Annotated in this window: 55 protein-coding genes, 3 pseudogenes and 1 riboswitch (1 of these 59 cut by a window edge); of the genes and pseudogenes, 28 read left to right on the top strand and 30 right to left on the bottom strand. The window is 68.4% G+C overall.

Translation table 11 applies throughout. From position 1 onward, the window contains the following. Both ABN273_RS39705 and ABN273_RS39700 read right to left on the bottom strand, forming a co-directional pair. On the bottom strand, positions 1–302 hold the 5' portion of the coding sequence (locus ABN273_RS39705) for a putative periplasmic lipoprotein (protein WP_349454445.1). The gene continues 175 nt to the left of window position 1, outside the view; 302 of the gene's 477 nt are visible here — the first part of the coding sequence; the start codon lies at positions 300–302; the stop codon falls past the left edge of the window. 259 nt (positions 303–561) lie between these two features. Next, complete coding sequence (locus ABN273_RS39700) at positions 562–750, bottom strand: hypothetical protein (RefSeq protein ID WP_349454443.1); 189 nt, start codon at positions 748–750, stop codon at positions 562–564. 41 nt (positions 751–791) lie between these two features. On the opposite strand from ABN273_RS39700, the gene ABN273_RS39695 reads away from it, so the two are divergent. Further along, positions 792–1,073 carry a hypothetical protein gene (locus ABN273_RS39695; protein ID WP_349454442.1) on the top strand — a complete coding sequence of 94 codons (282 nt, stop codon included), beginning with the start codon at positions 792–794 and terminating at the stop codon, positions 1,071–1,073. 18 nt (positions 1,074–1,091) lie between these two features. On the opposite strand, the gene ABN273_RS39690 is transcribed toward ABN273_RS39695, so the two are convergent. From ABN273_RS39690 to ABN273_RS39680, 3 genes are all read right to left on the bottom strand, one after another. Further along, positions 1,092–2,012, bottom strand: a complete 921-nt coding sequence (locus ABN273_RS39690; RefSeq protein WP_349454440.1) for a PhzF family phenazine biosynthesis protein — start codon at positions 2,010–2,012, stop codon at positions 1,092–1,094. Positions 2,013–2,083: 71 nt separating this feature from the next. Next, positions 2,084–2,962, bottom strand: a complete 879-nt coding sequence (locus ABN273_RS39685) for an MBL fold metallo-hydrolase (RefSeq protein WP_349454438.1) — start codon at positions 2,960–2,962, stop codon at positions 2,084–2,086. A 13-nt stretch (positions 2,963–2,975) separates the two neighbouring features. Then, a riboswitch (guanidine-III (ykkC-III) riboswitch) is annotated at positions 2,976–3,043 on the bottom strand. Between the two features lie 595 nt (positions 3,044–3,638). After that, a complete protein-coding gene (locus ABN273_RS39680; RefSeq protein WP_349454436.1) occupies positions 3,639–3,827 on the bottom strand; it encodes a hypothetical protein in 189 nt (62 codons plus the stop codon). Between the two features lie 179 nt (positions 3,828–4,006). Between ABN273_RS39680 and ABN273_RS39675 the strand changes: the two are divergent. Together ABN273_RS39675 and ABN273_RS39670 are read left to right on the top strand one after the other, a co-directional pair. Continuing rightward, a pseudogene (locus ABN273_RS39675) lies at positions 4,007–4,516 on the top strand (IS5 family transposase); the annotation flags it as partial. 56 nt (positions 4,517–4,572) lie between these two features. Continuing rightward, entirely contained in the window at positions 4,573–5,238 is a 666-nt protein-coding gene (locus ABN273_RS39670; protein ID WP_349454434.1) for a nitroreductase, read from the top strand. A gap of 232 nt (positions 5,239–5,470) precedes the next feature. On the opposite strand, the gene ABN273_RS39665 is transcribed toward ABN273_RS39670, so the two are convergent. The 3 genes from ABN273_RS39665 to ABN273_RS39655 all read right to left on the bottom strand — a co-directional run bounded on the left by ABN273_RS39665 (position 5,471) and on the right by ABN273_RS39655 (position 7,541). Beyond that, entirely contained in the window at positions 5,471–5,917 is a 447-nt protein-coding gene (locus tag ABN273_RS39665; RefSeq protein ID WP_349454433.1) for a GNAT family N-acetyltransferase, read from the bottom strand. Beyond that, positions 5,914–6,636 carry an alpha/beta fold hydrolase gene (locus tag ABN273_RS39660; RefSeq protein WP_349454431.1) on the bottom strand — a complete coding sequence of 241 codons (723 nt, stop codon included), beginning with the start codon at positions 6,634–6,636 and terminating at the stop codon, positions 5,914–5,916. The genes ABN273_RS39665 and ABN273_RS39660 overlap by 4 nt, the downstream gene beginning before the upstream one ends. A 170-nt stretch (positions 6,637–6,806) precedes the next feature. Beyond that, positions 6,807–7,541, bottom strand: a complete 735-nt coding sequence (locus ABN273_RS39655; protein ID WP_349454429.1) for an IclR family transcriptional regulator — start codon at positions 7,539–7,541, stop codon at positions 6,807–6,809. 79 nt (positions 7,542–7,620) lie between these two features. On the opposite strand from ABN273_RS39655, the gene ABN273_RS39650 reads away from it, so the two are divergent. The 8 genes and pseudogenes from ABN273_RS39650 to ABN273_RS59835 all read left to right on the top strand — a co-directional run. Then, the gene (locus tag ABN273_RS39650; protein WP_349454427.1) at positions 7,621–8,688 is read left to right on the top strand and encodes a cupin domain-containing protein; all 1,068 of its coding nucleotides are present in this window, start codon (positions 7,621–7,623) and stop codon (positions 8,686–8,688) included. Next, complete coding sequence (locus tag ABN273_RS39645) at positions 8,685–9,497, top strand: fumarylacetoacetate hydrolase family protein (RefSeq protein ID WP_349454426.1); 813 nt, start codon at positions 8,685–8,687, stop codon at positions 9,495–9,497. Before ABN273_RS39650 ends, ABN273_RS39645 begins: the two co-directional genes overlap by 4 nt. Beyond that, positions 9,494–10,162, top strand: a complete 669-nt coding sequence (locus ABN273_RS39640; protein WP_349454425.1) for a maleylpyruvate isomerase family mycothiol-dependent enzyme — start codon at positions 9,494–9,496, stop codon at positions 10,160–10,162. The genes ABN273_RS39645 and ABN273_RS39640 overlap by 4 nt, the downstream gene beginning before the upstream one ends. Continuing rightward, positions 10,159–11,307: an FAD-dependent oxidoreductase gene (locus ABN273_RS39635; protein ID WP_349454424.1), complete on the top strand. Its 1,149-nt coding sequence runs from the start codon at positions 10,159–10,161 to the stop codon at positions 11,305–11,307. Before ABN273_RS39640 ends, ABN273_RS39635 begins: the two co-directional genes overlap by 4 nt. 119 nt (positions 11,308–11,426) lie before the next feature. Then, positions 11,427–12,833 (top strand): MFS transporter, encoded by a 1,407-nt coding sequence (locus tag ABN273_RS39630; RefSeq protein ID WP_349454423.1) that lies wholly within the window; start codon positions 11,427–11,429, stop codon positions 12,831–12,833. 227 nt (positions 12,834–13,060) lie between these two features. Next, positions 13,061–13,537 (top strand): pyridoxamine 5'-phosphate oxidase family protein, encoded by a 477-nt coding sequence (locus tag ABN273_RS39625; protein WP_349454421.1) that lies wholly within the window; start codon positions 13,061–13,063, stop codon positions 13,535–13,537. A 70-nt stretch (positions 13,538–13,607) separates the two neighbouring features. Next, positions 13,608–14,609, top strand: coding sequence for an NADPH:quinone reductase (locus tag ABN273_RS39620; RefSeq protein WP_349454419.1), 1,002 nt, complete (start codon positions 13,608–13,610; stop codon positions 14,607–14,609). Between the two features lie 83 nt (positions 14,610–14,692). Next, a pseudogene (locus ABN273_RS59835) lies at positions 14,693–14,854 on the top strand (transposase); the annotation flags it as partial. Between the two features lie 76 nt (positions 14,855–14,930). Here the strand turns inward: ABN273_RS59835 and ABN273_RS39615 are convergent. The 4 genes from ABN273_RS39615 to ABN273_RS39600 form a co-directional block, all read right to left on the bottom strand. After that, the gene (locus tag ABN273_RS39615; RefSeq protein WP_349454418.1) at positions 14,931–15,461 is read right to left on the bottom strand and encodes a hypothetical protein; all 531 of its coding nucleotides are present in this window, start codon (positions 15,459–15,461) and stop codon (positions 14,931–14,933) included. A gap of 570 nt (positions 15,462–16,031) precedes the next feature. Beyond that, positions 16,032–17,096, bottom strand: a complete 1,065-nt coding sequence (locus tag ABN273_RS39610) for a hypothetical protein (RefSeq protein ID WP_349454416.1) — start codon at positions 17,094–17,096, stop codon at positions 16,032–16,034. An 89-nt stretch (positions 17,097–17,185) separates the two neighbouring features. Further along, positions 17,186–17,965 (bottom strand): MFS transporter, encoded by a 780-nt coding sequence (locus tag ABN273_RS39605; RefSeq protein ID WP_349454415.1) that lies wholly within the window; start codon positions 17,963–17,965, stop codon positions 17,186–17,188. A 60-nt stretch (positions 17,966–18,025) separates the two neighbouring features. Further along, entirely contained in the window at positions 18,026–18,649 is a 624-nt protein-coding gene (locus ABN273_RS39600) for a TetR/AcrR family transcriptional regulator (protein ID WP_349454414.1), read from the bottom strand. A gap of 104 nt (positions 18,650–18,753) precedes the next feature. Here ABN273_RS39600 and ABN273_RS39595 point away from each other — a divergent pair, with 104 nt between their 5' ends. After that, the gene (locus ABN273_RS39595; protein WP_349454413.1) at positions 18,754–19,224 is read left to right on the top strand and encodes a nuclear transport factor 2 family protein; all 471 of its coding nucleotides are present in this window, start codon (positions 18,754–18,756) and stop codon (positions 19,222–19,224) included. 529 nt (positions 19,225–19,753) lie between these two features. Here the strand turns inward: ABN273_RS39595 and ABN273_RS39590 are convergent. Together ABN273_RS39590 and ABN273_RS39585 are read right to left on the bottom strand one after the other, a co-directional pair. Then, complete coding sequence (locus tag ABN273_RS39590; RefSeq protein ID WP_349454412.1) at positions 19,754–22,024, bottom strand: M9 family metallopeptidase; 2,271 nt, start codon at positions 22,022–22,024, stop codon at positions 19,754–19,756. Between the two features lie 228 nt (positions 22,025–22,252). After that, a complete protein-coding gene (locus ABN273_RS39585; RefSeq protein ID WP_349454410.1) occupies positions 22,253–23,242 on the bottom strand; it encodes a LacI family DNA-binding transcriptional regulator in 990 nt (329 codons plus the stop codon). A gap of 349 nt (positions 23,243–23,591) precedes the next feature. Here ABN273_RS39585 and ABN273_RS39580 point away from each other — a divergent pair, with 349 nt between their 5' ends. The 9 genes from ABN273_RS39580 to ABN273_RS39540 all read left to right on the top strand — a co-directional run bounded on the left by ABN273_RS39580 (position 23,592) and on the right by ABN273_RS39540 (position 32,840). Then, positions 23,592–24,677, top strand: a complete 1,086-nt coding sequence (locus ABN273_RS39580; RefSeq protein WP_349454409.1) for an aminotransferase class V-fold PLP-dependent enzyme — start codon at positions 23,592–23,594, stop codon at positions 24,675–24,677. Further along, positions 24,674–25,984, top strand: a complete 1,311-nt coding sequence (locus ABN273_RS39575) for an ABC transporter substrate-binding protein (RefSeq protein ID WP_349454407.1) — start codon at positions 24,674–24,676, stop codon at positions 25,982–25,984. The genes ABN273_RS39580 and ABN273_RS39575 overlap by 4 nt, the downstream gene beginning before the upstream one ends. After that, positions 25,981–26,883: a carbohydrate ABC transporter permease gene (locus ABN273_RS39570; RefSeq protein WP_349454405.1), complete on the top strand. Its 903-nt coding sequence runs from the start codon at positions 25,981–25,983 to the stop codon at positions 26,881–26,883. The genes ABN273_RS39575 and ABN273_RS39570 overlap by 4 nt, the downstream gene beginning before the upstream one ends. Beyond that, the gene (locus ABN273_RS39565; RefSeq protein ID WP_349454404.1) at positions 26,880–27,689 is read left to right on the top strand and encodes a carbohydrate ABC transporter permease; all 810 of its coding nucleotides are present in this window, start codon (positions 26,880–26,882) and stop codon (positions 27,687–27,689) included. The genes ABN273_RS39570 and ABN273_RS39565 overlap by 4 nt, the downstream gene beginning before the upstream one ends. Before the next feature lie 2 nt (positions 27,690–27,691). Continuing rightward, entirely contained in the window at positions 27,692–29,401 is a 1,710-nt protein-coding gene (locus tag ABN273_RS39560; RefSeq protein ID WP_349454402.1) for a glycoside hydrolase family 36 protein, read from the top strand. After that, a complete protein-coding gene (locus ABN273_RS39555; protein WP_349454401.1) occupies positions 29,402–30,427 on the top strand; it encodes a LacI family DNA-binding transcriptional regulator in 1,026 nt (341 codons plus the stop codon). Then, positions 30,428–31,723 carry a hypothetical protein gene (locus tag ABN273_RS39550; RefSeq protein ID WP_349454400.1) on the top strand — a complete coding sequence of 432 codons (1,296 nt, stop codon included), beginning with the start codon at positions 30,428–30,430 and terminating at the stop codon, positions 31,721–31,723. It abuts the gene before it with no gap. Between the two features lie 256 nt (positions 31,724–31,979). Then, positions 31,980–32,222 carry a hypothetical protein gene (locus ABN273_RS39545; RefSeq protein ID WP_349454399.1) on the top strand — a complete coding sequence of 81 codons (243 nt, stop codon included), beginning with the start codon at positions 31,980–31,982 and terminating at the stop codon, positions 32,220–32,222. Positions 32,223–32,321: 99 nt separating this feature from the next. Then, the gene (locus tag ABN273_RS39540) at positions 32,322–32,840 is read left to right on the top strand and encodes a nuclear transport factor 2 family protein (protein WP_349454398.1); all 519 of its coding nucleotides are present in this window, start codon (positions 32,322–32,324) and stop codon (positions 32,838–32,840) included. Between the two features lie 115 nt (positions 32,841–32,955). Here ABN273_RS39540 and ABN273_RS39535 read toward each other — a convergent pair. From ABN273_RS39535 to ABN273_RS39515, 5 genes and pseudogenes are all read right to left on the bottom strand, one after another. Then, positions 32,956–33,486, bottom strand: a pseudogene (locus ABN273_RS39535) (GNAT family N-acetyltransferase). Between the two features lie 98 nt (positions 33,487–33,584). After that, positions 33,585–34,364 (bottom strand): nucleotidyltransferase family protein, encoded by a 780-nt coding sequence (locus ABN273_RS39530; protein ID WP_349454397.1) that lies wholly within the window; start codon positions 34,362–34,364, stop codon positions 33,585–33,587. 180 nt (positions 34,365–34,544) lie between these two features. Then, on the bottom strand, positions 34,545–35,120 hold the full coding sequence (locus ABN273_RS39525; RefSeq protein WP_349454396.1) for a dienelactone hydrolase family protein: 576 nt from the start codon (positions 35,118–35,120) through the stop codon (positions 34,545–34,547). A gap of 218 nt (positions 35,121–35,338) precedes the next feature. Further along, the gene (locus tag ABN273_RS39520) at positions 35,339–36,931 is read right to left on the bottom strand and encodes an N-acyl-D-amino-acid deacylase family protein (protein ID WP_349454395.1); all 1,593 of its coding nucleotides are present in this window, start codon (positions 36,929–36,931) and stop codon (positions 35,339–35,341) included. 12 nt (positions 36,932–36,943) lie between these two features. Then, entirely contained in the window at positions 36,944–38,224 is a 1,281-nt protein-coding gene (locus tag ABN273_RS39515; protein WP_349454394.1) for an amino acid deaminase, read from the bottom strand. 50 nt (positions 38,225–38,274) lie between these two features. Between ABN273_RS39515 and ABN273_RS39510 the strand changes: the two genes are divergently transcribed. Continuing rightward, complete coding sequence (locus tag ABN273_RS39510; RefSeq protein ID WP_349454393.1) at positions 38,275–39,213, top strand: LysR family transcriptional regulator; 939 nt, start codon at positions 38,275–38,277, stop codon at positions 39,211–39,213. 4 nt (positions 39,214–39,217) lie between these two features. Here ABN273_RS39510 and ABN273_RS39505 read toward each other — a convergent pair whose 3' ends face one another. The 3 genes from ABN273_RS39505 to ABN273_RS39495 are packed head-to-tail and all read right to left on the bottom strand — an operon-like array spanning position 39,218 to position 41,262. Further along, complete coding sequence (locus ABN273_RS39505; RefSeq protein WP_349454391.1) at positions 39,218–40,009, bottom strand: SDR family NAD(P)-dependent oxidoreductase; 792 nt, start codon at positions 40,007–40,009, stop codon at positions 39,218–39,220. Between the two features lie 33 nt (positions 40,010–40,042). After that, on the bottom strand, positions 40,043–40,801 hold the full coding sequence (locus ABN273_RS39500) for an SDR family oxidoreductase (protein WP_349454390.1): 759 nt from the start codon (positions 40,799–40,801) through the stop codon (positions 40,043–40,045). Between the two features lie 8 nt (positions 40,802–40,809). Continuing rightward, positions 40,810–41,262: a 2,4'-dihydroxyacetophenone dioxygenase family protein gene (locus ABN273_RS39495; RefSeq protein WP_349454389.1), complete on the bottom strand. Its 453-nt coding sequence runs from the start codon at positions 41,260–41,262 to the stop codon at positions 40,810–40,812. Between the two features lie 869 nt (positions 41,263–42,131). Here ABN273_RS39495 and ABN273_RS39490 point away from each other — a divergent pair. The 4 genes from ABN273_RS39490 (at position 42,132) to ABN273_RS59830 (ending at position 47,666) form a co-directional block, all read left to right on the top strand. Further along, on the top strand, positions 42,132–42,704 hold the full coding sequence (locus ABN273_RS39490; RefSeq protein ID WP_349454388.1) for an RNA polymerase sigma factor: 573 nt from the start codon (positions 42,132–42,134) through the stop codon (positions 42,702–42,704). Beyond that, on the top strand, positions 42,701–43,663 hold the full coding sequence (locus ABN273_RS39485; RefSeq protein WP_349454386.1) for a CU044_5270 family protein: 963 nt from the start codon (positions 42,701–42,703) through the stop codon (positions 43,661–43,663). Before ABN273_RS39490 ends, ABN273_RS39485 begins: the two co-directional genes overlap by 4 nt. 265 nt (positions 43,664–43,928) lie before the next feature. Next, entirely contained in the window at positions 43,929–47,162 is a 3,234-nt protein-coding gene (locus ABN273_RS39480) for a S8 family serine peptidase (protein ID WP_349454385.1), read from the top strand. Positions 47,163–47,180: 18 nt separating this feature from the next. Further along, positions 47,181–47,666 (top strand): tetratricopeptide repeat protein, encoded by a 486-nt coding sequence (locus tag ABN273_RS59830; RefSeq protein WP_502911196.1) that lies wholly within the window; start codon positions 47,181–47,183, stop codon positions 47,664–47,666. Positions 47,667–47,768: 102 nt separating this feature from the next. On the opposite strand, the gene ABN273_RS39475 is transcribed toward ABN273_RS59830, so the two are convergent. Genes ABN273_RS39475 through cnbZ form a run of 3 tightly spaced genes read right to left on the bottom strand, consistent with a single transcriptional unit; the run spans position 47,769 to position 50,239 of the window. Continuing rightward, complete coding sequence (locus ABN273_RS39475; protein WP_349454384.1) at positions 47,769–48,161, bottom strand: RidA family protein; 393 nt, start codon at positions 48,159–48,161, stop codon at positions 47,769–47,771. 12 nt (positions 48,162–48,173) lie between these two features. After that, a complete protein-coding gene (locus ABN273_RS39470) occupies positions 48,174–49,481 on the bottom strand; it encodes an MFS transporter (protein ID WP_349454382.1) in 1,308 nt (435 codons plus the stop codon). Further along, positions 49,478–50,239, bottom strand: coding sequence for a 2-amino-5-chloromuconate deaminase CnbZ (gene cnbZ, locus ABN273_RS39465; RefSeq protein ID WP_502911198.1), 762 nt, complete (start codon positions 50,237–50,239; stop codon positions 49,478–49,480). Before cnbZ ends, ABN273_RS39470 begins: the two co-directional genes overlap by 4 nt. A 106-nt stretch (positions 50,240–50,345) precedes the next feature. On the opposite strand from cnbZ, the gene ABN273_RS39460 reads away from it, so the two are divergent. Further along, entirely contained in the window at positions 50,346–51,257 is a 912-nt protein-coding gene (locus ABN273_RS39460; protein ID WP_349454380.1) for a LysR family transcriptional regulator, read from the top strand. Here the strand turns inward: ABN273_RS39460 and ABN273_RS39455 are convergent. The 5 genes from ABN273_RS39455 to ABN273_RS39435 all read right to left on the bottom strand — a co-directional run bounded on the left by ABN273_RS39455 (position 51,210) and on the right by ABN273_RS39435 (position 55,778). Further along, a complete protein-coding gene (locus tag ABN273_RS39455; RefSeq protein WP_349454379.1) occupies positions 51,210–51,446 on the bottom strand; it encodes a DUF4277 domain-containing protein in 237 nt (78 codons plus the stop codon). The two genes, ABN273_RS39460 and ABN273_RS39455, sit on opposite strands and share 48 nt — an antisense overlap. A gap of 246 nt (positions 51,447–51,692) precedes the next feature. Beyond that, entirely contained in the window at positions 51,693–52,196 is a 504-nt protein-coding gene (locus ABN273_RS39450) for a pyridoxamine 5'-phosphate oxidase family protein (protein WP_349454378.1), read from the bottom strand. 72 nt (positions 52,197–52,268) lie between these two features. After that, positions 52,269–53,903, bottom strand: coding sequence for a Dyp-type peroxidase (locus tag ABN273_RS39445; RefSeq protein WP_349454377.1), 1,635 nt, complete (start codon positions 53,901–53,903; stop codon positions 52,269–52,271). A gap of 13 nt (positions 53,904–53,916) precedes the next feature. Continuing rightward, entirely contained in the window at positions 53,917–55,323 is a 1,407-nt protein-coding gene (locus ABN273_RS39440) for a DUF8225 domain-containing protein (protein ID WP_349454375.1), read from the bottom strand. A 164-nt stretch (positions 55,324–55,487) separates the two neighbouring features. Further along, positions 55,488–55,778 (bottom strand): TetR family transcriptional regulator C-terminal domain-containing protein, encoded by a 291-nt coding sequence (locus tag ABN273_RS39435; RefSeq protein WP_349454374.1) that lies wholly within the window; start codon positions 55,776–55,778, stop codon positions 55,488–55,490. A gap of 10 nt (positions 55,779–55,788) precedes the next feature. Here ABN273_RS39435 and ABN273_RS39430 point away from each other — a divergent pair, with 10 nt between their 5' ends. Continuing rightward, a complete protein-coding gene (locus ABN273_RS39430; protein WP_349454372.1) occupies positions 55,789–56,133 on the top strand; it encodes a GAP family protein in 345 nt (114 codons plus the stop codon). Positions 56,134–56,323 lie beyond the last annotated feature (190 nt).

Raw genomic sequence — 56,323 nt, 5'->3', positions numbered from 1 at the left:
TTGGGCAGTCCCACCACGTCCCCGAACCCCTGCTTGCCGCCCGTCGGCTCGACCTCCGCCGTGCAGGCCTCGCCCTCGCAGGTCTGCCGCGCGACGCCGCTGGCCGGGTGCAGCTCCACCTTCGCCGTACGGCAGGAGCCGTTCCAGCACGCCGTCAGCTCGGCCGCCGAGACCCTGTCCGCGAGCGGCGCGTCGACGCGCACCGAGATCCCGACAGAAGTGCCGATCAGGGTGCACTCCTGCTCGGCGGCGCAGCCCGACAGCGCGAACAGGACGCCCGTCGCCACGACAAGTTTCCTCATGCCCCTGCAAACGTGCGCCGCCCGGCCCGGGTTCACCCCGGAGTCACCACCCCGTTCCCACCCGATACGGTCTGGGTCGTGACATTCGTGCCGCCCGGCAAGCTGCGGTGCGCGGGATGAGAGGGTCGACCGCCCTCGAACGGTTCCGGAGCCCGACACAGGTGATCGCGACCGCGTTCGGGCCCGCCGTACTGGCGGGGACGCTGTTGCTGATGCTGCCCGCGGCCACGACCACAGGCGAGTCGGCCGGCCGCCAGCATCATCGGCTCTTGCCCTTGCGTGCGGCCTGTTCGTAGAGGGCATCGGCGGCCCCGAACCGATCCCATTCCTTGGCGGTGCGGGCCTGGCGGACCTCGGGCAGGATCGCCTCGGCGACGTCGAGCCGCATCCGGCGCAGCAGGCCTGCGGCGATCAGGTCTTCGGTGGTGACCCGGGTGTGGTCGGTCATCGCGATGTCCTCGCTCCGTCTGCCTCGGGGTAGCGTCCGCAGTGCCCGCACTGGCCAGTGCCGCCCTGGTGGGCGTGCTCGTTGCTGCGGGCCTCGCGCGCCGTGGGATCCGGGCGGAAACCCGCCGGCGCGGGGAGTGTTTCCGACGGGTACGCCGTGGGGCGGACGACCCGGCCAAGACACACCGCGACTACAAGACCCACCTGAAGACGGTGGCCAAGCGGAAGGCCGACACCGTCAACGCCCACCTGGCCGCGCTCGACCACTTCTTCACCCACCCCGGCCTGGGCCCGGTCCAGGTCCCGCCCGAGCCCGCCGGGTAGTCGAACGATCTGCTCAGCTCACTGCAGTGTTCGATGGTCGACCAGGACTGCGGCGCCACCCACGTACACGTTGCGGCTCTTCCCCTTGGTCAGGGTGAGGACTGCCGAGCGGCCGGCCTGGGTGTACTGGGCGATCTGTAGCTCCTGGCCGTCGCTGACGTGCGGGTCGGCGCTGACCTGGGCCGCGCTCGAGACGCCGGTGGCCCGGTCCACGACGAGGCTCCGGCCGAGGTACGCATTCACCTGGATCACGTGTTCGGGCAACGATGTCGTGCTGTTGCGGCAGAACAGGTGGATTCCGTTGATGTCCAGCTCGCGCTGCAGGGCCATCAACCGGTCGTAGTTCAGACTGTCCAGTTCCCGGCGCAGTCGCGCGAAGGTGGCGGGTGTCACCTCGATGGTCAGCTTGGGTGATCCGACGGACAGGACCGGCAGACCGTCGGCCAGGGATGGCAGTGGCAGGTGGAAGATCTTCTCCAGTGCCTGCTCGTGGCCGTGCGTAATCCGGGGCTCTTGGGAGACGAAGTGCAGCATGACCGTTCGCGTACGGGGAAGCGAGGCGCGTGCGGAGCCTCCGGCCGACGTGGTGATCAGGAGGTCGTGGCCTGGCTTGGCGAGCCCGGCCTCGGCGAGCGTGTGTGCGGCGCCGATGAAGCCGTGGGCGCACACGCCTAGTGCTCTGCCGGTCGGGGTCAGGACAGTGAGGTTGAGCTCGTATTCGTAGGGGCCGTCTGGCCCGCGCTGTTCGCGGACGGCGTCGATGAACACGGTTTCGGGGGTACCGGTGCGGCGGGCCAGCTCCTGGCGCTGCCCCACGTCCCAAGCCCCGACGTCGGCGCCCATGACGACGGCGAAGGGGTTGCCGAGCCCGTTGTGCGGATCGCGGATGTCGACGAAGGCCGAGCCGAACACGACGGAGGTCCGGTGCGGCAGCGTCACCGGCCGGTCCGTAGGCATCGTGGCCGGGGACGAGGTCGCATCAGGCAGGAGGTCCGATGCGTTCGTGCGGCTCATGGGTTTGGCCAGAGGATGAAGAGGGGGTAGGCGCGCCGGCTGGGCCGGTCGCCGATCTCCTTGATCGCCGCACGGATCTCGTGCAGGTGCCCGGTGGTCATCTGCAGTGGGGGCTCGTCGGGCTGGTAGGTGGTGCGGACGGGGTAGTCCACGCCTGGCTGCCGGGTCATCTCGATGTGGCAGCCGAGCACGTGGGTGACCGGTCGGCGGTCGGAGAAGTCGATCAGGCGGTCGATGGTCTGGGCGAAGGCCGGCCAGTCCTGGATGTAGAGACGGCCCGGGTAGACCGTGTCGCCGGTGAGCAGGAACCCGGTCCACCGGTCGTAGAACGTGACCGCCGCCTCGTGGTGGCCCGGGGTGGCCAGGCACTCCAACACACGGCCTCCCAGGTCGACCTGCGCCACGGCGTCGGGATCCGTGCTGAACCCGAAGTACTCCCAGGCGGTGGCCAGGTCCGCGCCGACCACCGTGGTGTCGGGGCGGTCGGTGAACTGATCGTCGCCGGCGATGTGGTCGCCATGCGGGTGGGTGTGCAGCACCAGCAGGTGGTACTCCTCCCGGGGGTGGCGGCAGAGCCAGCCGTCAACGAGCTCATCGATCACCCGGCGCAAGGGGAAGAACTCGGCGGATGCCGTGGCGCCGGTGTCGATCAACACCGCCCGTGCGTTCCCGAACAGCAGGAACAAGAACGGCGCCTCATAGTTGATCGCCATGTTCTGCCGCAAGATGAACGTGTGCTCGTCGTACGCGTGGACCTGGATGTCCGGATCGGTGTTGTGCTTGGCCGACGGTGAGCCGTGAATCCACCGGACATCCAGCGCACAAGGCCGTGGAGTCACTCCAGTGAAATCGATCAAGGGTATGCCTGCATCCATGACGTCTCCTTCGAGTGCGTCGTCTTTGCAGGCCGGGTACGGCGCACATCTCGTCCGGGGCAAGCGCTTACGGGCTTCCACGGCGACGGTACCACGCCAGCGATCAGCTACTCTTCGCCGCCGTGGATCGTCCTGGGTGCCTGTCGCCGCGGCAAAGCAGCGTCGGAGGGGCACGAACTACTCATCTCTCAGAAATGAGTAGTTCTGGAGATCACAGACCCCTGCCGGGCCGCGTCCGGTCCCTGATCTTTGTTCTCACAACGTATGGCAACAGCTCTCGCACAATGCGCCTCGCGATAGGTCCTGCGACAACCCCTCGGCCGGAGCCAAAACTCACCGGAACGTGTCCCCTTCCTCACACGCTGGAGCCAGCAACCGCGCGTAGGTGGGGCCACTCATCACGCTTGAAACCATTTTCGGCCAGGCTGCCCGGCAGCCACTGGCAGTTCGAGATGGAGCAGAAGTAGCCGTAGACCCGGAAGTAGTTCCCCTCCCCCTTGGTGCACTAGACGCTCACGGAGTGCTCGCTGCTCGCGGTCTTGGAGCAGCCGGCGACCCCGAGAACGATGCCGGCGACGCTGGAAATGATCTTTTTGTCACGGGTGTTCATGATCGCGTGTCGGGACCGCTCTTGACGAGTGGGAGCGTGAGTTCTTGACAGGCGCCTTCGGCCGCGTCACGTGCGGAAGTAGGCGCGGGCCGGCGGGAGCAGGAGCAGGACGATGACGGTCAGCGAGGCCAGCCTGGTGAAGACGAGGCGGCCGTTGGACACGGCGAGCAGCCAGGCCGGGTGACGCGCTCGCCGGGGATTGAAGGTCGCCTGCACCCCTGCGGTCTCACCGAGGATCGACAGGAAATCCTGCACCCTGGACACTTGGGTGGCGAAGGGTCACTTCAGGCCGATCCAGCGGCACAGTGCGGCGAAAGCCGTCGTCGGTGCCGGGCCAGTGGCGGCGTACCGGGTCGTGGTGCGTGCCCATCAGCATGCCGCCGGAGCCCGCCGCCGGCCGATTTCCGTAAAAGGGGGACGGGGTAGATCACAAACCGGTGAAGGGACGGGAGGCGCTGGGCCGTTCGCGTGGCGGGTTGAGCAGGAAGGTGCACCTGGTCGCCGACCGGCGTTGCCGTCCGATCGCCCGGATCATCAGCCCTGGCCAGCATGGCGACAGTCCGTACTTCCGGTGTGTGCTGGGGGGTGTGCGCATCCAGCGCCGCGGGCTGGGCCGTCCCCGCAAACGTCCCGGGCGCGTACTGGCCGACAAGGCCTACTCCTCCCGTGCCAACCGTGCCTACCTGCGCCGACGCGGCATCAAGGCGGTCATCCCGATCAAGAAGGATCAGCAGGCCAACCGCCTCAAGCGCGGCAGTAAGGGTGGGCGACCGCCTGGGTTCGACGCCGAGCGGTACAAGGAGCGCAACACCGCCGAGCGGTGCATCAACAAGATGAAGGGCTACCGCGCAGTGGCCCTTCGCACCGACAAGCGCGAGCGCATCTACCAGGGCACCGTCGACGTCACCTCGATCAGGATCTGGCTCCGTGACCCGGTTCAATGACGACACTCCCTAGACGGTAGAGAGGTGGTCGTCGATGAGTGAGAGGACGAGAAGACATGGATGTGTATGAAGCCGTGGACAGTCGCCGGGCCGTGCGGGCGTTCAGCGATGAGCCCGTGCCCAAAGAAGTACTCGAACGAGTGCTGACCGCAGCGACGCGGGCTCCATCGAGCGGGAACCTCCAACCGTGGCATCTGTATGTTGTGGCCGGTGAGCCCTTGGCCGAACTGAAGAAGCACGCGACGGCCAGGGCAATGGCAGGAGACCCGGGCGATGAGCGGGAGTATCCGATGTACCCGGCAGAACTGACCTCGCCGTATCTGGACCGCTTTTCCGCCGCTGCTGCCCAGCGGTACAAAGCGCTGGGAATCGAGCGCGACGACCCCGACAGGCCCATGAAGATCGCCGCCTTGAACTCGGCGGCGTTCGGGGCGCCGGTCGTACTGTTCTGCTACCTCGACCGGACGATGGGGCCCGGGCAGTGGGGGGACGCGGGGATGTACCTACAGACGGTCATGCTGTTGCTGAGGGCGGAAGGGCTGCACAGCTGTCCCCAGGTGATGTGGACGATGTATCGCAAGACTGTCAGCCGCATAGTCGGAGCCGATGACAGGCTCGCACTGTTCTGCGGTGTCTCGGTGGGGTTCGAGAAGGAAGACGTGCCACGGCTGCGTACCGAGCGCGCGGACATGGCGGAAACAGTGAGCTTCATCGGAGCGTGACCGTCAGGCGGTCAAGATCTACGGGACAGACCCTAACGGCTCCGACCCGTTCTTCGCCCGGTGGCGGCTCGACGACCGTACCGACCTGGCCAACCTGCCCATTGTGGTGCTGGGCAGCACGGCGGGCGCCCATGTCGTCGCCCGCGACGTTCGGTAGTTCATCCACCTGATCGCCGGGCTCGTTGCCTGTTCTGCTCCTGGGGTTCTCCATCGTGCCTATCCGCGCGAGCTCTTAGTCGACGGCTCGCACTTCGTGGGAAAAGTGATGCGCGACGATGGACATTCCGCGGGCGTGGTAGAAACGGTGCGCCCCGTGGTTGGTGATGCCGGAGTCGAGCTCGATCCGCGTGCAGCCGGCCTTGCGGGCGCGGGCCTCCAGTTCCGCCATCAACCGGCTGCCGACGCCGCTGGAGCGGAGATCCGGATGCGTGATCAGGTCATCGACGAAGAGCAGCCGGCCCCGGCTGGTCGCCAGAACCCGGTGCGCCGCCACGCCGATGCACCGGCCGACAGCGTCGTAGGCGGCGGTGAACACCAGGCCCTGACGGTGGGCCTCCTCGGCGAACTTCGCGTAGGCGTCCCGGGTGAGCCCGGGGCGCAACGCGAGGATCAGAGGTGCGACGTCGGTCTCCATCGCGGGGTGCCCTGGCGCGACGTCGGCCATGAACAGTTCGGTCATGCCTTGAGCAGCGCCTCGGCCAGTTCGGCGGGGCGGGTGAAGTTGGCTTCGTGACTGCCGGGTGTCTCGATGACGGGCACGTCGCCGAGGCGCTGGGGGAACCGGGGAGTCCAGCCCCACTCACCGGGCGGCAGCGAGATGTCCTCGCTGGAGATCACGTAGCTGGCGGGAACTCCGAGGGCCGCCGGGTCGACCGGTGCGACGGGTTCGGTCAGGTAGCGCATCGGCTGGGGCGCGAGCAGGCTGTGTACGAGCCGTTGCATGTTCTCCTCGGCGTCCTGCATGAACCCGGTGGAGAAGACGTCGAAGGGGAGGGTCACGCTGTTGTTCCCTGACGCCGCGGCCAACTGGGTGAACAGCTCCACGTAGGCCGGCGGGACCTCGTCCAGCAGCGGCGTGCCCTCGGCGGGGACGAACGCGCTCCAGTAGACGAGCTTGCGCAGCCGTGAGGCCAGCCGTGGAGCCGCGCCGGTGATCGGGTAGCCGCCCCAGCTGTGCCCGACCATCGTCACGTCGCGCAGGTCGTGGCGCTCGACCAGGTCGACGATGAAGTCGGCCACGTCGGCGAGGCTGTACTGCTCGGGGTCGGCACCGTCGGCGATGCCTGGAAGGCTGGGGGTGAGGACGCGGTGGCCGGCCGCGCGCAGGTGCTGGGCAACTGGCCGCCAGGTCCAGCCGCCGTGCCAGGCACCGACGATGAGGACAAAGGTCTCCGGCATGACTTCTCCTAGGGATGGTGCGTGCAATCCGGTTCGCCAGAGGCTGAGGTGCTGATCACCCGAGGTAGTGCGGGAATCGAGTGGAGCACGCCGGTGCTGTTGAATGCGTCACACCGTAGGAGAAAAATTCTGGCTCGTGAACAGAATTCCACACTGAAGAACAATGTGGGTCAGAGGGGCGGCAAGTTCCGGCCGGCTCGCTCGGTGGCGTCCCGCAGTTCGGCGGCCAGCGGTTCCACGCGTCCTTTGCCGAACCGTACCGTGGGTATGGAGATGGTCAGTGCGGCCACGGCGCGGCCGGTCCGGTCGGTCACGCATCGGCCGATGGCCGCGACCCCGGTCTCGGTGTGCTCCAGGTTCAGGGCGTAGCCCTGTCGTCGGATCGATTCGAGCTCCCGGCTCAGGCGGGGGAAGTCCTCGTCGCTTCCGTACATCTCGGCCAGTTCGTCGCTGTCCAGTTCGGCGAGGAGGGCCTTGCCTCCGGAGGTCTTGCGAGCGGGCAGTACGGTCCCCTGCCGGTCGCCCACGTGCAGCACCTGGGTCGACTCGACGGAGGCCAGGAAGCGCGTCTGCGTCCCGACCCGGACGAGAAGGTTCACGGTCTCGTCCACGCGTGAGCACAGCCTCTCCATGTGCGGCAGCATCGCGCGGCGCAGCAGTTGGAATGTCCGGTCGGCGATGGGGGCGGCGGCCAGTCCGGGGCCGGGCAGGTAACCGCGTTGATCGTCGCGGGTGGCGAAGTCGCGATAGACGAGCATGGACAGCAGGCGGTGGGCGCTCGATCGAGCGATGCCGAGTTCGTCGGCGGCCTCGCTGACCCTCAGGCGGCCTTGGTCGCGGAGCATTTGCAGCAGATGGAGCGCGTTGTCCACCGACTCCAGCAGGTACGCAGGCTTGTTCTTCACAACGGAATTGTATTCACACAGCAGAATTTATTGCCTACGGTTCGGAGCACCTTCAGAGACCGAACCGGTGGGAGCACCGATGACGATCGATACCCATGAGGACGCCAGGCTCCGTCAGCTCTACGACGACTTCGCCGCGGCCGGCCTCAACCCGTTGTGGACGCAGGTGGGGGACCTCATGCCGATGAGCCCGTCACCTCAGGCTGTGCCGCACATATGGAAGTGGTCCACGCTGTATCCGCTGGCACAGCGGTCCGGAGAGCTGGTCCCCGTCGGCCGCGGGGGCGAGCGACGGGCGATCGCCCTGGCGAACCCGGGTCTCGGCGGTCGGCCGTACGCCACCCCGACCTTGTGGGCGGCTATCCAGTACCTCGGGCCCCGGGAGGTCGCACCCGAGCACCGGCACTCCCAGAACGCCTTCCGCTTTGTCGTCGAAGGCGAGGGTGTCTGGACGGTGGTGGACGGCGACCCGGTCGCCATGCGCCGCGGAGACTTCCTCCTCACGCCGGGCTGGAACTTCCACGGCCATCACAACGTCACCGACTCCCCGATGACCTGGCTGGACGGCTTGGACATCCCGTTCGTCCACTACACCGACGCTGGGTTTTTCGAGTTCGGTCCCGAGGAGGTCACCAACGAGGCGACGCCGAACGTGTCCCGCTCGGAACGACTGTGGGTGCACCCCGGCCTGCGTCCGGTGTCGCAACCCGGTCCCCGGCCCAGTTCGCCGATCGCCGCCTACCGATGGGGACACACCGACCGCGCCCTGGACGATCAGCTGGCATTGGAGGACGAGGGACACCCGGCGACGGCGGAGCCTGGCCACGCCGCCGTGCGCTACTCCAACCCGACGACCGGCGGCGACGTCATGCCGACCATCCGGGCGGAATTCCACCGGCTCCGGGAGGGTGCCGTCACCGCGACGCGACGAGAGGTCGGATCCTCGATCTGGCATGTCTTCGACGGCTCCGGCACGGCCGTGCTCGACGGCGTCGAGCACGTGGTCAACCGGGGCGACCTGATCGTGGTGCCGTCGTGGAAGCCGCTGCGCGTGGCCGCCGACTCCAGGCTGGACCTGTTCCGCTTCAGTGACACCCCGATCTACGAGCAGCTGAACCTGTACCGGACGGAAGAGGACTCTCGATGAGACTCGCCACTTTGCGCGTTGGAGGGACCACCGCGGCCGTGCGCGTCGACGGTGAGACGGCTGTGGAGACAGGGCTCCCCGACCTCGGTGCGCTGCTCGCCGAGCCGGACTGGCGGCTCCTGGCCGAGAACGCGAACGGCGCGCGACACGACGTCACCGATCATGCTCCTCTCATCCCCCACCCCGGGAAGATCATTTGCGTCGGGCTGAACTACCGCACCCACATCCTGGAGATGGGACGTGAACTGCCGCGATACCCGACGTTGTTCGCCAAGTTCGCCGACGCGTTGGTGGGCGCGCACGACGAGATCGTGCTCCCGGCCGATTCGGCCGCCATGGACTGGGAGGCCGAACTGGCCGTAATCGTGGGCGCCACGGTGCGCAACGCCGACCCCGGCGAGGCCGAGGCCGCAATCGCCGGATACTCGGTGCTGAACGATGTGACGGCCCGCGACTGGCAGTACCGCACTCCTCAATGGCTGCAGGGCAAGACTTGGGAGGCGAGCACACCGTTCGGGCCGGTGCTGGTGACCCCCGACGAACTGGAGGCCGACCCCGAGATCACCTGCGAGATCGACGGCGAGCTGGTCCAGCGTGCCCGCGTGTCGGATCTGGTGTTCCCTCCGGCGGAACTCGTCGCGTACATCTCGCGAATTGTGACACTGCGGCCCGGCGATGTCATAGCGACCGGCACTCCCGGAGGGGTGGGGCACGCGCGGACACCGCCACGCTACCTCCGCGATGGGAGCGTGCTCAGGACTCGTATCTCCGGCATCGGTGAGCTGATCAACATGGCCCACGCCTCATGACCGCCTTGGAATGGGTGGCCGAGGGCACCCGGCTGTTCGACGACAGGCTCGCCGCCCTGAGCGACACCGAGATGGACATGGCCTCGGCGTTGCCCGGCTGGAGCCGGCGGCACGTCGTGGCGCATGTCGCCCACAACGCGCGCGCCCTCGTCCGGCTGCTGCGCTGGGCGCGCACCGGCGAGGAGACGCCCATGTACGCAAGCCGGCAGGCCCGTGACGCGGAGATCGCCGAGGGGGCGCGACTGGAGGCGCCGGCACTGCGCGCCCTGTACGCCGCCAGCCGCGACGAGCTGGCCGAGGCTGACCACCTCCTGCCCACGGAATGCTGGTCGGCATGGGTGCGCACCGTGCAAGGGCGCATGGTGCGGGCGGAGGAGATCCGCTGGATGCGCACCCGCGAGGTCTGGATCCACGCCGTCGACCTCAGCAACGGGGCCTCCTTCGCGGACTTCCCGGCGGACCTGCTGGACGCGCTGATCGACGACGTGACCGCGTGGCGGAGCCGGCAGGCCCGCTCGTCCGGACTGCTCATCGCGCCCACCGACCGCAACCGGCAATGGAGGATCGAGGGCAGTCCCACGCAAACGCTGACCGGCACCGCCGCGGAACTGGCGGCAGTGCTGACTGGCCGGGCTCCAGGCCCCGACCTCGGGAGATGGCTGTGAACAGAGAAGTGATCATCGTCGGTGGCGGGATCGGCGGCCTTGCGGCGGCCTTCGCGCTGACGCGAGCCGGGCACGACGTGCAACTGCTGGAGCAGGCGCCGGAATTCGGCGAAGTGGGCGCCGGCCTGCAGCTCGCGCCGAACGCCACGCGCATCCTCGCCGAATGGGGACTGCTGGAGGAAGTTGTCGCGGCTGGAGTACAGCCCCGCCGGCTGGTGCTACGCGACGCCGTCACCGGAGAGGAGCTGACTCATCTGGACCTCGGCGAGGAGTTCCGGCAGCGGTACGGCGCGCCCTACGTCGTCGTGCACCGCAGCGACCTGCACCGGATCCTGCTCGAGGGCTGCCGGCGGATCGGCGTGGCGATGGAGACCGGCCGGCGAGTCACCGGTGTGGTGTCGACCGCGCACGACGCCGTCACCCGCTGCGCCGACGGCACCGTCTACAGGAGCGCCGCGGTGCTCGGGATGGACGGGCTCAACTCCACCCTGCGCGACCAGATCGTCGGTGACCAGCCGATCCCCTCCGGATACGTCGCCTATCGCGGCACCCTTCCGGTCGGCGATCTGACGGTCGAGCTCGACCTGGAGGATGTCGTCGCCTGGATCGGCCCCGGGTGCCACCTGGTGCAATATGCGCTGCGGCGCGGAGAGATGGTGAACCAGGTGGCGGTCTTCCGCAGCCCCGCCTTCCTGCGTGGCGAAGCGGAGTGGGGCGGTCCCGATGAGGTCGACGACGCGTTCTCGCACTGCTGCGAACACGTGCGCAAGTCACTCGTCTCCCTGTGGCGGGACAAATACTGGCCGATGTACGACCGGGCACCGGCGACCCGGTGGACCGACGGGCGGCTGGGCCTGCTGGGCGACGCAGCGCATCCCATGCTCCAGTACCTCGCTCAGGGCGCATGCCAGGCAATCGAGGACGCCCACACCGTCACCGCGCTGGCCGAGCAGGGTGACTGGCCCACAGCGCTGATTGCCACGCAGGACGCCCGTGCCGTCCGCACGGGGCAGGTCCAGAGCGCCGCGCGCGTGTGGGGCGAGATCTGGCATGTCGACGGCATCGCCCGTCTGCTACGCAACGAGCTGCTGATCGGCCGGGATCCCCAGGACCACCGCCACATCGACTGGCTCTACGGCTTCTGACATCGCCGACCAGTCTCTACCCGCAAAAGAGAAAGGCAGGACAGCTGGCACATCGACTGGCTCTACGGCTCCTGATGCCGTCCACCAGTCGCCCCCCAAAAAAGGAAGGAACGAATTCGATGACGGATATCACCGCGAAACACGACGGCAAGACATCACGCCAAGGGCGCAAGGCCTTGTTCGGGGCGTGGGCCGGGCTGTGGGTGGACATGTTCGATGTCTACCTGCCCATCATCGTACTGGCACCGGCAGCGGCGTACTTCGAGCCGGAGGGTGCCTCGGACTCGACACGACAGATCATCACTGCCCTGGTCTTCTCCGCCACACTGCTGGGCCGCCCGCTCGGTGCCGTGATCTTCGGTCACATCAGTGACAGGACCGGGCGCCGCCGTGCGTCGATGATCGCTTTGACCGGCTTCGGTGTCGCCACGCTCGCGATCGCATGTCTCCCCGGCTATCAGACCATCGGCCTCGTGGGCACCCTCGCCCTGATATTCCTCCGCTTCATCGACGGGATCTTCCTTGGCGGACAGTACACTGCCGCGACACCACTGGCATTGGAGCAAAGCCCCGGCTCGCAGCGCGGCCTGTTCGGCGCGGTGATCATGACTGGCTTTCCGCTGGCCTACTGCACGATCGCGTTGTTCACATTCGGGCTGCTGAAGATCGTGCCGGCGCACGGCTTGGACTCGCCATACGTGCTGTGGGGATGGCGGATCCCGTTCATCGTCGGCGGGTTGCTCGCTCTTGGGCTCGTCGCCTGGTATTCGCGCAACGTCCATGAGTCGGACGTCTGGCGGGAAGCTCCGAAGTCGTCTACCCCGCCGGTGCTGGAGTTGTTCCGCAAAGGCAACCTACGCGGATTCCTTCAGGTGTTCACCCTCATGAGCGGACTCTGGCTCGCCTTCAACATGATCGGTGCTGTGCTGCCGGGTGAGTTGAAGAGGTCAGCTGGACTGAGTGACGTGCGGGTGACGATGCTGCTGGTCGTGGCCTATGCGCTGCTCGCCGTCGCCTACCTCGGCGCCGGATTGTTGAGCCAACGCATCGGTCGCCGTCCCTTCTTCATCATCACGGGACTGCTGACCGCGACAGCCGCGCCAGCCCTGTACACGCTCATCGTCTCGAGAACCGCGAGCAGCTACGCCATGATCATGCTGGTCACCGTGGCGCTCGTCATCGTCGTCGTTTCCACCTTTGGAGTGGTCACGACCTACATCATCGAGCGCTTCCACGTCAGCGTCCGGTCCAGTGGCTACGGGCTGGGCTACACGGCGGCTGTGATCGTCCCCGCGTTCTACGTCTTCTACCAAACCGCGCTGGCAGATCTCATGCCGATGAAGTACACCCCGGTGGTCCTCCTCGTGGTCGGCGGAGTGCTCATCGTATGCGGTGCCGCACTCGGCCCGGAGACCCGCGGCGCCGACCTCACATCTACCGGCTCGCAGATGCCCGATACCGGATCGATACTGGCATCCACTGGCCCACCCGGGCGCGAAGATCCGAATGACCGACAGGTTCAGTGAATCGGTCCACAACGACCGCTGAATGACTGCACAAACGAGAATTGGCCCAATTCGAGGCGAGAGTTGGCCCCACCCCGCCGGGGGCAAGCCTGGTGAGCGGATGGCGCCCGAAACCGCGGGAACGCCTCAACGGCGTGGGGCCGGCCCTCGCCCGTAGCAAGGACCAGGGACCGTTCCCGAAAACAACTGACCTTGTACTGACGATATCTGAGCCCGAAGGAGCACCCGTGGGCATCATCACCGAAGACATGCGAGAGATCATCGAAAGCTCGAAACTCTCGTTCGCCGCGACCGTCTGCGCGGACGGATCGCCAAGCCTGTCCCCGAAGGGCTCGGTCCGGGTCTACGACGGCGAACACCTCATCTTCATGGACATCGCATCGCCCACCACTGCGGAGAACCTCCGCCGGGATCCGCGGATCGAGATCAATTCGATCGACTTCATCCGACGCCGCGGCTACCGGTTCAAGGGCACCGCGACGTTGGTCTCCCCAGGGCACCCGGCATACGAGTGGCTGCGCGCCTGGCTGCTCGATCTGCACGGTCCCGCGTACCCCGCCCATGAGGCCGTTCTCATTCGCGTCGAGCGGGCACTGCCCGTGCTGTCGCCGGCCTACACCTTCGGGGACGCCGACGAAGCCGGCCTCGCCAAGACATGGGCGGCAACCTACGGGGTCTCGGCCGAGCCCTCGGACCGCGGGTGACCTAGCGTCACCAGGTCGTTATCTCAGATGCGGGCGGCTCCCGTCGCCCGTCTTGGACAAAGGAGTTGTGATGGATAGCACACCAGCGGTCATGACGGCCGCATACATCACCGGCCACGGCCCCGCGGACGGCATCCGGGTCGGTGACCTGCCGATTCCGGTGCCCGGCCCGACGGACGTGCTCGTGCGCACCGAAGCGCTGGCGGTGAATCACGTCGACACGTTCGTCCGCTCCGGCGCCTATCGCACCCACACCCCCTTCCCGTTCATCATCGGCCGTGACCTGGTCGGGACCGTGGCCGCCGTCGGCGACGGCGTCTCGGGATTCCAGCCCGGAGGTCCCGTGTGGTGCAACAGCCTCGGCCACGGCGGACGCCAGGGTTCGTTCGCCCAGTACGCGATCGTTCCCGTCGAGCGCCTGTACCGACTGCCCGAGGGCGTCTCCCCGGACACGGCCGTAAGCGTCCTGCACACCGCGGCGACGGCCCACATCGGGCTGTTTCGCGAGGGGCGGATCCGCGTCGGCGAAACCGTTCTCGTCAACGGCGCGGCCGGTGGGGTCGGCAGCGCCGTCATCCAGCTCGCCGTCGCCGCGGGTGCGAGAGTCGTCGCCACCGCGTCCGAACGCGACGCCGAATGGTGCCTAGCTCTCGGCGCACACACCGTCGTCGACTACCGCGACCCGCACGCGACGAAGCGCATCCAGGACGCGACCCCGGACGGCGTGGACATCTTCTGGGACAACTCAGGCGAGAACAACATCGAGGCCACACTGCCTCTGCTGGCCCAAGGAGGGCGCATCATCATCATGGCCGGGCTCCGCTCGCGACCAACCCTGCCGGCGGGCGAGCTCTACCTCCGGGACATGAGCATTCGAGGATTCGTCATCAGCAACGCGTCGATCAGCGACCTCCAGTCCGCCGCGACGACGATCAACGGACTGCTGGCGGTGGACGGGCTCCGTACCCGCATCGGCGCCAGGCTGCCCCTGTCCGAGGCCGCCGAGGCACATCGCCTCCAGGAGAGCCGCGGGCCCGACCGTGTCAGGGGACGCATCGTCGTCCTGCCATGATGCCCTTCCTCGTCGGTCCACAGGGCCTCCTCCGGAAACAGGCCCCAACCGGCCTCACGCGTTGACCCCGGGTCGGTAGGTACGTGACGAGGCGTCGCAGGGAGTTCTCGCCGGAGTTCAAGGAAGAAGCTGTCCGGATGGTGCTGGGGGGCGAGCGGACGGTCGCGTCGGTGGCGCGCGAGTTCGGGATCAACGCCAGCACCCTGGGCAGTTGGGTGCACCGGCATCGGATCGTGCAGGAGGAGGCGGAGCAGCCGACGTCCGGGCCGAAACGGGCACCCAGAACTTCGCCGAACTCTCGCCTTCCTCTTACCTTCGTCTTCACCGCCACCTTCCAACTTCACTCCCTGAAGCTGACACCACACGGCGGCGGTGACTCACTCTCGCCAATGGGGTCGGGCGGCGGGCGGTGTCGCCGCCCGACCCGCTTGCACGTGGTCGCCGAGAGCGGCGGGTGAGGATCATCTCTTCGTCGAAGACCCAGGTCGCCCCGTTGTCGTAGGAGGTTTCGCCGAGCCAGCGCGCCGACGAGGGCGTGATGTCGGTGAAACGCCACCTCAGCCAGGGATCCTCTTCGTCGCTGAGCAGGATGATGTCCCCGTCGACGGGTCGCCCGATGAAACGGCGGACGCGGGCGTTGACCGGTTCGATCCACGTGGAGCGCCACGCACCGAGATCCGGATCGTAGAAACGCACGGTCGTACGATGGAACGCCCGGAGAGTCGACGCCGCCGGCTCGTGACGGCCCGGCATGATCCAGGTGTCCTGGACGGCCCGGCCGCCGAGAACCCAGCCGAAGTGGAACTCGCCCTTGGCCCGGACGGGCTCGCCGTCGAGCCGGTCCCCGACCACTCGATGTCCCAGGAGCCTACGAACTGCCCGAACAACATGAGCTTTTCAGCGTGCTCGCCGGACGGCCCCGCCACGTGCAGCGCGTCGATCAACCCCTGATCAGCCGGAAGCTTCGGGTCATATGCCACGGGAGTACCTCCTGATAAGCATCGGAAAGGCTTTGGTCGAGATCGGCCCCAGCGGCCGTCGCGTCCTTCAGCCCGGCCGAGAGGCATAGCAGGCGGTCGCCGATCCCGCAGTACGGTCGGCCACGATCCGGTGGACGAGCGAGGCCGATCGCTGGATGAGCGTGCCGACATCGCCGAGGCTACCGACGGCATGATCAGCGTGGTGCCGCCGACGATCGCACGCGCGTCATCGGCGACCTCGAACGATATGAGGCGACACCATTCTGCTCGGTGCACCCTGACCGGCAGCGTCGCCAAACCGCGCCATTGCAGTTCGGCCACTCGAGGATCCTGATCGTCGGCTCGCCGCTGAGCACCCTCAGTCCTGCAGGTGCTGATGGCCGAGCATGTCATCCTTGCCGTCAGGGTGAACCGTGTGCGCGCACAGCCGGAGGCTGCCGAGTCATCGCCTGGCCAGCGCCCCCACATTGAGTACGAAGCGGGATGTGAGGCCGTCACGCTGTACGGCACCGTTCATGATCGACGCCTGCTGTTTCCCGTCGCTCGCCACCTGCCAGAAGCCGAGGGTGATGGTCTCGCCGGGGCGTCGGCAGACCTGCCCGGGCGGGTCCAGGTCGGCCGTGTTCCCGCGCGCCGCCAGGGTCCACCGGCACCCGTCCGCCGTCCGGGCGACCACCGTACGATCCGGCTTGACCGTCATCTCGACGAGGCCGCGCTGCTCCCCGTGGCTAACCTGCACTGAACCGTCCGGCCCCGTCGCTCGGTACGTGACGATGTTGACCAGCCGCGAGCGGTCTGCCGGGACGTACTCCCACTGGCCCGTAAATCGCCTCGCCACCTTGGTCCACGGCTCTGTCGTGACCTTGGTGCGGGCGCCGTGCTCCAGCGCGAAGTCGTAGTCGCCGCTCGGATGGTGGCTCACGCCTGCGATGGCCTCTTTCTCATGCCGGCCCGAGACGGTCACCGACCAGCGGGTAATGGTGTAGCCGGAGTTGATCACGCGGTTGAAGCAGGATTGGGAGGGCGGGTCGAGTTGGAGGGAGTCCGACTGGGCCGTGAACCGCCAGGTGCAGCCGCGATCCGTCCGCCCCACGACTTTTCCGTCGGCCTCTTTGGCGAACACGATCCGGCCGATCTGCGGGATCTGCAACGCTGAACCCGGCGGCGCCAACGGATTGAAGCTCTCACAGTCCGGCTCCGCGGCCGGACAGCTGAGTTCCGCAATGTTCCTCATACTCTTGCGGTCCGGCTGGTCGTAGTTCCACGTCCCCAGGAACTTGTCCAGGCTCGATCCGCTGCTGGGTGCGGCGGCCGCCGGACCAGGCTGGGTGATGCCGAGGACACCCCCTCCCGCAGCCACCGCCAGGACCACGGTCGCTGACCGCAGCCACGCCGACGATCTGCGCGCGGGCGTCTTGTGCGGGAAACGGGGGATTGCGCCCACGCCGGTGACGACGCGGAGGGTGAACAGCATCGTGTGCCACCGCGCAAGGTAAGAGTTCGTCATGGCGGCATGCTGCCCCGGCCGATCCGGGTGCGTCGTCACCCAGGCGACGGCAGTTGCCGCTGCCGCCAGGGAAGTAGACACGGGTGCGGCTACATCTCAGGGCGTAGCACGGATTGCCTGCCGCCGGAGGCGGGTAAGCTCGCCACGGCCCCTTGGGGCGCGCGCATCTTGCATCCCGGCCGGGTCGCGGGCGAAGTCACCTTGCTCAGCGCGGGACCGATGTAGGTGTACAGGGTGTGGATCCCGGCGAGGGTGATCATGGAGACGGCCAGAACGCCGATGACCCAGCGCTGCTTGAGTGGGGCGAGCCGGTCGCCGAGCGCGACGTCCGCTGAGCGTACGGGGGGCACCCCGACGGCGATGCCGATCCCGGCAACCAGGCCGAGCCCGGCCACCGCCCACAGTGTCACCCGCCAGCCGGCGCGCCCGATCAGGGTGCCCAGGGGCAGGCCGACGGCGGTGGCGATGGTCAGGCCGCCCATCACGAATGCCAAGGCCCTGCCGTGGCGGTGTGGAGGGGCGATGGCCGCGGCGACGCTGAACGCGGTCGAGCCGATGATGCCCGCCCCTGCCGCGGTGATGACGCGGGCCGTCATCACCGCTGTGTAGGTGGTGCCCAGAGCGGTAGCGGCGTTGCCGGCCACGAAGACGCCAAGGGCAAGTAGCAGCGCCGGCTCGCACGGATGCGACTGGTCAACTGGCACGCTGGCCAACGCAACCAGCTGATGCCAAACCGCCAGATGCGGCTCAGAGTCGGTTTCCTCCTGCGCGCACCGGTTGATCAGCTCGGCGAGGGCTTGCCGGTCCTCCGCGGGGAGGTCCTGCAGAAGGACGATCGCCGGCTCCAGCACCGCGCCGGGCGCGGTCACTTTCTCCCGAACAAAACCATGGAGCAGGAGCAGGCCGGCCCCGTCGACCGTCCCGCACCGTCACCTTCCCGCACGGCGAAGGCGCCTGTCACTCCCCGCCGCGAGGGGAAGGTCGGTGTTGACATGGCGCGTGTCGAGCGTCAGCAGAAGCTGCGCCGCCTGCTTGGCCTGGCGGGCCGCTGCAGGTGTGCCTGAGATAGCGGCGGTGGTCATGGCTCCCTCGGCCAGCAGGGCGATCTGGGTGCCGGTATCTGCTGCCGCTCCCGCAGCTGCTGCCAGTTCCCGCAGGTAGGCGTGGAAGGTGTCCTTGTGGTGGCGGGCCACGGCAGCGACCTGGGGTGACGTGCCGCCCAGCTCGCCGAAGGAGTTGACGAAGGCGCACCCGTGGAAGTCGGGCTGGGCGAACCAGTCTTCCAGCCAGTCGAAGACGGCGAGCAGCCGCTCCTGCGGGGTTTCCGCGGCTGTGTCGACATGGGTTGCAAGGCTTTGGAGCCAGCGGGTGTCCCTGCGGGTCAGGTAGGCCTCGACGAGGTCGCCCTTGGAGGGGAACAGCTGATAGAGGCGCCGCAGCGTGACGCCCGAGGCGTCGCGGATCACGTCCATGCCGACAGCTTGGATACCTCGGGCGTAGAAGAGGTCTTCGGCGGCGTCCAGGATGCGCTCGCGTGCCAGATCGGCGTGCAAATTTTCTGCCCCTTTGGCATGAGAACCAGCGTTCTCATAGTATCAGTGGCACATCGTGAGAACGAGCGTTCTCGCTCTCGTATGGCTTTTCAGAGGAGTGCGTCATGTCCGAGCAGCGTCCCCCGTTCCCGCCTTACACGCGGGAAACGGCGATCACCAAGGTCCGCCTGGCCGAAGACGGCTGGAACACCCGCGACCCCGAGAAGGTCGCCCTCGCCTACACACCCGACTCGCGCTGGCGCAACCGCGCGGAGTTCGTCACCGGCCGCGACGAGATCGTGAAGTTCCTGACCCGCAAGTGGAACCGGGAACTGGACTACCGCCTCATCAAGGAGTTGTGGGCGTTCGACGGGAACCGCATCGCGGTGCGGTTCGCCTACGAGTACCACGACGACTCCGGCCAGTGGTACCGCGCCTACGGCAACGAGAACTGGGAGTTCGACGACAACGGCCTCATGCGCGTGCGCCACGCGAGCATCAACGACCTGCCCATCGCCGAGGAGGAGCGCAAGTACCACTGGCCGCTGGGCCGCCGGCCCGACGATCATCCGGGTCTGTCCGACCTCGGGCTCTGAAACCGCAACCCGGAGGCCGGCTGGCAGCGCGACCACAGCCGGCACCCCCGTGCCCGGCGCACTCCCCCGCCCGGTGCGAGCGAACGACCGCACTGCGGTCGCCGGCAACCCGCTCCGACCGCGATCGGGTTGCCGGTCACCGTCCCGCCGGCGCCCTGAGGCAAACAGGTACCAGGGGCGGCGGCTTCGCTCTGGTGCGCGGACCCCAACCGGGCGGACTCGCTGATCATCGCGCACCCACTACGCCCGCACTCTGTTCCAGGGAACCAGGAGCCTGCCCGCATGACTGCGGCGAGGCGATGCACGCGGGCCACGTCGACCTGCTGTCAGGCCCAGGCGCGGCCGCCTGACCGAAGGGGTCCACAGCTTGCCCGCCAAGGATCCGGTGGCCGTCTGGGACGAGGTGATGGCCGAGGCCCGCCGCGAGCCCATCCCCGCTCCCCCGAGGTCGGTCCCGAGGGGTCTTCTGATCACGGAGGTGGCGCATGACGGCGCCTCCCCAGGCCAGGGGAGGCGCCGTGTGGAGGTGTCAGTATTCGGTGGTGAGCCGGATGCCGCTGAAGTCGGAGACGCCGTGCAGGCTGATGAAGTTGTCGCTGCCCGGCGCGAGGTCGGTTACCGTCAGGGTCTCGTTGTTGTCGGGATTGGTGGATCGGCTCTGGTGGGCCTGGGTTGTGGCCCAGGCGCTCTTGTTGAAGTAGAGGTCGGCGTTGCCGGTCCCGCCGGTCGCGGTGATCTTGAGCTGCTTCACCCCTTCAGGAATTCTGATGTAGAAGTAGGCGTAGCCGTCTTTGGTCCCGGCAATGTCGCTGCGGGTGCAGTCGCGTCCCATGGCCCTGGTGTCCTGAGCGGCACACGGCGTCGAGGGGTCCTGTTCACCGCCGCACGCGCCCGCGGCGCATTCGTTGAGCCAGGTGTCGAACTCGGAGTTGTGGTTCAGGGACTTCAGGAAGGCCCGCGCGGTGTCCCACTCCCCCTTGCGGTAGTGTCCGAGCAGGGTCGTCACCTCGGCGGGATTCTTCTCGAGCATGTAGCGCACCGCGAGGTAGCCCCAGGAGTAGATGCGCGTCTGGCCGCCCCCATACACCGTGTCGAACACGGTGCTCAGCGGGTAGGTGTGCTTGCCCGCCTCGGCGGCGGCGTTGGTGTTGTCGAGTTTGCGGTAGGAGTACGAGACATACTCGGCCACTCCCTCGACCCACCAGACGGTCGGCGTCTTCATCCCCTCGACGAAGTCGCCGAACATGTCGAACCGGCCGTCGAGGTAGTGGGTGTACTCGTGGTTGAGGTTCCAGATCTCGAACGCGGGCCGTGTCCACTCGGCCTCGTAGGCGATGAACCTGGGCTGGTTACCCGCTGCGACGGGGTCACCCTCGAGGTACATGCCGCCGTTGTTCGTGTCGATCCCGTAGATCACGCCGGCGTAGGTCTGGTAGTCGGTGGAGGAGTCGAAGACGACCACCTCGAGTGTGGTGTTCTTGTCGTTCGCGACCGGGCCCGAGTCCTTGACCAGGCCGTGGAAGAAGGCGTCCTGGTTCTGCATGCTGGTGCAGGCCCCGGCGAGCTGCTCTGAGCTGATCTCCTGACCCACGATGCGCAGGGTCGGGCCGCAGGTGTGGGCGACGGGCAGCACTGCCTCTTTCACCCGCTTCCGCAGGTCACAGACGCCGTAATCGACGCACTTGGCCTTGTCGTAGCCGTCGGCCATCTCGGCCAGGCCCACCCACAGGCGCGCGGTCGGTCCGATGATCGAGGTCTGCTTCAGAAGCGAAATGACCTGCGGCTTCACGCTGGGCAGCAGGGAGGCGTGCTGGAGGAAGCGGCCGAGCTCCCGGCCCGCGTTGACAGTGAGGAAGGCGGATTCCGTGCCGAGCAGGTCGAGGTGCTTGGCGGCGAAGGCGTGCAAGGTGCCGAGCACGCTGTTGTCGGCCTGCACGGCCGAGACGAACTCCGGCAATTGGTGACCGCGGAACAGCACGGTGAACACCGAGTTGACCGCGTTGCGCATCCACCACAGCTCGAGGTACGGCTTGTCGAACGCGTTGAGAAAGCGTTTCACGACCGGGAGGAAGTTGGCGTTCTGCTGGGCGCTGTCGATCAGAATGATCGACTCGCTGAGGGTCTCCCCGTTGGCGTCACTGACGTCACCTGAGTGGCTGTTGGCGAAGAACGCCTCGAGCGCGGGTTTGATCGCGTTCTTCAACGCGTCGCCGTACGGGCCGACATCGTCGGGGTGATACCACTGCACGTAGTAGCCCGCACGGAGGTAGAGGACGAGCTGCGTGGTCGAGGTGCTGTTGTCGCCCGGGTAGGTGGCGGCGTTGGCCCGGTAGGCATCGGCGACGGTGACCATCTTCGATTCGCCGAAGGCCGCGCCCGCATCGCCACCGGTCAACGTGAAGAGCTTGTTGATGCAGGCAGTGTCCGCTGCCTTGATCGCGGCGATCAGGGCCTCGCCGGTCTTGCCGGTGAATTCCGAGATCACGCACTCCGCGGCGGCCGCGGTCTTGTGACGCAGCGACGGCCTCTTCTCGGTCTTCAGCGTGTCGGGGGCGTCGTAGTCTCGGCGTGCCTCGTCGTTCGACGCCGGTAGCGGAGGCCGCTCGTCGATCGGCAAGGGCTCGTGCTGCGTGTGGTCGGGTACGCCGCCGAGGTCTCGTACCGGCGCGAGGTCCACGACCTTGTGGGTCGGGGTGGAGGTGTGGGCTGCCGCGACGGCGGGAGACGCGAGCCCAGCGACCAGGCTCTGTGACGTCAACGCGATCGAGGCAGCGAAAAGTAACGATGTGGCGATCCGCATCACCGCTCCTTGGGGGGTTGGTGGGCCAGGCCTCCATGCCTTGGCCAGCCACTTAACTGTGTGGAATGTAAAATGTCATACGGCGTTATTCATGACAAGAGTCAGGTTTGTGAACGTTCATATTCCCTACGTGACCAAAAGGTCCGCTGTAGAGCCTTTCTGCGCCCAGCCGAAGGACGGCGCGAGACCGCCGCGCTGGGGCTGCCTGGCCCAGGCGTGGACAGGGAACTACCGGACCGAAGGCACGCTCGGGCGGAGCACCGGCTCACCGGCGAGCAGGAGCCCGGCTTCCGGCGGGACTCCGTCCTCGAGAGTCTGAAGGAGCCGATTGACCAGGGCGTCCGCGATGCGCCGCAACGGCAGCCGGACGGTGGTCAGCGGCGGCTGGAGTAGCCGGGTGTAGGGCATGTCGTTGAAGCCGGTGACCGCGACGTCGACGCCGACAGTCAGCCCTTCCGCCTGGGCGGCGGCGTAGGCGCCAGGCGCCAGCCAGTCGTCGTCGAGGACCAGGGCAGAGGGGCGTGGCAGCCGGTCCAGCAGACCGCGCGCCACCGCCACCACCTCGTCCGGGCCATCGACGTAGGCCTCGAGGCCGACCATGCCGAAGCGGCGCTTCCCGATGCGGAACCCCGCCGCCCGGTGCCGCAGCCAGGGCAGTTCCGCCGACGTGCCCAGGAACGCGACCTGCCGGTGTCCGTGGGAGGCCAGGAGGCCGACCATGTCGATCATCGCTTGGACCGAGTCGACGTCCACCCAGGCCTGGGGCGCTCCGGGCCTGGTACGGCCGAACACGGCGAAGGGGAAGCCCGCTTCGGTCAGGTAGTCCACGCGCCGGTCGTCGTCCAGCACGTCCGAGAGCAGGAAGGCGTCGGCGGTGCGCGCGGCGATGATGTCTTCCAGCGCCTGTGCCTCGCTCTGGCCGGGGCCCTGGCGCACCAGCAGGATGCGGTAACCGGCATCGCCGGCTGCGGCCACCATGGCCTCGAGAAACCCGCTCATGAGGGCGTTGGGGTTGGCCGGGTCGGTCTCGGGGGTGAGGTAGGCGATGACCTGGCGCGTGCCGGACCGCAGGCTACGCGCCGATTGGTCGGCACGGTAGCCCATCTCCTTGATCAGCGTGGAGACCCGTTCGAGGGTGTCGGCGCGCAGCTTGTGCGGAGCGTTGATCGCGTTGGAGACGGTCTGCCGTGACACGCCTGCCGCACGGGCGACGTCCATGATGCTGACCCCACGGGGCCGATGCGCCGACATTGCTCAGTTCTCCTCCTCAATACGGCATTATGACGGCGCAGCCGTAGCAGGCCGCCCCCGGGACCGTTGAACGATCAGAAAGTGGCCCTGCCTACAGCCTCATCGCGCGGGATCCGTCGTGGTGCGCCGGGGCAGCGACCGGGTCGCCGGATCCGCAGGTCGAGCGGAAGCGGATCGGATCGCACTCCGGGGTGCTTGCGCGGATATGAACGATCAAATACGGTGTGTCGCATAGGGCGCACTTGGCGCTGCACACCCCTCGCTGTTGCACGGGATAGTCCTGTTCGGAGTCGGTTTGAACGTTCAACCTAGCTACTTGAGCCAGTTCCACGAACCGGCGGGATATCTGGACTTCGCCAGAATCGGGCCGCCCTCCCTGGCCGTCGCGCGCACCGTCGCACAGGCCGCGGAGTGGCTGGCCCGCGATCCGTCCGCCGCGCTCACCCACCTGGAGCTGGAGGCGAGCAGGACCCGTGCCGTCGCGGCCCGCCTGCTGAAATGCTCCCCGCACGAGGTGGCCTTCGTCTCCTCCACCAGCCATGCGCTGTTCGCCGCCGCGGCGGGTCTGGGCGGTGGCGTGGTGCTCGTCCCGCGCGGCGAGTTCCCCGCCAACGTCTATCCCTGGCTGCGCTTCCAGGAGCGCGGCGGGCTGCGGCCACGCTGGATCGACTCCGCCGCGATCACTGCCGACGTCCTGCGCGAGCACCTCGACGACGACGTCAGGGCGCTGGCCGTCAGCGCGGTGGACGCCACGACCGGCCACCGCGCTCCGCTGGGCGCGCTGAAGGAGGTGCTGGGCGAGGATCGGCTGCTGGTGGTGGACGCCATCCAGGGCCTCGGCGCGGTGCCGCTGGACGTGGCGGCGGCGGACGTGCTCGCCTGCGGCGGGCAGAAGTGGCTGCGGGCAGGCTGGGGCGCGGCGCTGCTGCTCGTCCGCGACCGGGTGGCCGACCGCCTCGCCCCCGGTCTCGGCGGCTGGTCGGGCGTGCACGCCCCGTTCGGAGCCCGGCACCCCATGCCGCCGCTGCCAGGAGCCGTCGCGCACTCGGCCACCAACCCCGACCTTTCCGCCGTAGCCGCGCTGGGAGCCGCCATCGACCTGGTGCTCTCCGCCGGAGAAACGAACATCGCCCGGCAGATCTCCCAAACTCTGGCGAGCCTGCTGGATGCCGCCAGGACCGCGGGCGCCGAGGTCCTGTTCCCCGAGGAGCCCGCCGGCATTGCCCGCGTGCGGCTGCCCGGCCACGACCCCGCGAGCACGCACGCCGCACTCGGCGCCGCCGGACTCGTCACCACGCTGCGCGGTGGCTGGATCCGGCTCTCCCCGCACGCCACCACCCCCGGCGACACCGCCGACCGGCTACGCGCAGCACTCACCCCCCGAAAGGAAACACACAAATGATCAACCGTCGCGGAGCCCTCGCGCTCGCACTCACCGGCACGCTCGCCCTGGGCGCCTGTGGCGGCGGCAAGACACCGGAGCAGGGCAGCGGGCCCGTCAAGATCACCGTCTGGAGCTGGAAGCCCGCCTCAGACGGCCTGGCCGCCGTCGCCAAGGACTTCGAGCAGACCCACCCCGGCATCAAGATCGACGTTCAAGCCGTCGGCAACCCGGCCATCTGGGACAAGATCACCATTGGCATGGCCGCGGGCGGCAAGGGCCTGGCCGACGTACTGCACATCGGCATCGACTACCTGCCCGGGTATATGGACAAATTCCCCGGCGGCCTGGCCGACCTGCGCAAGCTGGGCGCCGACAAGTACAAGGACGCCTTCGCCAAGGGCCTGTGGCCCACGGTGACCGGCAAGGACGGCGGCATCTACGCGATGCCCTGGGAGGTCAACCCGGTCGGCTTCTTCTACCGCGCGGACCTGTTCAAGAAGGCAGGCATCGACCCGGAGCAGATCCAGACCTGGGACGACGCCATCGAGGCCGGTAAGACGCTCAAGGAGAAGACGGGCGCCTTCCTGATCGGGCTGAACAAGCCCGCGGCCGGCAGCGCGGACATGGACCTCTACCAGTCGCTGCTCCAGCAGCAGGGCGCCTTCTACTTCAACCGGCAGGGTGAGGTCACGCTCGCCTCGGCGCCGGCCGTACAGGCGATGACTCTCATCAAGAAGATGAACGACGCGGGCATCGTCGCCGACACCTCCGGCGAGAACGCCGCCAAGCAGCTCATCAGCGGCGGCAAGCTGGCCGTGCTGCCATGGGCGGCCTGGGCGGTCAGCTACATCCCCGAGATGCGTCCCGAGCAGAAGGGCCTGTGGCGGGTCATGCAGCCGCCCGCGGTGACAGCGGGGGGCAAGCGCGCCGCGATCGTCAACTCCACCCATCTGTCGGTCTCGGGGACCAGCCCGCACCAGGCGGAGGCGTTCGAGTTCGTGGCGTACGCGCTGACCAAGCCCGAGGTCATCAACAAGGTTTTCAAGGAGGGCGGCGTCTTCCCCGCACTGACGGCGGCCTACTCCGACCCGGCGTTCGCCGCGCCCCAGCCCTACTTCGGCGGCCAGCCCGCGCTCAAGACTTTCGTGGACGCGCTCACCGAGGGCGCGGACGCCACCTACTACTCGGGCGACTACGCCAGGGCGTTGAAGATCGCCAGTGACGCGCAGACGAAGGTCCTGCTCAAGGGCGCCGACCCGGCCGCGGCGCTGACCGAGGCCGCCACGCTGCTGTCCCAGCAGACGAACAGGAAGCTCGCGGGATGACACTCACCCTGTCGCGGCCCGGGCGGTTGGCGGTGGGCAGGCGCTCCCTCGTCACCAAGCGAAACATCCCGTACCTGCTGGTCCTGCCCGCACTGCTGGGCTTCATGGTGTTCAAGGCCTATCCGATCGTGGCCGCCATGTACATCAGCCTGACCACCGGCGCGGGAGCGGCACGCAGCTTCGTCGGGCTGGACAACTACGTGCGGCTGGTGAACGACCCGCTGTTCTGGACCTCGCTGTGGAACACCGGGCTGATCCTGGTCGTGCAGGTCCCGATCATGCTGCTGCTCGCGCTGCTGCTGGCGCTCGCGCTCAACTCCTCCCTCGTACGGCTGCGCGGCCTGTGGCGGCTGGGCGTCTTCATGCCGTCGCTGACCGGTCTGGTCGCCTACGGCGTGATGTTCTCGGTGATCCTGCGCAAGGACGCAGGACTGCTCAACTGGCTGCTCAGCCTCTTCGGCGTCGACGCGATCGACTGGCTGGGCAGCCCGTTCTGGGCCCGCATCGCCATCGTCATCGCCCTCACCTGGCACTACACCGGCTACAACGCGGTGATCTACCTGGCCGGCCTGCAGAGCATCCCGAAGGACCTCTACGAGGCGGCGATGGTCGACGGCGCCGGCTCGGCCCGCAGGTTCTGGTCGATCACGGTGCCTCAGCTGCGGCCGATCCTGCTGCTGACCGTGGTCCTGTCCACGATCGGCACGCTGCAACTGTTCGACGAGCCGTTCGTGCTGACCGGCGGCGGGCCGGACAACTCGACCCTGACGATCTCGCTGTACCTGTACCAGAACGGCTTCCGCTACTTCGACTTCGGCTATGCCGCGGCGATCGCCTACGCGCTCACGCTGATCGTGGCCGGACTCGGGATCGCGCAGATGAGGATGCAGAAACGATGAAGGGCTGGACGCTCACCTTCGTGCTCGCCGCGGTGTTCGGGCTGTGCGTCGGCCCGTTCTACTGGCTGGCCATGGCGGCCACGCACGCCAACTCCGACATCTTCTCCTGGCCGCCGAGGTTCTACCCCGGCGACCAGCTGGTGGCCAACACGGCAAAGCTGGAGGAGTCGATCGGGCTGGTCAACGTGCTGGGCAACACGCTCTTCGTCGCGGTCGTGCAGACCGCGGGGGCGATCGTGGTCTCGCTGCTGGCCGGTTACGCCTTCGCCAAGTTCACGTTCGCCGGGCGCAACGCCTTCTTCGTGCTGCTGCTGTCGACGCTGGTCATCCCCGGCGGCGTGACCATCATCCCGATCTTCGAGATGATGAACGACATCGGGCTGATCGACAGCTTCCCCGCCCTGATCCTGCCGAGCCTGTCGGTGCCGTTCGGCATCTTCCTGATGCGCCAGTCGCTGCTGGCCATCCCGGACGAGCTGCTCGACGCGGCCAGGGTCGACGGCGCGGGCGAGCTGCGCGTGCTGTGGCGGGTGGTGATCCCGGTCATGCGCCCGGTCCTGGCGGCGCTGGCCGTCTTCCTCTTCCTCGGTGCGTGGAACGACTTCCTGTGGCCGCTGATCGCGCTGCGCACGCCGGAGATGTACACCTTACCCGTCGCGCTGGCCACCCTGCAGGGCCTGGCCAGGACCGACTTCGGCCAGGTCATGGTGGGCACCGCGATCTCCTCGCTGCCCATGATGGTCCTTTTTCTCGTCCTCCAGAAACAGTTCATCTCCGGCCTGCTGGCCGGCGCCACGAAGGGATAAGCATGCAGGTCTGGGAGCCCTACGCGCTCGGGGAGACGACCGCGGTACGGGCCGGCACGGTCGAGCTGGCACTGGCCGGCGTGGCCGATGCGAAGGTGACGCAGGTCACTGACCGCATCTGGCTGATCGACGCGCCAGGGGCCACGGCCGCGCAGTGGCGAGTGCCGTGCGTGAGCGTCAGCGCGTTCTGGACGCCCTTCGGCGGCACCCGCTGGGTGCCGCCGATCTGGAACGCGCCGCTGGTGTCGCGGCTGACCGCGGGCGCGCCGGTGGTCTCCCTCATCGGTACGGCCGGGGCCAACGTCTGCACGGTGGGCCTGGCCGAGCCGGCGGCGCAGGTGAGCTTCACCGGCGGGGTGATGGAGGAGACCGGTGAGTTCGTCTTCACCCTGCACGGTGACCGGCTGCGGATCCGGCTGGACCTGTCGGAGCGGCCGTTCTCCGCGGCGGTGGCCGACGTGGCGGCCTGGTGGCAGGACGACGCGGGCGACCTGCGGCCCACTCCGGACCGTGCCCGGCTGCCGGTCTACTCGACCTGGTACAGCATGCACCAGGAGGTCACCGCCGAGTCCGTGGAGCTCCAGGCGCGGCTGGCCAAGGAACTGGGCTGCGAGACGATCATCGTGGACGACGGCTGGCAGACCGCCGATCGGTCGCGCGGCTATGCGTTCTGCGGTGACTGGGAGCCGAACACGGCCGCATTCCCCGATATTTCGGCACATGTGGCTCGGGTGCGCGAGCTCGACATGGCTTACATGCTCTGGTACGCGCTGCCGTTCGTGGGCAAGCACAACGCCGCCTTCGAGCGCTTCGAGGGCAAATTCCTGCGATACCTCGACCACATGGACGCCGCCGTGCTGGATCCGCGCTACCCGGAGGTACGCGAGTTCCTCATCGGCCGGCTCGTCCAAGCGGTCGAGGCGTGGAGCATGGACGGCTTGAAGATCGACTTCGTGGACCGCTTCGCGACCCCGGGCGGTGACCCGGCGCCCGGCGCGGGGACCGACTGCGCGGATGTGGACGAAGGCGTCAGGCGGCTGCTCCGCGATCTGGACGCCCGGCTCCGCCGTACCAGGCCGAACGTGCTGATCGAGCACCGCCAGCCGTACACCAACCCTGGGCTGTGGCCGTACGCCAACATGATCAGAGCGACGGACTGCCCGCTCAGCTCGCAGGAGAACCGGCAGCGGACCGTGGACCTGCGGCTCACCGCGGGTCCTGTGGCCGTGCACTCCGACATGATCCTCTGGCATCCCGCCGAGCCCGCCGAGCAGGTGGCCGTGCACCTGATCAACGCGCTGTTCTCGGTGCCGCAGCTCTCAGTGGACCTGGCGGCACAGCGCCCCGACCAGCTCGCCGCGATCCGGTTCTGGCTGGGGATCTTCCACCGCTACCTGGGCACGCTCCAGCTGGGAACGCTGCGGCCCGAGCAGCCCGAGCACGGCTACCCGCTCGTGCGGGCCCACGATGATCGCACCACGATCGTCGCGCGGTATGCGCCGCTGCCCGTGGACGTGCCGGAGTCCGGGGATCTGCTCGTCGCCAACGCCGATCCTGACCCGCGCGTCGTCCTCTACGGCACCGGCTCGGCGCACGTCGAGGTGCACGACTGCGGCGGCGCCCTGGTCCGCACGGCCACGCTCCTGCTGGAGTCCGGGGCCTGCGTCGTCGAGGTACCCATGGGTGGCCTGCTCAAGCTGAGGAGAGATTGAGTGACGGCACGCCGGCCACGCGAACGCGGGGTCACCATCGAGGATGTCGCACGGGCGGCCGGCGTGTCCCGCCAGACGATCTCCAACGCGCTGAACGCCCCGCACCGGCTGAAGGCGGAAACACTGGAGCGGGTCTCGGCGATGATCGAGAACCTCGGCTACCGGCCCGACCAGTCGGCACGCAGTCTGAAGTCGGGCACCAGGCGGATCATCGCCTACCCGACTCCAGTGGATGACCCGGCCAATCCCAACCCGCTGATGGGCGGCTTCCTCGAAGCGGTCGTGGCGGCGTCGGGCGAGGCGGGCTACCGCGTCCTGCTGGTGCGCCCGCGGCCAGGCCAGAGCCAGGAGCAGGCGCTCGACGAGCTGATCGCCGCGCGGACCGTGGACGGCTTCCTGCTGTCGGACATACTCCGCGACGACCCTCGCGTGGCCCATCTGACGGGCGCGGGCTTCCCGTTCGCCGCCTTCGGCAGGACCGGGCCCGAGCAACCGCAGTCCTGGGTGGACGTCGACAGCGTGCAGGCGATGATCGAGCTGGTCGGCATGGTGGCGGCCAGAGGGCACCGGCGGGTGGCCTTCCTGGCCTCCTCCTCCGGGCAGCCGTGGATGGACGACCGGCGCGCCGGGTTCCTGGCCGGGGTGCGTCGCCATGGCCTGGCCGGGCAGCTGTACTCGCCGGGCGACGATCCAGGCGAGATCGTCGCGGCCACCTGCGAGCTGCTGGCCGGGCGCGACCGGCCCACCGCGATCGTGGCCGGCGGCGACTGGCTCGCGCTGGGCATCTACACGGCGGCGCGCGCCGAAGGGCTGGAGATCGGTACGGAGCTGGCCGTGGTCGCCTTCGACGACCTGCCGATCGCCGCGTTCCTCCAGCCTGCGCTGACGACGGTACGACTGCCGCTGCGCCGCATCGCCGACGCCCTGATCAGCCGCCTCCTCCAGATCATCGAAGACGGCGTCACCCCGCAGGCGGGGCTCATACTCCCCGGCGAGCTGGTGATCCGCCCGAGCCTAGGACCATGAATGCAGCTGGACTCCGGCCACGACGAGCTCGTGGCGATGTTCGCGTGGGCGCGCGACCGCGCGCTGCGCTGGGCGCATCCCGGCGGGACGCGCGGGCCGGTGAATGTCGACGAGCGGCACCCGCACGGCACCGGTGAGGGCGTCTACCTGCCCTCCTACTGGGCCGGGTACGCGCACCGCAGCGGGTTCTACGCCCGTGACTTCGTCCACCAGGCGGCGGGCGCCCACCTGCTCGGCCTGGCCGAGGCCAACCTGGCGATGCTGCGCTGCTTCGCCGCCTCGGCGACGGAGGAGCACGGCCACCGTCCGGTGTGGGCGTTCAATTTCGACGGCTCCTACCTGTCGATCGACTACCGCGGTCCCGACGAGTTCGTCAGGGAGGTGCCCGCGGTCTTCGAGCTGGTGGAGTGCGTGGCGGCGCTCTACCGCTGGACCGGAGAGCGCGCCTACGTCCACGACCCCGTGCTGCGCGACTACTGCTCGAACGCGATCGCGCTTCCCGCGACCGGCCGAGGTGTGGGCATCTTCGAGGGCGCCGCCAGCTACAACGAGCTGAGCGGCGAGCCGCTGGCGGTGGCCGGTGACGGCATCGCCGCGCAGTATGCCGCCCATCTGGCGATGGCCGAGCTGGCCAGGGCCCGTGGCGAGGGCGGCGGGCGGTTCGAGGCACTGGCCGCGGAGCTGCGCCGCCACTACGAGCAGGAGTGGAACGGCGCGCGCGGCTTCACCTTCGACGGCCGGCCGGTCACCGGGTGGGGCGCGGAGAACAGCTGGTTCATACCGTTGAAGGGCCTGCGCGACGACCCGGCCTACCTCGACTACATCGACGCGCAGGCGAGCGGTCCCGGGCGGCCGGAGAACGTCGAGTCGTGGACGTACCTGCCTGACGTCTTCTTCCGGCACGGCAGGCAGGAGACCGCCTGGCGGTGGCTGCGGGAGATCTTCCACGCCCGCACAGCCCCGCACGTGGCGGGCGGGCTCAACGGCGACTACCCGGAGGTCTCCTTCACCCTGGTGAGCCAGGTGGTGGAGGGCCTGCTCGGCGTCCGGCCGGACGCGCCGGGCAACGCGCTTTCCACCCTCTCGCGGCTGCCCGCCGAGATCCGCTGGGCCGCCGTCTCCGGCATCCCGATAGGGCAGGGCAGCGTCGCGGTCCGGCACGACGGCGGGCACACCACCACGCTCACCAACCTGTCCGACCGGGTGACGTACCGGTGGACCGCCCGCTTCCCCGACGGCTCCGCCACCACCCGGCAGGTCCCGCCCGGCGCCACGCTCACCGCGGAACGCCGCTGACCGCATGGATCCACGTCACCCCGCGGCATGAGCCACGTTCCACTCCCCAGCAACTCCCCGGGCTCCGGCCGCGCCTGGCTGCTGCGGCGCCCGGGACACTGCCGTGTACGGCACCGGGCGACGAGCGATCAGGTGGCCTTGCCGCGGGCGATGTAGAGGTTCATGTCGGTGAAGTCGAGGGTGACGTTGTAGGGCTTGTAGAAGCTGTGGGAGAAGTGGGCCAGCACGTCGAACCCGAAGGGGGCGGTCGTAGTCGGTGCGGATCCGCAACTGCCTGGCCGTTTCCTCGGACATGCCCGCGGCGATCTCGCCGGTTCCGCCGATGGGCACGGCCACCACCCGTGGGCCGGAGCCGGCGATGCTGCCCCTGCTGTGGACCATGTGCTCCCGGGCCAGCCACAGCGGCAGGGGCTCTGCGCCCACCCGTTTGGCTGCGGCGCGTGCCTTCCTGGCCGTTTCGGGGGTCCGGCGGCGCAGGATCAGCGACCGGCCCGCGTAGTCAAAGGTGGGCAGGGAGGAGTGGTTGAGTTTCGGCGGGCTGCAACCAAGTCCGGGGAGGTGGGGTTCTCAGGGGTGTTGTTGCAGAGAGGAGTGCGTGATGACCATGGGGACTTCCGCGGGAGAGCGACGCGTGGCTGTGGGTGCGGATCGGCAGTCGGGCGACGCGTGGGCGGTGATGGAGAAGTTCTATGCAGCCGAGGCGGCCTATGTGGCCGCGGGCGGGTATGGCAAGGCGAGCTATGACCAGGTTGCCGCGTATCTGGATCCGGAGGTGGTGTTGCATCAGGCTCCGGGTCTGCCGTTCACGGGGACTGGGACGTGGCGGGGCCGGGACGGTATGGAGCGGTTTCTGGCCGTCTTCAGTCAGGTCTGGGAGTCGATGGAGTTCCTGGAACAGGAGCACTGGGGCGATGGGGACACTGTGGTGGTGCGCAATCGGGTGCGGTTCCGTGCCCGACCGACGGGCCGGGAGATCGAGACGCTGATCGTGCAGCTGATCACCGTTCGGGACGGGCGCATGCTCGAGTGCCGTCCCTTCTATTGGGATCCGGCCGCCATCGCTCAAGCCTGCGGCTCAGTGGGGCCGCGTGGCGAAGGGCAGGGCTCGGCGGCGTGATCAGCCGACTGCGGCGGTCTCGGTTTCGACGGCGGCGAGTCGGTTCTTGAGCCGGTAGGTGGGTCCGTTCACGGCGATGACTTCGAGTGGTGCAGCAGGCGGTACGGAACAGGCATCAGGCGCGTTGCTCGTCGCCTCGGATGCGGGCGTGCAGGTGCATGTCGTGCCGGCCGTCGGAGTGGACGGCGTCGCTGCGCTTGGTGCCCTCCAGGAGGAAACCACATTTGACGGCGACCCGGCAGGAGGCGTTGTTGCGGGTCGAGTGATCCAGATGGAGACGGTGGAAACCGGCCTCGCCCAGCGCCCAGACGCTCAAGGCCGTCAGTGCGCGGGAGGCCACACCTGCCCCACGGGCGGCCGGGAGCACTCAGTATGCGCACCCCGCGACACCGTCATCGAGATTCACCCCGCCCATGGCGATGCGTCCCAGCACCTCACCGCCGTCACGGGTCACCGCCCAACTCGCGCCGGTCTCCTGCGCCCAGGCCTGGCGATACTGATCGAACCACGCACGGACCTGGTCCTCAGACGCGGGTTGACGAGTATGCCAATGCCGGATCTCGGGGTCCTGGTAAGCGGCGAGGAAGACTGCTGCGTCAGAAGGCTCCCAGGGTCGCAGGAGCAGGCCGCCTGGGGCGGGCAGCACCGGTTGCGGGCCGGCGGCAAGGGTGCCGGCGGGGATGGCAGGCGGCGTCGAGAGAGTTGATCTCACGTCGTATCCTCTCCCGGCGGCGATGACCTGCGTCAAGGCGCCGGCATCTCCTTCATCCGGAAGGCAGCCAGTTCCTTGGCGGCCTCGTTCAAGTCCTTGGCCGTGTCGATGGCGCGCCAGTACACCCCTTGCGGCAACTCGTAACCCGCCAGGCGGCGCTGGCGTGCGAGGCGGGGGAACGTGCTTCGCTCGTGGTCGCCGAGATCCGGGAGCATCGAGGTGAACGGGGCCGAGAAGACATAGACACCGGCATTGACCGGATAGGGCGACGGCGGAGCCTCGACGAAGTCGAGAACGTTGCCGAAACGGTCGATGTCGACGGTCCCCCACGGGAGTCGAGGGCGAGCCAGGGCGAGGGTGGCATGGGCGTCACGCTCATGGTGGAAGTCCGCCATGGCGCGCAGGCTGAAGCGGGTCCAGATGTCGCCGTTGGTGGCGTACCAGGGCTCGCTTGGGCGGGGCAGCGAGGCGGCGGCGAACTTCAGCCCGCCACCCCGCCCGAGCGCTTCGGTCTCGACCACCGGGATCACCTTGAGTGGCAGGTGTGCTGTGCTCAGCCAGTCGAGCACCACCTCGGAGAGGTAGCCGCAGGAGATGACGGCGTCGGTGACTCCCTCCGCGGCCAGCCATTCCAACTGGTGGCCGATGATGGGAAGACCGGTGCCTGGGATCTCGACCATCGGCTTGGGGCGGGTGTCGGTGTAGGGGCGCAGGCGTGATCCCTGACCGCCGGCGAGGATTACGGCCTGGGTCACCGGCCGGGACACCAGCGGCGACTCACCAGCGGACGGAATGAGATCGTCGAAAGTCATGTCCGCAATCTAGACGTAGTCGGCCTCGGGCATGGTCCTCACGATCACGTCCCGGACCGGACCGGCGGCGCGCGCCGAGCCCGGCGTCGCTTTCCCTTGCTGCCCACGTCGCCGCCCGGGATCCGCTCCAGCGGAGCGACCGCCGTCAGGCGTGACGCCAGACCGTGCGGAGGACTTGTCTCAAAGGCCGGCGAGGAAGTCGAGAGCGATCGTCCAGGCGTGCTCGGCGGCCTCGGCGTTGTAGTCGGGCAGGTCGGGGTCGGTGAACAGGTGACCCACCCCCTGGTAGCGGAAGACCTCCACGTCGGCGCGAGCCGCGCGCATCCGGATGTACCAGGCGTTCAGCCAATCGACGGGCTCGTAGGTGTCGGGGTCGGCGACGTGGAGCTGGACAGGCAGGTCGTCGGCCGAGACACCGTCGGCCATGTCGGAGGTGCCGTGCATCAGCAGCAGTCCACGGGACCGCTCATCGGCCAGGGCGAGGTTTTGCGCGAGCGCCGCGCCCAGCGAGAAGCCCGCGTACACCAGGCCGCCGTCGGCGGACAGCGGGGCGGCCGCGGCCACGGCCCGCTTCAGCAGCTCGTCGCGGCCGATCTCCTCCTTGATCGCGATGCCTTCCTCAGGCGTGTCCACGACCCGGCCGCCGTACAGATCGGGGACGTGGACGTCGTGGCCGACTGCCCGCAACCTGTCGGCAGCCTGGTGAACGGCGGGCCGCAGGCCGTACATCGAATGCAAGAGGAGAATCCGTGCCATGCGCGCAGCTTAGCCAGCGCCGGGCAGCCAGCTGTGCCTGGGACGCAGTGGGCCGATCGAGCCGCGTCCTTCTGCAGCGTAAAAGGGGGTTCGGACGGTACGGGGAAGCCGATCGCTCACCAGCTACCAGGCCGACGACATGGTCGCCACCATGGCCCAGGCAGGCGTCAGCCGCGCGTTCACCCACCTGGTAAGGCCGCCCTGCCAGAGGGTGGCACTCAGCGGAGCCGACGGACGGAACGACCGGGCCGGGCACCAGTGGGCCGCCCATCATCGATCACCCAGGTGCCGGCCACCATGACAAAGGGAATGCCCAGCGGGGGCAGCCGAGGTTCGTCGTACGTCGCCACGTCGCCGACCGTTTCGGGGTCGAAAAGCACGAGGTCGGCCAGGTATCCGGGCTTGACCAGACCACGGGTGGCGAGCCCGAGGCGGCGGGCGGGCCGTGACGTCATCTTCGCGACGCATTCCTCCAGGGTCAGCAGGTTGAGTTCACGGACGTAACGGCCGAGAAGGCGAGGGAAGGTGCCCCACGCGCGAGGGTGCGGCCGAGTTCCTGCGAGCAGCCCGTCACTCCCTACCGTATGCGCGGGGTGGCGCATGATGACACGCACGTTCTCTTCATGCCCTACGTGCTGGAGGCACGTGGTACCGAGCCGGTCGCGGACGAGCAGGTCGAAGTACACGTCCGCGGCCGCTCGTCCCTCCCGTACGGCGAGGTCGGCGAGCGTGGCGCCCACGTAGGCCTGGTTGGCGGGATCACGGACACCACTGATCTGGACGGTGCTCCAGTCGACCGGTACGCCATGGCACCCGTCGGAGCCGAGCTCTTCCAGTTCCCGTTGGAGCCACGTACGAGTCGGGAGGTCCTGCAACCGGTCGATCAACGCCGGCGGACCGCCCTCGGCCGCCCAGCTCGGCAGCAACGCGGCAAGAGTGGTCGAACCTGCGGTGTAGGGATAGCTGTCCATGCTGATGTCGCAGCCGTCGGAGAGGGCGTCATCGATCAGGCGCAGGAGGTCGGCGGCGCGTCCGGCGTTGTCAGGAAAGTTCATCATGGTGTGCGCGAGGTGGAGGGGGCAGCTTGAACGCCGCGACACCTCGATCATCTCGGCGTAGGCGGCGAGGGCGTCCCGACCGTAGCTGCGGTGGTGTGGGCTGTGGTAGCCGCCGTGGGCCGCGACCACGCGGCACAGTTCCACCAGTTCCTCCGTGTCGGCGTACATGCCGGGCGGGTAGGTCAGGCCGGATGACATGCCGACGGCTCCCTGCCGCATTCCCTCGGCGACGAGTTCGCGCATCTTGTCGAGTTCGCCGCTGGTCGGTGGCCGGTTCTCCCAGCCGATGACGAGCGCGCGCAGCGTCCCATGCGGGATCAGGTAGGCGGCGTTGACCGCGATGCCCTCGTCCAGCCGGTCGAGGTAACCGCCCACGGTGCGCCAGTCCCAGTCGAGATCCTCGGGATCGCCGTTCCAGCCGGCGAGCTGGATCCGCAATTGCCGGAGAGTCGTGTCGTCGACCGGCGCGTAGCCGAGGCCGTCCTGCCCGAGGACCTCAAGCGTCACACCCTGCGCCGCCTTCGCCACATGATGCGGGTCCATGAGGAGGGCGAGGTCGGAGTGCGCGTGCATGTCGATGAAGCCCGGCGCCAGCACAAGCCCGTCGACATCCATCACGCGTCCGGTGCCCGCCGTTGCCTGCCAGGGTTCCGTGATCTCGATGATCATGCCGGCCTTCGTGACGACGTCGGCGCGGTAGGAGGGCCGACCGCTGCCGTCCACGACCTGGGCGCCCCGGAAGGTGCAGCTCATGAGTCCATCACCTCAGAACAGCGTACGGATGTAGTCGACGACGATGCCGTCTTCGACCATGGGGATCAGAGACCACTTGTCGAAGACCGTGCAGGGATGCGAGAGGCCGCAGCCCACCCAGTCGCCGACCTCGAGCTGCGTGTCTCCCCCTACGGCGACATAGGCGTGTTGATCGTTGAGTGACACGACCTCCAGCCCCTCGACCGGCATCGAGGAGCGATCCGAACGGCGGATCTCGCGCGGGACCGGCAGCCCCACATCGAAGGAAGCGTCTCTCTTGCCGAAGTCCAGCAGCGCCAGGCCAGGCTCAGGACGGGAGATCCCCTGACTCCACAACAACAGCGCGGGTCGCAGCGCGTTCACCGTCACGCCGCGTGAGGACGGCCCGACCCCGGCATAGAAGCCGTCGTCATGGGTCACATATGCACCGCTGCGCAGCAGGACGCGCGTCGGCTGGGACAAGAGCCACGGCCCGGCCAGTTCCTCGGCCACGATGTCGAAGTACGCGCTCCCGCCCGCACTCACCACGATCTCGTCCGCCTGCTTGAACCGGCCTTCGACGTCGAACTGCCGGGTCAGCCCACCGATGGTTCGCAGGTAGTCCCTGATGCTACGCAGTGCGGCCGGTGTGGCCTCGTGTGCCACGATGCCTTCGTAGCCGGACACGCCGACGAGGCGCAATGCCGCGCTCTCCGCGACCGCGTCCGCCACCCCTCTGGCCTCCCCCAGGGTACGGCAGCCCGCGCGGCCGCCCGCCGTACCGAATTCCACGACGACGTCCAGCGGTCGCGCGCGTGGTCGCGACCGCAGCACCACATCCATCAAGGCGACCCCGCGCACGGAATCCACACAGCAGACGAAGGTGAAGCCGGGATCGGCGGTGAGCTCCGTCGCGATCCAGGAGAGCGCGGCGGCGTTGACCAGCTCGTTCGCGAGGAAGATCCGTGAGATCCCGAAGGCGCGATAGGCCCGCACCTGGGTGATCGTGGCGGCGGTCATCCCCCACGCGCCGTGGGCGGCCTGGCGGGCGAACAACTGCGGCGCCATGGTCGTCTTGCCGTGCGGAGCCAGGTCGAGGCCATGCTCGGCGGCGAACCCGGCGAGCACGGCGATGTTGTGCTCGACGGCCGCGCATGACAGGGTCAGCACCGGCGTCGTGAAGCCGGCCTCGAACAGGTCAAGGCGGGCCTCGGCAAGCTCGCCCACGCTCTGCCCCTGCACCGTGGACGGCAAGCCCTTGAAACGCCAGTCGACACGCTCCGCGTGCAGCGTCGCAAGCGCACCTTCGTCCATGTGAAACACTTCGGTGACTCCCCACGCTCGAACATCCGTTGGTAGTGGCCATGTTGATCAATGACGTCCGCCCTGAATGGCTGGTGTCCTTCCTCGCCATCGTCGACTCGGGAAGCTTCAGCGCAGCCGCGGCGACGACTCACCGTTCACAGCCCCGCGTGAGCACCCACGTCGCGGCGCTGGAACGCGCCGTGGGACTCCAGCTTCTGGACCGCCGCCGGCGGCCAGTGGCGTTGACCGACGCTGGCCGAGCGTTCGCCGCGCATGCCCGAGAGGTGGTTGCCGCCATTCAGCGCTGCGAAGGCGAGATGGACAAGTTCCGCGAGGCCAGCCGCGGCCTGGTCACACTCGGCTGCTACCCGAGCGCAAGCGCGCTCTTCCTGCCGAAGCTGCTGATTGAGTTCCAGCGCCGACACCCGGGAGTGCAGGTGGTCCTCGTGGAGGAGTCGACCCTGGAACTCGGCGCCGATCTGGTGTCGGGGAGTGTGGACATCGCCGTGCGGCCGGTCATGCCGGTACTGCCAGAGGGAAGCACCGAGCGCGTGCTGCTCTGGGAGGAGCCGCTCGTTGCGGTCATCCCCGAGCAGCATCCGCTGGCCAACCACCCGGGCGATCTGTCCCTGGAGATCCTCACCCGCGAGCCGCTGATCACCATCGGGAGATCAGACCTTCCCGAATCCGGGAACTTGGAGACCTATGCGGCCTTTTCCCAGGTCGGCCATGACATCGAACCCGTACTCATGACCAACCAGCCGCAAACCCTGATCGCCATGGTGCGCACCGGGCTCGGGATCGGGGTGACGAATCTTCTCGCCGGCCACTGCTCTGACACGAACGGTGTCCGGCTCAGGCGACTCGCCGGGGCCGCTCCCCGTCAGGTTGCGATGCACTGGCCGGCCGACCGGCCTCTGTCAACGGCCAGTCGGCTCATGTTGGACGCGCTCAGCCGCGAGCCGCTGCCCGACGGCACACACCCGCCGCGAACCTGAACCCTCAGTACTCCTCGCCGAGAATGTCGGCGGTCATCACGGCATTGCCCGCCAGAAGACCGCCGTCCACCGTCAGCGCCGTGCCGGTGATCCAGGAGGCCGCGCTGGAGGCCAGGAACAGCGCCGCGTCCGCCACGTCGTCCGGTTCACCGATCCGGCCGAGCGGATACCAGCGAGCCAGCCGCTGGTGAATGGCAGGGTCCTTCGCCAGGCGGCCGTCCCAGAACGGGGTCCGGATCGTTCCGGGGGCGATGAGGTTGACGCGTACCCCGCGCGGCCCGTAACGCACCGCCAGAGCCCTGGTGAGGCTGAGCAGTCCGGCCTTGGCGGCGCTGTAGAGATCGTTCCCGAAGTACGAGAACCCGTTCACCGAGCCGATGTTGAGGATCACTCCACTCTCGCGCTGCAGCATGCCGGGAAGCACGGCCTGCGAGCAGAGGAACGGCCCCTTGAGAGTGACACCCACATCGAGATCCCACTCGCGCTCGGACAAGTCCAAAAATGGCAGATCCAGCGTGGACGCCGCGTTGTTGATCAGGATGTCGATCCCGCCAAGAGCGAATTCGACCTCTACGACCAGACCGCGCACGGAAACCGTGTCGGCGACGTCCACGGTGAAGGCCTGGGCCCGGTGCCCCAAGTCGGTGATCGCCTTCGCGGCCTCTCTCGCGGCATCACCGTTGACGTCGGCCACCGCCACAGTGGCCCCCTCGGCGGCGAAACGTTCTGCCAGGTTCCTGCCGATGCCGGAACCGCTGCCGGTGATCAGGACGACCCGGTCGGTGTAGCGATGCATCGTCAATACTCTCTTTCTTGTCCTGGTGTGCCTTCAGCGACTCAGCCATCCGCCGTCCACGACGAGGAGATGGCCGTTCACATAGTCGGAGGCCCTTGATGCGAGGAAGACCGCGGCCCCGGCGATGTCGTCGGCCCTGCCCCAGCGGCCTGCTGGAATGCGATCCAGGATCTGCTGGGAGCGCATGCCGTCATCCTGGAGGTCCTTGGTGGTGTCCGTGATGATGTATCCGGGCGCGATCGCGTTTGCCTGCACGTTGTACTCGCCCCATTCGTTCGCGAGCGCCTTCGTGAGGCCGGCCAGCCCATGCTTGCTGGCCGCGTAGGAGGCGACGTTGAGTCCCCCCTGGAACGCGAGCAGCGACGCGATATTGATGATCTTCCCCTGTCCCCGGCGCAGCATCCTGGGACCGATCAGGCGGCAGATCCGGAAGGCCGCGCTGAGATTCACCTCCAGCACGTCCTGCCAGTCGCCGTCGGTGAACCGCTCCGCCGGCGCCCGTCTGATGATCCCGGCGTTGTTGACCAGAATGTCGATGTCCTCGGCGAACGCGCTCACCACGCTCTGCGTCTGCTGCGCGTCGGCGACGTCGAACACCGCGGTGTGGACGGTGCGGCCCAGTTTCTCGGCGCGCTCGCGGATGTCGTCAAGGTTCTCCCTGTCCGAGGCGGCGACCAGGTCCGCGCCCGCTTCGGCCAGGGCCACTGCGACGGAGTACCCGATCCCGCTGCCCGCGCCGGTGATCATCGCCGTCTGCCCGTGCAACGAGAACAGATTGTCGTCGTTTCTCATCGGAACGCCTAGAAGATTATGCGAGCGAGTTCGATACCGAACTGCTCGCAATGCCGTACATAGCGATCCAGTTTGCTGTCGGCCGTTTCGGTGCCGATGACGTTGTCCTGGTCGTCCAAATATTCGAACGGCCCGTGAATGGAGAACAGGGTGATCATTTCCGCGTCTCCGACGACTTCCAGTGTGTGGATGTCGTCATCGGCCTCGAACACGAAGTCCCCGGCCTTCGCGACCCAGTCTCGCTCAAGGTAACGCCAGGATCCCTCGAGGACGTAGGCCTCGACCGGTCCCAGGTGCCGGTGCCGGTTGACCCGGCCCGCGCGTTGGACCTTGAGCAGGTTGATCCAGCTTCCGGCTCTCCGATTGATACGCAGGGGTTTGAAATAGATGCCATCCCCTTGCGGAACCCAGGGGACTTTACTCGCGGCCAGATACAGCTCTTCTTGCGCTGATGAATGCATGAACAGATCCTGACGCCGGAACTCCGATGTTTCGAGTCACACTAACCGGTAAGACTTCTGATCGGAATCGCGCGTTTCGGATAACAACTATCCGTCTCGCGTATGAGAGTCCAGATATCGGAAGCACTGCAACAGCATTGAACGAATCTTCCCTCTCCTCGGCGAGACCGGCTCCGCCGCCGAGATCATCGACCTGCCGGCCAGGTGCGCAACTGACATCTCGTGCGCATCACGAGAGCTTGAACGCTGGCCCGGCGAGGGCGACTCTTCCGGCTCGCCGGTCCCTTCTCTGGTTTCGGGTTCTCGACGGTCCCCCAGTGCGCCGGTGAACGTCCCCGATCAGAGCGGGTACGAACAGGAGCAGGCCGGACGGTGACCGCCGTAGGAGTTGGCGACCGCTAAGGCACGCTCCAACTCTCGTCCACGACGGCGGAAGACACGTCCGGGGGCAGCGCCGCCGCTCCGAGCGACCGCAGGCCCTTCTCCGGCGCCGAGGGAGCGATCGCGTAGACGGTCTTTACGCGAGGGCAGGCAGCAGTCCTCATCGCCCCTTTCCGAGGGGTCGCAACTGAGCTGGGAGTAGTGCGTATGCGCATCCCGCTTGTCCACATCGCCCCCGCGAGGGGTCATCACGTTCGTGACCGTGATCGCCGCAGAGGACATGCCCATGCACCCCACCACACTCTGGCTCCGCGCCAACATGGATGAGGTCTTCCCTCGGCGCATGCGAGCACGAGCCGGCCCGGGGACCTGAGCCATGGTGCGCGTCGGACCGTACGGCACTATGCGGGAAAGCAATTGGGCGGTTGGGAGAAGTTCAGGTGAGTGTCGCCGATCCCGAGAGGTGCCCGTATGACGGAGACCTACACGTGACTCCTGGACCAGGCGCGGTCGAGGACGTCATAGATGCCCAGCTCGCCGCCCAGGCCGGTCGTGATCCGGCCGTTTTCTCGGCCGTCTACGACCGGTACTTCCGAGACATCTACCGGTACATCGCCGGACGGCTGGATGTGCAGGCCGCGGACGACCTGGCCGCCGAAACGTTCCTCATCGCCCTGCGCGGAAGAGAGAAGTTCGATCCCGAGCGCGGCGGGCTGCGGCCCTGGCTGTTCGGGATCGCCACCAACCTCGTGGCGCGGCACCGCAGCAAGGAGGCCCGCCACTACCGAGCCCTGGCTCGCGTGGGGGCCGAGCCGGATGCCGGCAGCCATGAGACCCGGGTGGTCAGCGCGGTCAGCGCCCAACGACTGCAGCCCCAGCTGGCGAAGGCGCTGATGAAGCTGACCCGAGGCGAGCGGGACGTGCTGCTGCTGATGGCTCTCGCCCAGCTCAGCCACGAGGAGATCGCGCAGAGCCTGCGGATCTCGTACGGCACCGTCGGCTCCCGGCTCAGCCGTGCCCGAAAGAAGCTCCGCACCGAACTGAAGGACATCGAACCATGAACGAACTGGAGATGATCAGCAAGATGCTACACAAACCCGATCCCTCCGACACCGTCGTACGCGAAGGGCGGCGTCGGCTCCAAGACGCCCAGGCACGACCGAGGCGCAGAGGCTTCGTCTGGCTGACCGGAGGTATGGGCCTCACGGCGGCCGCGGCCGCGGCGGTGGCCGTGGTGGTCACCACCAGCGGAACGCCTGCCGCGGTGACCACCGGATCGCCGAACGGAACGCCTCACAGCGCGTCGGCGATGCCGGCGCGGCTGTCCAGCACTCAGATCCTGCTCGCGGCCGCCTCCACCGCGCAGAACAGGTCCGGCTCAGGGACCTACTGGCATATCAAGGCCGACCACAGCGTGCGCGCCGGGAAGAAGACGCTTCCCACGAAGTCCTCCGAAAGCTGGGTCAGGCGCGACGGGCAGGCATGGGTGCCCTCCGACGAGGGCGACACCGTCTACGAGGCCAAGGGGCCTAAGACGTTCTCCCTGGCCGACAGCCACGTCAGTTTCTCCCAGATTGAGCAGCTGCCGACCGAGCCGGAGGCGCTGAAGGCGTGGATCGCCGACAAGGTCGACAACGGCGATGGCGATGCGGATCCCGCCGCACGCGAGTGGTTCGTGGCCAATTCCCTGGTCAATCTGCTGGGCGACTTGCCGGCTTCACCGGAGGTCCGGGCCACGGCCTTCCGTGCGCTGGCCACGATTCCCATCGTGAAGAGCATCGGCACCATGAAGGACGGCCTGGGCCGCGCCGGCGACGGCCTGCAGATCTCCGACCATGGCGTGGATCTGAAGGTCATCATCGACCCCGAAACCTCGCTCGTCCTCGGCTCCAGCTACCGCAGTGGCAAGGACGGCAAGATCTACAAGGAGGGGACGACCACGGTCCGAGTCTCGGAGTGGACCGACACGCTGCCTCCCGTGGTCCCCGAACCAGAGCGAACCGGCCCCGCCCGCGGCTGAAACACCCACGGCCGAGGGATTCGCCCGGCTGTTCTCCAGCGAGCGCGCGTTGGCGGCGCTGGCCGCGCCAGACACGATGCAATCTGCGCGTGTGTCACTGGCGACAAGGCGGACGCGGGCCTTGGCGAGGATGTCCAGGCCCATGTAGCGGCGGGCTTCGGTCCATTTGTTGGTCTGCTCGGCAAGCACCGCGCCGAACACGCCGTGCAACCAACCCAATCATCGCCCACTAGGTAGTGACATTTCCCGATGATCGGAGAACTGAGTGCAAAGAACGACAAGGTGGGCCGGTGTCGCCGTGCTCGCCGCGGCCCTGACCGCCCAGCCGGCAGTCCTGCCACAAGCGGTCGCGGAGCCGGCCGCCCCGCAACAGGCGGTCGCTGAGACCGGCGACCAGGCGGTGACCGGCGTGCGGACGGTCACGCTGGTCACCGGCGACAAGGTGACGGTGACCGGCCCGACGAGCGCGGCGGTCGAGCCGGGCGAGGGCAGGGAGAAGGTCACCTTCCTCACCGACGAGGCGCAGGGGCGGCTGCGCGTCTTACCCGGCGACGCCGCGCCGCTGGTCGCCGCCGGACGGCTGGACCCCCGGCTGTTCGACGTGACCGGGCTGCTGGAGCTCGGATACGACGACAGCCGCAAGGAGCTCCCCTTGCTCGTGACCGGGGCCTCCGGTCCCGCGCCGGCCGTCCGCGCGATGACCGGGTTCAGGTCGCTGAACGCGGTGCGGGGCTTCGCCGTTCGGCAGCGCAGGAGCGAGGCCGCGCGGACGTGGCAGGCGCTCGCGGGCGGCACGGGCAAGGTCTGGCTCGACGGGCGTCGGCGCATCTCGCTCGACGTGAGCGTCAAGCAGGTCGGCGCGCCGCAGGCGTGGGAGCGCGGGCACACCGGCTCCGGCGTCAAGGTGGCTGTGCTCGACACCGGGATCGACGCGACCCATCCCGACCTCGCCGGCCGGGTCGCGGCGCGGGCCGATTTCACCGAGGTTCAGGACGAACGCGACGTGATCGGGCACGGCACGCACGTGGCCTCCACGATCGCGGGCAGCGGCGCCGCCTCAGGCGGCGCGTACCGTGGCGTCGCGCCCGAGGTGACGCTGCTGGACGGCAAGGTGTGCGAGTCGCAGTGGTGCTCGGACTCGGCCATCCTGGCGGGCATGCAGTGGGCGGCCGAGCAGGGCGCGAGAGTCGTCAACCTGAGCCTCGGGGGCCCCGACACCCCCGGACTCGACCCGCTGGAGGAGGCCGTGCAGACGCTCAGCAAGCGTTACGGCACCCTGTTCGTGGTGGCGGCCGGCAACTTCGGCGCCGATCGCACGCTCATCTCGCCCGCCACTGCCGACGCCGCGCTGGCGGTCGGCGCCGTCAGCAAGTCCGGTGAGCAGGCCGAATTCTCCAGCCGCGGGCCGCGCGCCGGTGATGACGGCCTCAAGCCGGACATCACCGCCCCCGGCGTGGACATCACCGCGGCCCGCGGCAAGGACAGCCCCGGCGACGACTCCTACGTCGCCATGTCCGGCACCTCCATGGCTACCCCGCACGTCACCGGCGTCGCCGCGCTGCTGGCCGGGGCGCACCCCGACTGGAAGGGCGACCTGCTCAAGGCAGCCCTCATGGGCACCGCCCGGCCGCTGCCGGGCATCGGGGTCTTCGCGCAGGGCGCGGGGCTCGTCGACGCAGACCGCGGCACGAGCCAGGCCGTCACCGCCGAACCACCCGGCCTCGGCTTCGGAAAGCAGGCGTGGCCGCATGACGACGACCAGCCGGTCAGCAAGAAGATCGTCTACCGCAACCATCAGCAGGAGCCGGTGACCCTGCGCCTGGAGGTGCGTGGCGACACGTCCTTCAGCGTCACACCTGCCACGCTGACCGTCCCCGCAGGCGGGCAGGCCGAGGCCGTCGTCACCTCCGACACCCGCGCCGACGGGCCCGACGGCCTCCTCAGCGGGCACGTCGTCGCCACCGGCGAGGGTGACCTGGTCCTCAGCACGCCGGTCGGGGTCGACAAGGAGATCGAGAGCTACGACCTCACCCTCAGGCTCACCGGCAGGAACGGCGGGCCGGCCACCGAGTCCTACACGACGCTGTTCCGCCTGGACGCCGACCAGACGCCGGTCGACGTGTATCTCCCCGAGGGACCGGTCACCTTGCGGCTGCCCAAGGGCAGATGGCTGATCAGGACCACCATTCGCGACGGCCAGAGCAGGACGCTCCTCGTCCACCCGAGCCTCGATCTGGACCGGTCGCAGACCGTGGACGCCGACGCGCGGCTGGGCAAGCCGATCACGCTGACGATTCCCCACGCCGACGCCACCCCGGTGCAGGCCGAGATCGTCTACCAGTACCAGAAAGCGGACGGGACATCGCGTCACTGGGGCTGGCTCGGCGACTCCTACGAGGCGACGTTCACCGCCCAGCTCGGCCCCGCCCGCACCTATGCCGGCGTACGCACCAAGGTCGCTGAGCGATGGGCCGCCGCCCAAGTCGGCAGCCCGTACGCCTACCACCTGACCTGGTTCCACTCCGGAGGCATGGTCAACGGATTCGAACGGCGCGTGGCCCAGCACGACCTGGCCGCCATCCACACCGACTACGCCCGCCACCTACCCGACGCGGAAGCCCGCGCGTACAGCCGCGCCTGGCCGCGCGACGGCGCCGTCTTCGCCTTCCTGGCTCCCACCACGTTCGGCACGCCGTTCAAACAGGTCGAGTACGTCAACACCGACGACGGCATCCGCTGGCAACGCTACCTGTACGAGTACGGCGCCGACGGCCGTCTCAACCGCTTCGAATCGCCCTTCACGGTCTACCAGTCCGGGAAGGCGTACACGGAGAACTGGAACCGCGGCGTCTTCTCGCCCGCCCTGCCCTGGGCGGGCGCAGAGCGCCTCGACGGCGTCAGCCGCACCGGCGACGTCATCTCGACCGACCTGCTCATGTACGGCGACGGCAGAGGGTCACTCGGCAGCTCCACCCGGTCCACGCAGCGCACCGCCCTCTACCGTGACGGCACCCTGGTCGGCGAACATTCGGAGACCAGGACGAACTTCACCGTGCCCGCACGGGAAGCCACCCACCGTCTCGTCGTCGAGAGCGAGCGCGGAACACCCGCGACGCTGTCCACCCGTGTGTCCGGCGTGTGGACGTTCCGGTCCGGGCACGTGGCCGACGACACACCGACGCGGCTGCCCGTGTCGGTCGTGCGCTTCAGTCCCGCCCTCGACGCCGAGAACTCCGCCCCGTCCGGGCGGCGCTTCACGGTGCCGGTGACCGTTCAGCCGCTGGAGGCAAGCACCGCACGTCCCGTGCAGCGGCTGTCGGTGGAGGTCTCCTACGACGACGGCGCCACCTGGGCCAAGGCCGCGATCCACGGGGCAGCGGCCATCCTGCGCCACCCAGCCGGCGACGGGTTCGTGTCCCTGCGCGCTCGAGCGGTGGACCAGGCGGGCAACACGGCAGAGCAGACGATCATACGAGCCTACCGAATCCGGCCGTCGTGACCCGGTAACCATCACCCGTTGGAGTGGCCAGCGCCCAGGGCGCTGGCCAAGCGGAATGCGAGGGCGCTGGAGCTGGACCCCGGATACGTGGACGCCCTGCTCAACCGCGCCGACCTGCACCACGCACGCGGCCGGTTCGACGAGGCCAGGCAGGACGTGGAACGAGGCCTGGAGCTGAGTCCCGGCCACCCCGGCCTGCTCTGCACGCTCGGGCTGGCGCCGTCTGCGGTCCCGACACCGGCGTGCCGTCCGAGTGGCGGACCCCCGGCCGGCCGCTCCTGCACATACTCGCGCAGCTGCTGGTTGGCCGCCAGGTTGGCAATCTTGGGCCGCCGGGCTCGGCGCTCGGCGTGCCATTGCGCGACCGTCGCTCGATTCGCAGATCGGCCTCTACAAGACCGAGCTGATCAAACCCCGCGGCCCCCTGGCGACAACGACCTCGCCCGTCTGCGCTCACGGCGCACTTACGACCTCGTGCATGGTTGCGATGGAGACGGTAGGTAGTCAGTCATGTCGGGTGCGCTGCCCCGTTACTATCGGCCTGAGCGGGCGGTGGCCGCCGACGCTGTTACCCGCGCGTGCCGCCAAAGGCTGTCCCGCCGTTCCTTAACCCGGGATCATGGCCAAGGCGTCGATCTCGATGCGGGCCCCGGGATGCACCAGGCCGCCGACCCGTACGAGCGAACTGGCCGGCGGATGTTCCCGCGTGATGTACTCATCCCGTACCAGCCGGAACGCCTCCAGGTCCGCCAGATCGGTGAGGTAGATGGTGAGCTTGACGATGTCCCGGACTCCGGCACCGACGGCCGCGAGGGCCGTGGAAAGGTTCTCGAACACCTGCCTGGTCTGTTCCCGCGGATCATCCTGTCCGACGAGTTCCCCGTATGCGTCGAGCGGGAGCTGACCCGATACGGCGGCCATCCTCCCGCCGAACGCAACCACGTGGCTGTATCCGTTGGCCGGAGGCAGTCCTGCCGGCCGGAGATGGTGCTGAGGCATTGTGCAGTGCTCCTATCGATTCACAGAGCCGGGCAGGCGGACGGCTGCGACGGCGCTGACGACGAGGACGGCGGCGAAGGTCAGGATGCTGAGCGCCGCGGTGCCCGTCAGGTCACGCAGCCACCCGACGGCGTACGTCGCGAGGAGCCCTCCAACGTTGCCGATGGAGGAGACGAGCGCGAAACCGGCCGCGGCCGATGGACCGCTGAGGAACGTCCCTGGCAGGCACCAGAAGACGGGATAGTGGGCGGCCAGACACATGTTGGCGACGGTGAACGTGGTGATCACAAGGGTGAGGTGCCATGTGGCGAGGGTCGTCGACGCGAGTGCGGCGGCGCAGACCAGCAAGGGGACGGCGATGTGCCAGCGGCGTTCGCGGTGTCGGTCGGAATGCCAGGCGTTGGCGAGCAGCGCGAGAGCGCCGAAGAGATGGGGGACGCCGGCAAGGAGTCCCACGGTCCGCGGGTCGTGTACTCCCGCGTCCGCGATGAACGTCGGGAGCCAGAAACTCAGGCAGTAGGTGGTCATGAGTGAGGCGAAGCACATGAACCCGAGCAACCATACGCGGCCGGACCTGAGTGCCTGTACGAACCTCGCCGCACCATGGCCGCTGGCAGGTGCGTCCCGCATGAGTGCCGAGGTGAGGTCGGAACGCTCGTCGTCGGTCAGCCACGGCGCCGTGGCCGGGGCGTCGGGCAGCCTGGCGAGGTAGACGATCCCCAGGGCCACGGGCAGCGCCCCCTCGACGATGAACAACCACTGCCACCCGGACAGGCCGACGGTGTGGTGGAAGGCGGACATGATCCACCCCCCGAAGGGGTTGCCGATCATGGAGGCGATCGGCAGCCCGAGGATGAAGTAGCTGAGGATCCGGCCGCGCAGGGCTGTGGGGAACCACAAGGTGAGGTAGTACAGGACGCCGGGGAAGAACCCGGCCTCGGCCGCTCCGATGAGGAAGCGGATCAGGTGGAAGTGCCACTCCTCGGTGACGAACGTCATCGCAGCGGTGAGGACTCCCCAGGTGATCATGATGCGGGCCAGCCACATCCGGGCGCCGACCCTGGTGACGATCTGGTTGCTCGGCACCTCGAGCGCGATGTAGCTCACGAAGAAGAGCCCGGCGCCCAGGCCGTACGCGGCGTCGCTGAGATGCAGGTCGCTCTGCATCTGCAGCTTGGCGAGCCCGACGTTGACGCGGTCGAGGTAGGCGAGCAGGTATCCGAGTGCGAGCAACGGAACAAGCCGGACGAGCGCCTTGCGGGCGGTGGGGCCGACAGCGGCGACGGGACGCGGGGTGGCTGCCTGTGAGGGGGTGCTCATCGGAGGGTTGCCGATGGCTCGTCGGGAACGACCGTGCGGCAGTCCATCTCGAACTCCAGCCCTTTGACGGGTGGCGTCGCCTGCCACCACGCGGTACGGGTCGTTTGCCCGCACCGTCGCGAGACCGCGCCATCGAGCGAGCCGATCCCGTGGAAGCGGGTGTAGACGTTGACGTCCGCACACGCGGTCCAGCCCTGGCCGAGCGCCGACAAACGCCGCTCCATCTCGTCGAGCACCCACGTGGCCTTGGCGGCCAGGCCGTTCTCGCTGACGTCGCCGGACGCCACGGCATGGCCCGCGTACGAGTCCCGCCCCTCGGGCGCCTCGGCGCTGCCGGCGACGACGAACGTGGGCGGCACCGGGCCGGTCGCGCACCGGGCGTAGGTGAAGGCGTGGATCACAGGTTCGGCGGAAGTGCCGTCGAGGGGGCACACGTTCGTCCGCGCGACGGGGTTGGCGTCGTCGAGAAGGATGCGGAGCCGTTCGAGCTCGGCTCGGTACGTGCGGTTGAGATCGCCGAACTCGTCCTCCGTCATCGCGGTGGGGGAACGGAGCTCGAGGGCGCAGAGCGCGGTGCCCGGCAGGTTCCGATGGGCGAGCAGCCCCTCGATCGCGCGGAAGCCGTCAGCCAGCGGGAGCCCGGGTGACATCACATGCCGTCGAAGCTCGTGGCCGTCATCGGCGACGACACCGGCCGAGTACTGGGCGACCGCGGGCAGGTACGAATAGCCGCGGCCGGAGGGCGTCTTGGAAAGCATTGACACAGGTCTTCCTCGTGAGCGGTGGGTTTCAGGGTGCCCTGTTCGGCGGCGTACGCGCCAATAGAATGTTTCGCATGATGTGTTGCCTTGATGTGAATGCCTCGTGAGCTGGGCCAGTCCGTCTGTGCGCTACTTCGTCGAGGTCGCGGCCCAGGGCTCCATTCGCGCCGCGGCGGAAAGCCTGCTGGTGGCGCCATCGGCGGTCAGCCGGCAGGTCCGGCTGCTGGAGAAGGACCTGGGGGTGCGCCTGTTCGACCGGGTCGCCTCGGGGATGCGCCTGACCGAGGCCGGCACCATCGCGCTGGAGCACTTCGTCGCCTCCGCCGACCGTGACGAGGCGCTGCGTGGACGGCTGCGGGGAGGGACCGCCGCCGTCCCTACCCTGCGGGTGGGGCTGCTCGAGGGTCTCGTTGGCCTGGCCTCGGCACTGACCGCACGACTGGACCGCCGATCTCCCGGCACCCGCTTGGACCTGCTCATGCTGCCCTCGCAACAGGTGATCGAGCATGTTGCCGGCGGTGAGCTGGACGTCGGCTTCTCGTCGGGACGTCATGTGGGCAAGCACGTCCGGGTCGTTGCCACCACCGCGTTGCCGGTGCACCTGGTGGTGGGACCCGATCACGCGCTCGCCGAACGCGAGTCCGTGACGATGGCCGACCTGGCCGGGCTGCCCGTGGTGCTGCCCGACGCGACGTTCGGCATCCGGAGCGAGGTCGACCGGGCCTGCCACGAGCACCATGTCGCCGTGGACCTGGTCGGTGAGACCAACACGCTGACCCTCGCGCTGGAACTCGCGGTGGCGCGGGGAGCGGCGACGCTGCTGACCCTGCCGGCGTTGCCCCGTGACGCGGATCGGCGCGGCATCACGGCGATCCTGATCAAGGACAGGCGCCTGGCTTCGGTGCCCCTCTCCGTGGTCGTGGCCCACGATCCCCGGCGGGCGGCGGCCGACCGGCTGGGCGCCGAGCTAGGCAAGGACATGCTGCTCAGCCCCAGTGTCAGAGCCTGGACGTGACCCAAAGGCGCTCCGCATCAGCGAGGTCACCAGCGGGGCGGGCGAGGTCAGGCGGTTGGCCACCAGCACCTCGATCACCTGGCCGTGAGTCAGCTCGGCTACATCCCGCACTGGGCAGGCCGCATCCACCAGCACTCGGATCCGTAACCGCGGGCAGAACCCGGCCACCACCGGCAACGCCCCGAGCATCTTCTCGACATCCGCGTCGTCTCCGCCGACACCGGGCAGTGGCCGGGCTGCGGGCTGTGCCCGGCCCGGCCGCCCGCACCCTGCGCGACCGCCTCGCCGGCACCCGGGTCGTCCGCGACCTGCTGTAAGACGCTCAGGCGGTGGCGCCGCCGCCGATCGCGTGGTCCGGCCGGCTCGCCCGCCGTACCGCGTCGGTGACCACCACCACCGCCCGCATCGCCGGCACCACCGCCTTACCCCTGGCAGTCAGCCGCCGATGATGCCGGGGAGGCGGGTCTGGAAGTCGAGGACGCCCACCCAGGTGGGGCGGAGGGCGATGCGGGCCATCCTCGTTTCGGGATGATCGGCCTGGGCGACGTAGCCGGCGCCGCCTTCCTCTCCGAGGAAACGGCGCGCCGCCTGGGCCTGCTCGGGCACCATGCCGTCGACTTCGGTGATGGAGACGCGGCCGCGCAGCAGGAGCACGTCCGGCGGCTGGGGCTCGGTGTCGATGGTGATGGCGACGTCGGGATTGGCGCGCAGGTCACGGAGCCGCCGGGCCGGGCGGGTGATCCCCATGGAGGTGCAGTTGACGTACGTCGCCATGACGAGCTCCTCGCCCGTCCAGACGTACCAGGTCGATATCACCCGAGGCGTCCCGTCGGTCGCCACGTACGCCAGACGTGCGGGAATCGTCGAGTGCAGCAGGCGCTGTGCGACGTCGGTCTCCAGCAACCGCACGTCACCCTGCGGGAAGTCCGCCATGGTCATGTCCTTTCCCTTCATCCGAAGGTGTTGACCGCGGACCCACCGGAAACTCACCGGTCCGATTGAGATAACGCGTCATCGGCCGGTGGCGGGCGCGCCCAGGACTTCGCGCAGTGCGGTGATGGACGGCGTGAAGAAGTAGCCGCCCCCGGCGGGAATGACGAAGTCGCGTGGTGCGGCCAGGGTGGTGCCGCCCGCGGTGGGTACGGCGCATTGGCGGAGCCGGTGCTCACCGGGCTGCCCGTTCTGGCCGACGAGCATGTCGTGGCCTCCGGGGCTGCGGGGGTTGGCGGAGTCGCCCATCCACTGGCGGTTGAGGAACTCGAACTGGTCGACGATCGAGGTCTGGTACGACAGGAACAGCAGCCCGCGGTCGGCGGCCGGGTCCTGGTCGTAGAGCGGCCCGTAGGGCAGTCCGCGGCGCAGGATCCGGCGGGTGAAGGACGCCATTCGGCCACCCGCGTCGTTGGCGGCGGTACGCGAATTGACCTTGCGGATGTGCGCGAACTGCGGGCAGGTCAGGCCGATCGGGTCGGCGTCGGCGTCCGGGTGGTCGCGGTCGGTGGTCTCGCCGTCGGTGAGGACGAGGGTGCGGGCGTCGGAACCGAACTCGAAGTAGTCGTTGCGCAGCCGGTCCACGCCGAGTTCAGGGATGTCCTCGCCGGGGGTGCGGGCGACCGGCGCGCCGCTGGGCCAGCGGCCCACGACATCGGCGCCGATCTTCTCCGGGGTGACCTCCCAGGGAAGCAGCCGGCGTGCGGATTCCTCCAGGAACGCACGGAAGGCGGCCACGTCCTGCCGCAACCGGCGGAAAGCGAGATAGGAGCCGTTGCGGCTCCAGTGGGGGCCGGGCAGCCGTTCGGCGCCGCGCAACAGCGGGTCGCTGCCCTGGCCGGGGTGGCCGAACAGGAACTCCCCCGGCCACACCAGGTACTGGCCGGGGAGTCCGTACAGCCAGCACTCAGGCCGCTGACCGGCCATGTCCGCCACGTACCTGGGCGTGAGGAAGTCCCCGTCCGGGCCGTATCGGCCGCGCACACCGGGCTGCGACACCCCGTCCTGGAAGCCGAAATGCTCCGAACCGACGGCGTCGAGCTTGTGCCCCAGCTCCTCGTAGACCACGCCGAACCCGTGGTCGGCCAGTTCCCGCCGTAGCTCGTCGAGGTAGTCGCCCAGATCACCTTCGTCATCGGCGCCGATGACCAGCAGGATGTCCGGGTCGCACACCGCCCACTTGCTGTGGTGGCCCTGCTCGGCGGGGTCGGCCGGGTCGCCCAGGGCCGTCGATCGCGCGGCCATGCCCAGCTGGAACGCGGGGTCGGTGAACGCCGCGACGCTGTCACGCTGGTCGTCCGTCAGCAGTGCCTGCAATGCGGGCCGGCTGAACGCGACGCTGAGCCATACATCGCGCACATCGCCCAGGACGTCCCTGAGGCCCAGGGCGCCGGGCTCGGCCTGGCCGCTCAGGGCGGACAATTTCGCCTCAGCGCGTTGGTGTTCGAGAGCCCGTACCTGCCTTCTGGTTCTCATCACCGTGGTCAGGGTGGTGACCTTCGAGGCGATCTCGTGACACCACCGCCTCATTCGAGCGAGATGGTCGCGGTCGAGTCTCAGAGCGAGCACTGCCATGTGGGGCTTGAGGAATCCGGGGACGATGTTGCCCTGGATCTCGTCACCGTCCAGCAGGGGCTCCTCGTCCGGAGTGGTCATGGTGATCCCTCTTCTAGGCTCGGTGTCGCAGGCGCGGCGCGGTATCGGCGACGAGACGTGCTTCAGGTGCGGCGTTCTCAGCGCCGGGATAGTCGAAGGCTGGGCGCGTCCCGTCCGGGCACGCGGCGTCGCGGCTCACCAGGCGCAGGAACATCGGGTTCTCCTGTCCTTGGCAGCAGCGGCCGACGCAACCCACGGGCGTGTTGCGAAACGACCCGGGACCGGCGGCCACGCCCGTGAGCGCGACGGTGATGCGCCCGGCGAGTTGGGCGCCGTACTCGATCGGAACGCCGGCGATCCGCAGGTCGCTGACGGTGAGCGGCTCGCCGGAGGCGGGCTGCTCCGAGGGCGGCACCTCGAACACCGCCCGTGCGATCAACTGCTCGGTCAGCGAGCCCCGTTCGACCCGGAAGTACTCAGGCGTGATCGGCCTGCCGTGCGATGTCCCGTCGGGCCGGGTGATCCCGGCCAGGTCGATGTGATGGATGTACAGCCCGACCGGGTTGCGCAGGGTGATCCAGCAGCCCATCCGGGCCAGGGAATTGACGCTGGCGCCGATCGTCGGATCGCTGTTGCGCATCGGCCCGCCGTAGCGTGAGCAGCACACGAGCTCATCAGGGTTCTCGACCGGCCGGTCACCCCGCCGACGCAGGACCGTGGCGTCGGCGCCGAGCGCGATCTCGGCGACCAGCGTGTTGTCCGGCTGGCACAGATGCATCGCTCCGTGGGTGGTGTTCCATTTGTTCCACGGGTTGTAGGCACCGGCCGGGATCACCACCCGCTTGGTGGCCTCGTCGATCAGATCCTGCTGCGCCTGAAGGTCCTTCAGCTGGACGTTCTTGTCCACGTACGTGCGGTACAGCTCCAGCATCAGGGCGCGGTCACCCCGGAAGGGGTACTTGGCCGTGGAGTCCTCGTTCGCCCCCGGCAGCGTGTCACCGTGGAGCGCCTGCCAGTACTCCGGAGGCTCGGAGGTGAAAACAATCTTCGTGATCTTGCCCGAGCTGTTCCTGATCACCCGCCATTCGCAGTATTCGTCGTGCGGCCGATAGAACGTGCGCTCCCAAACTTTTCCCGTGAAGTAGCCGCCCGCGCCGTCGGCCCGTTCAGTCAGCGGGAACATCCTGTCGGCCAGCTCCACTGCCTTGGCCTGTCCGAACCGGCGCACCAGCGTGTTCGGCAACGCGTTCCACACGATCGTCTGGGCCATGTCCGGCCCCGGCGGGCTCGTGGTCAGCCAGTTGTAGTACTGGCACTTGTCCCCTGGATGCAGATTGTGGGCTTCCTGATAGGCGATGCACTCGTCGAACCAGCCGGAGACCGCATGGCTCCACTGCTGCGACTGCCCCTCGATGTGCTTGAAGTCGGGCAACCTGCCCGGCGGGTCGTACCGCCGCCCCGCACCAAGGTCCCCCGACATCGGCAACCGCCCCTTCTCGGTCAGCTACGCATGCAACAGCCTGCTCTCGCAAGAGTCCGACACAGGGTCTATAACCGCAGGTATTCGGTGAATAACACTGAGTAATGACAGATAGCTATAGATTGACCAACTCTTCAGTCACGCCGCACTGGACGTCACCGCTCTCACCGGTCTGGCCGTGCAGGAGGTACGGCTTGCAGCAGTGAACGCAGCAGTCGTGCGGCGGTGTCGGCGGACACTTCGCCGGGTGTGTTCATGATCTGGGAGGCGAGTCCGTCGACGAACGTGTGCAGGAGCGCCGCCCAGAGCTCGACCTGGGCGTCAGGGTGCGGGAGCGTGGCCTGGCCCGGTTCGCGGGTCGGCTCGCATCCGCGCAGGGCGGCGATGCACTGGCGGTACAGCGCCCGTTGGTCGCTCCACGTGACAGAGCCCCCTTCTGTAGCCCGGTCCTTCACCGTGCGCGCGATGCTGCTGCTGGGGCTGGGGACCTGGCTGTTCGAGTTCGCCACCGCCGTGCCGTACTTCGGCGCGATCGGCATCATGACCTCGGCCGGCCTGCCCGCCGTCCAATGGTCGCCGCTCCTCGGCGGGTACGTGACCATCATGGTGATCCCCGGCATGCTGCTCTTCGTCGCATGGGCCGTCCTGGGCGAACGTATGCGTGAACGGTTCGAACGGTGGCAGAACAGGCTCTCCTCTGGATCCCGCACAACACTGCGCTGGATCGTCGGGATAGCAGGATGCCTGATCTTCCTGGAGGCAGCAGACGCGCTGTTGCCGGAAGTAACCGTCGTTACTCCATGGGGATAGCGCATCCGCTGGTTCGCGGCTGCACAGCCACAGCACGGCCGCCGCGACACGTCGGCGTCGATCTGGACCGTCCCGGGAATCTTGGAGGCTACGATTCCTGCGAACTTGCGAATGACGTAGCAGATTCCTGCGCCTTATAGAAGGCGCCTTCATACTCCTTCGGTGGAATATTACCGCAGAACGAGTGGAG

Source organism: Nonomuraea sp. B19D2 (assembly GCF_040137845.1).
In the GTDB taxonomy this organism is placed as follows: Bacteria; Actinomycetota; Actinomycetes; order Streptosporangiales; family Streptosporangiaceae; genus Nonomuraea.
Note: the sequence above shows the minus strand (reverse complement) of the source record. Positions and strands in the feature narration are given on the sequence as shown.

Coding starts and splice junctions, on each gene's coding strand:
- ABN273_RS39700 (WP_349454443.1), bottom strand. CDS start 750: ATGACCGACCACACCCGGGTCACCACCGAAGACCTGATCGCCGCAGGC.
- ABN273_RS39685 (WP_349454438.1), bottom strand. CDS start 2,962: ATGGATGCAGGCATACCCTTGATCGATTTCACTGGAGTGACTCCACGG.
- ABN273_RS39670 (WP_349454434.1), top strand. CDS start 4,573: ATGGATGTGTATGAAGCCGTGGACAGTCGCCGGGCCGTGCGGGCGTTC.
- ABN273_RS39665 (WP_349454433.1), bottom strand. CDS start 5,917: ATGACCGAACTGTTCATGGCCGACGTCGCGCCAGGGCACCCCGCGATG.
- ABN273_RS39660 (WP_349454431.1), bottom strand. CDS start 6,636: ATGCCGGAGACCTTTGTCCTCATCGTCGGTGCCTGGCACGGCGGCTGG.
- ABN273_RS39650 (WP_349454427.1), top strand. CDS start 7,621: ATGACGATCGATACCCATGAGGACGCCAGGCTCCGTCAGCTCTACGAC.
- ABN273_RS39645 (WP_349454426.1), top strand. CDS start 8,685: ATGAGACTCGCCACTTTGCGCGTTGGAGGGACCACCGCGGCCGTGCGC.
- ABN273_RS39640 (WP_349454425.1), top strand. CDS start 9,494: ATGACCGCCTTGGAATGGGTGGCCGAGGGCACCCGGCTGTTCGACGAC.
- ABN273_RS39630 (WP_349454423.1), top strand. CDS start 11,427: ATGACGGATATCACCGCGAAACACGACGGCAAGACATCACGCCAAGGG.
- ABN273_RS39620 (WP_349454419.1), top strand. CDS start 13,608: ATGGATAGCACACCAGCGGTCATGACGGCCGCATACATCACCGGCCAC.
- ABN273_RS39610 (WP_349454416.1), bottom strand. CDS start 17,096: ATGACGAACTCTTACCTTGCGCGGTGGCACACGATGCTGTTCACCCTC.
- ABN273_RS39595 (WP_349454413.1), top strand. CDS start 18,754: ATGTCCGAGCAGCGTCCCCCGTTCCCGCCTTACACGCGGGAAACGGCG.
- ABN273_RS39590 (WP_349454412.1), bottom strand. CDS start 22,024: ATGCGGATCGCCACATCGTTACTTTTCGCTGCCTCGATCGCGTTGACG.
- ABN273_RS39585 (WP_349454410.1), bottom strand. CDS start 23,242: ATGGACGTCGCCCGTGCGGCAGGCGTGTCACGGCAGACCGTCTCCAAC.
- ABN273_RS39575 (WP_349454407.1), top strand. CDS start 24,674: ATGATCAACCGTCGCGGAGCCCTCGCGCTCGCACTCACCGGCACGCTC.
- ABN273_RS39570 (WP_349454405.1), top strand. CDS start 25,981: ATGACACTCACCCTGTCGCGGCCCGGGCGGTTGGCGGTGGGCAGGCGC.
- ABN273_RS39565 (WP_349454404.1), top strand. CDS start 26,880: ATGAAGGGCTGGACGCTCACCTTCGTGCTCGCCGCGGTGTTCGGGCTG.
- ABN273_RS39560 (WP_349454402.1), top strand. CDS start 27,692: ATGCAGGTCTGGGAGCCCTACGCGCTCGGGGAGACGACCGCGGTACGG.
- ABN273_RS39550 (WP_349454400.1), top strand. CDS start 30,428: ATGCAGCTGGACTCCGGCCACGACGAGCTCGTGGCGATGTTCGCGTGG.
- ABN273_RS39540 (WP_349454398.1), top strand. CDS start 32,322: ATGACCATGGGGACTTCCGCGGGAGAGCGACGCGTGGCTGTGGGTGCG.
- ABN273_RS39530 (WP_349454397.1), bottom strand. CDS start 34,364: ATGACTTTCGACGATCTCATTCCGTCCGCTGGTGAGTCGCCGCTGGTG.
- ABN273_RS39525 (WP_349454396.1), bottom strand. CDS start 35,120: ATGGCACGGATTCTCCTCTTGCATTCGATGTACGGCCTGCGGCCCGCC.
- ABN273_RS39520 (WP_349454395.1), bottom strand. CDS start 36,931: ATGAGCTGCACCTTCCGGGGCGCCCAGGTCGTGGACGGCAGCGGTCGG.
- ABN273_RS39515 (WP_349454394.1), bottom strand. CDS start 38,224: ATGGACGAAGGTGCGCTTGCGACGCTGCACGCGGAGCGTGTCGACTGG.
- ABN273_RS39510 (WP_349454393.1), top strand. CDS start 38,275: ATGTTGATCAATGACGTCCGCCCTGAATGGCTGGTGTCCTTCCTCGCC.
- ABN273_RS39505 (WP_349454391.1), bottom strand. CDS start 40,009: ATGCATCGCTACACCGACCGGGTCGTCCTGATCACCGGCAGCGGTTCC.
- ABN273_RS39500 (WP_349454390.1), bottom strand. CDS start 40,801: ATGAGAAACGACGACAATCTGTTCTCGTTGCACGGGCAGACGGCGATG.
- ABN273_RS39495 (WP_349454389.1), bottom strand. CDS start 41,262: ATGCATTCATCAGCGCAAGAAGAGCTGTATCTGGCCGCGAGTAAAGTC.
- ABN273_RS39485 (WP_349454386.1), top strand. CDS start 42,701: ATGAACGAACTGGAGATGATCAGCAAGATGCTACACAAACCCGATCCC.
- ABN273_RS39475 (WP_349454384.1), bottom strand. CDS start 48,161: ATGCCTCAGCACCATCTCCGGCCGGCAGGACTGCCTCCGGCCAACGGA.
- ABN273_RS39470 (WP_349454382.1), bottom strand. CDS start 49,481: ATGAGCACCCCCTCACAGGCAGCCACCCCGCGTCCCGTCGCCGCTGTC.
- cnbZ (WP_502911198.1), bottom strand. CDS start 50,239: ATGCTTTCCAAGACGCCCTCCGGCCGCGGCTATTCGTACCTGCCCGCG.
- ABN273_RS39455 (WP_349454379.1), bottom strand. CDS start 51,446: ATGCTCGGGGCGTTGCCGGTGGTGGCCGGGTTCTGCCCGCGGTTACGG.
- ABN273_RS39450 (WP_349454378.1), bottom strand. CDS start 52,196: ATGACCATGGCGGACTTCCCGCAGGGTGACGTGCGGTTGCTGGAGACC.
- ABN273_RS39445 (WP_349454377.1), bottom strand. CDS start 53,903: ATGACCACTCCGGACGAGGAGCCCCTGCTGGACGGTGACGAGATCCAG.
- ABN273_RS39440 (WP_349454375.1), bottom strand. CDS start 55,323: ATGTCGGGGGACCTTGGTGCGGGGCGGCGGTACGACCCGCCGGGCAGG.
- ABN273_RS39430 (WP_349454372.1), top strand. CDS start 55,789: ATGCTGCTGCTGGGGCTGGGGACCTGGCTGTTCGAGTTCGCCACCGCC.